At 64.1% G+C, this 53,131-nt stretch carries 64 protein-coding genes, 1 tRNA gene and 1 pseudogene (1 of these 66 cut by a window edge); 34 read left to right on the forward strand and 32 right to left on the reverse strand.

Features of this window, described 5'->3' with window-relative positions:
- Positions 1-105 carry the 3' end of a hypothetical protein gene (locus LB558_RS22450; RefSeq protein ID WP_224699542.1) on the forward strand. Its footprint begins 201 nt before the window's first position, so only the last 105 of its 306 coding nucleotides appear in the window; its start codon lies beyond the left edge, outside the window; its stop codon occupies positions 103-105.
- 51 nt (positions 106-156) lie between these two features.
- On the opposite strand, the gene LB558_RS22455 is transcribed toward LB558_RS22450, so the two are convergent.
- Positions 157-585 (reverse strand): DoxX family protein, encoded by a 429-nt coding sequence (locus LB558_RS22455; protein WP_224699543.1) that lies wholly within the window; start codon positions 583-585, stop codon positions 157-159.
- Positions 586-717: 132 nt separating this feature from the next.
- Here LB558_RS22455 and LB558_RS22460 point away from each other — a divergent pair, with 132 nt between their 5' ends.
- The 5 genes from LB558_RS22460 (at position 718) to LB558_RS22480 (ending at position 2,879) form a co-directional block, all read left to right on the forward strand.
- The gene (locus LB558_RS22460) at positions 718-996 is read left to right on the forward strand and encodes a hypothetical protein (RefSeq protein WP_224699544.1); all 279 of its coding nucleotides are present in this window, start codon (positions 718-720) and stop codon (positions 994-996) included.
- Between the two features lie 407 nt (positions 997-1,403).
- Positions 1,404-1,583: a DUF3606 domain-containing protein gene (locus LB558_RS22465; protein WP_023813816.1), complete on the forward strand. Its 180-nt coding sequence runs from the start codon at positions 1,404-1,406 to the stop codon at positions 1,581-1,583.
- A gap of 261 nt (positions 1,584-1,844) precedes the next feature.
- Positions 1,845-2,288 carry a GFA family protein gene (locus tag LB558_RS22470; protein WP_224699545.1) on the forward strand — a complete coding sequence of 148 codons (444 nt, stop codon included), beginning with the start codon at positions 1,845-1,847 and terminating at the stop codon, positions 2,286-2,288.
- A 94-nt stretch (positions 2,289-2,382) separates the two neighbouring features.
- Positions 2,383-2,619 carry a DUF982 domain-containing protein gene (locus tag LB558_RS22475; protein WP_023813818.1) on the forward strand — a complete coding sequence of 79 codons (237 nt, stop codon included), beginning with the start codon at positions 2,383-2,385 and terminating at the stop codon, positions 2,617-2,619.
- Positions 2,620-2,633: 14 nt separating this feature from the next.
- The gene (locus tag LB558_RS22480) at positions 2,634-2,879 is read left to right on the forward strand and encodes a DUF982 domain-containing protein (RefSeq protein ID WP_224699546.1); all 246 of its coding nucleotides are present in this window, start codon (positions 2,634-2,636) and stop codon (positions 2,877-2,879) included.
- Between the two features lie 308 nt (positions 2,880-3,187).
- Here LB558_RS22480 and LB558_RS22485 read toward each other — a convergent pair whose 3' ends face one another.
- Positions 3,188-3,496 (reverse strand): hypothetical protein, encoded by a 309-nt coding sequence (locus LB558_RS22485; protein ID WP_224699547.1) that lies wholly within the window; start codon positions 3,494-3,496, stop codon positions 3,188-3,190.
- Between the two features lie 148 nt (positions 3,497-3,644).
- Here LB558_RS22485 and LB558_RS22490 point away from each other — a divergent pair, with 148 nt between their 5' ends.
- Complete coding sequence (locus LB558_RS22490) at positions 3,645-4,574, forward strand: alpha/beta fold hydrolase (protein WP_224699548.1); 930 nt, start codon at positions 3,645-3,647, stop codon at positions 4,572-4,574.
- Here the strand turns inward: LB558_RS22490 and LB558_RS22495 are convergent.
- Both LB558_RS22495 and LB558_RS22500 read right to left on the reverse strand, forming a co-directional pair.
- A complete protein-coding gene (locus LB558_RS22495) occupies positions 4,554-5,102 on the reverse strand; it encodes an MgtC/SapB family protein (RefSeq protein ID WP_224699549.1) in 549 nt (182 codons plus the stop codon). The two genes, LB558_RS22490 and LB558_RS22495, sit on opposite strands and share 21 nt — an antisense overlap.
- A 131-nt stretch (positions 5,103-5,233) precedes the next feature.
- Positions 5,234-6,289, reverse strand: a complete 1,056-nt coding sequence (locus tag LB558_RS22500) for a sensor histidine kinase (protein WP_224699550.1) — start codon at positions 6,287-6,289, stop codon at positions 5,234-5,236.
- A gap of 200 nt (positions 6,290-6,489) precedes the next feature.
- On the opposite strand from LB558_RS22500, the gene LB558_RS22505 reads away from it, so the two are divergent.
- The 5 genes from LB558_RS22505 to LB558_RS22525 all read left to right on the forward strand — a co-directional run bounded on the left by LB558_RS22505 (position 6,490) and on the right by LB558_RS22525 (position 8,713).
- Positions 6,490-6,972 (forward strand): pyridoxamine 5'-phosphate oxidase family protein, encoded by a 483-nt coding sequence (locus tag LB558_RS22505; RefSeq protein WP_224699551.1) that lies wholly within the window; start codon positions 6,490-6,492, stop codon positions 6,970-6,972.
- Positions 6,973-7,353: 381 nt separating this feature from the next.
- Positions 7,354-7,647, forward strand: coding sequence for a hypothetical protein (locus tag LB558_RS22510; RefSeq protein WP_224699552.1), 294 nt, complete (start codon positions 7,354-7,356; stop codon positions 7,645-7,647).
- 83 nt (positions 7,648-7,730) lie between these two features.
- A tRNA-Gln gene (locus LB558_RS22515) sits at positions 7,731-7,804 on the forward strand.
- 318 nt (positions 7,805-8,122) lie between these two features.
- Complete coding sequence (locus tag LB558_RS22520; protein WP_224699553.1) at positions 8,123-8,308, forward strand: hypothetical protein; 186 nt, start codon at positions 8,123-8,125, stop codon at positions 8,306-8,308.
- A gap of 198 nt (positions 8,309-8,506) precedes the next feature.
- A complete protein-coding gene (locus LB558_RS22525; protein WP_013530768.1) occupies positions 8,507-8,713 on the forward strand; it encodes a hypothetical protein in 207 nt (68 codons plus the stop codon).
- Between the two features lie 89 nt (positions 8,714-8,802).
- On the opposite strand, the gene LB558_RS22530 is transcribed toward LB558_RS22525, so the two are convergent.
- Complete coding sequence (locus LB558_RS22530) at positions 8,803-9,045, reverse strand: hypothetical protein (protein WP_224699554.1); 243 nt, start codon at positions 9,043-9,045, stop codon at positions 8,803-8,805.
- A gap of 281 nt (positions 9,046-9,326) precedes the next feature.
- Between LB558_RS22530 and LB558_RS22535 the strand changes: the two genes are divergently transcribed.
- Positions 9,327-9,644, forward strand: a complete 318-nt coding sequence (locus tag LB558_RS22535; protein ID WP_224699555.1) for a hypothetical protein — start codon at positions 9,327-9,329, stop codon at positions 9,642-9,644.
- 103 nt (positions 9,645-9,747) lie between these two features.
- Here the strand turns inward: LB558_RS22535 and LB558_RS22540 are convergent, their stop codons facing one another.
- Positions 9,748-10,617 (reverse strand): SDR family oxidoreductase, encoded by an 870-nt coding sequence (locus LB558_RS22540; protein ID WP_224699556.1) that lies wholly within the window; start codon positions 10,615-10,617, stop codon positions 9,748-9,750.
- A 103-nt stretch (positions 10,618-10,720) separates the two neighbouring features.
- Here LB558_RS22540 and LB558_RS22545 point away from each other — a divergent pair, with 103 nt between their 5' ends.
- The 4 genes from LB558_RS22545 (at position 10,721) to LB558_RS22560 (ending at position 13,344) form a co-directional block, all read left to right on the forward strand.
- The gene (locus LB558_RS22545) at positions 10,721-11,611 is read left to right on the forward strand and encodes a LysR family transcriptional regulator (RefSeq protein WP_224699557.1); all 891 of its coding nucleotides are present in this window, start codon (positions 10,721-10,723) and stop codon (positions 11,609-11,611) included.
- Positions 11,612-11,721: 110 nt separating this feature from the next.
- Positions 11,722-11,895, forward strand: coding sequence for a hypothetical protein (locus LB558_RS22550; protein WP_224699558.1), 174 nt, complete (start codon positions 11,722-11,724; stop codon positions 11,893-11,895).
- 131 nt (positions 11,896-12,026) lie between these two features.
- Positions 12,027-12,272 carry a DUF982 domain-containing protein gene (locus LB558_RS22555; RefSeq protein WP_127255581.1) on the forward strand — a complete coding sequence of 82 codons (246 nt, stop codon included), beginning with the start codon at positions 12,027-12,029 and terminating at the stop codon, positions 12,270-12,272.
- Between the two features lie 70 nt (positions 12,273-12,342).
- Positions 12,343-13,344: an aldo/keto reductase gene (locus LB558_RS22560; RefSeq protein ID WP_224699559.1), complete on the forward strand. Its 1,002-nt coding sequence runs from the start codon at positions 12,343-12,345 to the stop codon at positions 13,342-13,344.
- Between the two features lie 257 nt (positions 13,345-13,601).
- Here the strand turns inward: LB558_RS22560 and LB558_RS22565 are convergent, their stop codons facing one another.
- The 6 genes from LB558_RS22565 to LB558_RS22590 form a co-directional block, all read right to left on the reverse strand.
- Positions 13,602-14,267 carry a glutathione S-transferase family protein gene (locus tag LB558_RS22565; protein ID WP_224699560.1) on the reverse strand — a complete coding sequence of 222 codons (666 nt, stop codon included), beginning with the start codon at positions 14,265-14,267 and terminating at the stop codon, positions 13,602-13,604.
- 159 nt (positions 14,268-14,426) lie between these two features.
- Positions 14,427-16,439, reverse strand: coding sequence for an AI-2E family transporter (locus tag LB558_RS22570; protein WP_412033490.1), 2,013 nt, complete (start codon positions 16,437-16,439; stop codon positions 14,427-14,429).
- 107 nt (positions 16,440-16,546) lie between these two features.
- Positions 16,547-17,635, reverse strand: coding sequence for a D-alanine--D-alanine ligase family protein (locus tag LB558_RS22575; protein ID WP_224699562.1), 1,089 nt, complete (start codon positions 17,633-17,635; stop codon positions 16,547-16,549).
- Between the two features lie 25 nt (positions 17,636-17,660).
- Entirely contained in the window at positions 17,661-18,278 is a 618-nt protein-coding gene (locus LB558_RS22580) for a C39 family peptidase (protein ID WP_224699563.1), read from the reverse strand.
- A 98-nt stretch (positions 18,279-18,376) separates the two neighbouring features.
- Positions 18,377-18,892 carry a hypothetical protein gene (locus LB558_RS22585; protein ID WP_224699713.1) on the reverse strand — a complete coding sequence of 172 codons (516 nt, stop codon included), beginning with the start codon at positions 18,890-18,892 and terminating at the stop codon, positions 18,377-18,379.
- A gap of 188 nt (positions 18,893-19,080) precedes the next feature.
- Positions 19,081-19,509 (reverse strand): VOC family protein, encoded by a 429-nt coding sequence (locus LB558_RS22590; protein ID WP_224699564.1) that lies wholly within the window; start codon positions 19,507-19,509, stop codon positions 19,081-19,083.
- A gap of 327 nt (positions 19,510-19,836) precedes the next feature.
- Between LB558_RS22590 and LB558_RS22595 the strand changes: the two genes are divergently transcribed.
- The gene (locus LB558_RS22595; protein ID WP_224699565.1) at positions 19,837-20,139 is read left to right on the forward strand and encodes a hypothetical protein; all 303 of its coding nucleotides are present in this window, start codon (positions 19,837-19,839) and stop codon (positions 20,137-20,139) included.
- Here LB558_RS22595 and LB558_RS22600 read toward each other — a convergent pair.
- From LB558_RS22600 to LB558_RS22610, 3 genes are all read right to left on the reverse strand, one after another.
- The gene (locus LB558_RS22600; RefSeq protein WP_224699714.1) at positions 20,116-21,315 is read right to left on the reverse strand and encodes a PLP-dependent aminotransferase family protein; all 1,200 of its coding nucleotides are present in this window, start codon (positions 21,313-21,315) and stop codon (positions 20,116-20,118) included. The genes LB558_RS22595 and LB558_RS22600 overlap by 24 nt on opposite strands.
- A gap of 175 nt (positions 21,316-21,490) precedes the next feature.
- The gene (locus tag LB558_RS22605; protein WP_224699715.1) at positions 21,491-21,943 is read right to left on the reverse strand and encodes a GNAT family N-acetyltransferase; all 453 of its coding nucleotides are present in this window, start codon (positions 21,941-21,943) and stop codon (positions 21,491-21,493) included.
- Positions 21,944-22,007: 64 nt separating this feature from the next.
- Positions 22,008-22,760, reverse strand: a complete 753-nt coding sequence (locus LB558_RS22610) for a pyridoxamine 5'-phosphate oxidase family protein (RefSeq protein WP_224699566.1) — start codon at positions 22,758-22,760, stop codon at positions 22,008-22,010.
- Positions 22,761-22,765: 5 nt separating this feature from the next.
- Between LB558_RS22610 and LB558_RS22615 the strand changes: the two genes are divergently transcribed.
- Positions 22,766-24,220: a PLP-dependent aminotransferase family protein gene (locus tag LB558_RS22615; protein ID WP_224699567.1), complete on the forward strand. Its 1,455-nt coding sequence runs from the start codon at positions 22,766-22,768 to the stop codon at positions 24,218-24,220.
- A 50-nt stretch (positions 24,221-24,270) separates the two neighbouring features.
- On the opposite strand, the gene LB558_RS22620 is transcribed toward LB558_RS22615, so the two are convergent.
- A complete protein-coding gene (locus LB558_RS22620; RefSeq protein ID WP_224699568.1) occupies positions 24,271-24,765 on the reverse strand; it encodes a hypothetical protein in 495 nt (164 codons plus the stop codon).
- Positions 24,766-24,882: 117 nt separating this feature from the next.
- Here LB558_RS22620 and LB558_RS22625 point away from each other — a divergent pair, with 117 nt between their 5' ends.
- Positions 24,883-25,482 carry a DUF922 domain-containing Zn-dependent protease gene (locus tag LB558_RS22625; protein WP_224699569.1) on the forward strand — a complete coding sequence of 200 codons (600 nt, stop codon included), beginning with the start codon at positions 24,883-24,885 and terminating at the stop codon, positions 25,480-25,482.
- Positions 25,483-25,561: 79 nt separating this feature from the next.
- Here the strand turns inward: LB558_RS22625 and LB558_RS22630 are convergent, their stop codons facing one another.
- Together LB558_RS22630 and LB558_RS22635 are read right to left on the reverse strand one after the other, a co-directional pair.
- Positions 25,562-26,620 carry a Gfo/Idh/MocA family protein gene (locus LB558_RS22630; RefSeq protein ID WP_224699570.1) on the reverse strand — a complete coding sequence of 353 codons (1,059 nt, stop codon included), beginning with the start codon at positions 26,618-26,620 and terminating at the stop codon, positions 25,562-25,564.
- A 50-nt stretch (positions 26,621-26,670) separates the two neighbouring features.
- Positions 26,671-27,375: an SDR family oxidoreductase gene (locus tag LB558_RS22635; protein ID WP_224699571.1), complete on the reverse strand. Its 705-nt coding sequence runs from the start codon at positions 27,373-27,375 to the stop codon at positions 26,671-26,673.
- A 127-nt stretch (positions 27,376-27,502) separates the two neighbouring features.
- On the opposite strand from LB558_RS22635, the gene gcvA reads away from it, so the two are divergent.
- Positions 27,503-28,399 (forward strand): transcriptional regulator GcvA, encoded by an 897-nt coding sequence (gene gcvA / locus LB558_RS22640; RefSeq protein WP_224699572.1) that lies wholly within the window; start codon positions 27,503-27,505, stop codon positions 28,397-28,399.
- On the opposite strand, the gene LB558_RS22645 is transcribed toward gcvA, so the two are convergent.
- Complete coding sequence (locus LB558_RS22645) at positions 28,396-28,857, reverse strand: Lrp/AsnC ligand binding domain-containing protein (protein WP_412033491.1); 462 nt, start codon at positions 28,855-28,857, stop codon at positions 28,396-28,398. The two genes, gcvA and LB558_RS22645, sit on opposite strands and share 4 nt — an antisense overlap.
- Before the next feature lie 127 nt (positions 28,858-28,984).
- On the opposite strand from LB558_RS22645, the gene LB558_RS22650 reads away from it, so the two are divergent.
- Positions 28,985-29,980, forward strand: a complete 996-nt coding sequence (locus tag LB558_RS22650; RefSeq protein WP_224699574.1) for an ornithine cyclodeaminase family protein — start codon at positions 28,985-28,987, stop codon at positions 29,978-29,980.
- Positions 29,981-30,104: 124 nt separating this feature from the next.
- Here LB558_RS22650 and LB558_RS22655 read toward each other — a convergent pair whose 3' ends face one another.
- Entirely contained in the window at positions 30,105-30,722 is a 618-nt protein-coding gene (locus LB558_RS22655; RefSeq protein WP_224699575.1) for a helix-turn-helix domain-containing protein, read from the reverse strand.
- Between the two features lie 134 nt (positions 30,723-30,856).
- On the opposite strand from LB558_RS22655, the gene LB558_RS22660 reads away from it, so the two are divergent.
- From LB558_RS22660 to LB558_RS22675, 4 genes are all read left to right on the forward strand, one after another.
- Complete coding sequence (locus LB558_RS22660) at positions 30,857-31,990, forward strand: NAD(P)/FAD-dependent oxidoreductase (protein WP_224699576.1); 1,134 nt, start codon at positions 30,857-30,859, stop codon at positions 31,988-31,990.
- A gap of 55 nt (positions 31,991-32,045) precedes the next feature.
- On the forward strand, positions 32,046-33,650 hold the full coding sequence (locus LB558_RS22665; RefSeq protein ID WP_224699577.1) for an ABC transporter substrate-binding protein: 1,605 nt from the start codon (positions 32,046-32,048) through the stop codon (positions 33,648-33,650).
- Between the two features lie 84 nt (positions 33,651-33,734).
- On the forward strand, positions 33,735-34,835 hold the full coding sequence (locus tag LB558_RS22670) for a serine hydrolase domain-containing protein (RefSeq protein WP_224699578.1): 1,101 nt from the start codon (positions 33,735-33,737) through the stop codon (positions 34,833-34,835).
- Between the two features lie 174 nt (positions 34,836-35,009).
- Positions 35,010-35,204, forward strand: a complete 195-nt coding sequence (locus tag LB558_RS22675) for a hypothetical protein (RefSeq protein ID WP_024501638.1) — start codon at positions 35,010-35,012, stop codon at positions 35,202-35,204.
- Between the two features lie 54 nt (positions 35,205-35,258).
- Here LB558_RS22675 and LB558_RS22680 read toward each other — a convergent pair whose 3' ends face one another.
- Entirely contained in the window at positions 35,259-37,379 is a 2,121-nt protein-coding gene (locus LB558_RS22680; protein WP_224699579.1) for an EAL domain-containing protein, read from the reverse strand.
- Positions 37,380-37,625: 246 nt separating this feature from the next.
- Here LB558_RS22680 and LB558_RS22685 point away from each other — a divergent pair, with 246 nt between their 5' ends.
- Complete coding sequence (locus tag LB558_RS22685) at positions 37,626-38,075, forward strand: ester cyclase (RefSeq protein ID WP_224699580.1); 450 nt, start codon at positions 37,626-37,628, stop codon at positions 38,073-38,075.
- A gap of 60 nt (positions 38,076-38,135) precedes the next feature.
- Here the strand turns inward: LB558_RS22685 and LB558_RS22690 are convergent, their stop codons facing one another.
- A complete protein-coding gene (locus LB558_RS22690; protein ID WP_412033492.1) occupies positions 38,136-38,636 on the reverse strand; it encodes a hypothetical protein in 501 nt (166 codons plus the stop codon).
- 154 nt (positions 38,637-38,790) lie between these two features.
- Positions 38,791-39,117, reverse strand: a complete 327-nt coding sequence (locus LB558_RS22695) for a DUF1330 domain-containing protein (RefSeq protein WP_056591901.1) — start codon at positions 39,115-39,117, stop codon at positions 38,791-38,793.
- 175 nt (positions 39,118-39,292) lie between these two features.
- Here LB558_RS22695 and LB558_RS22700 point away from each other — a divergent pair, with 175 nt between their 5' ends.
- Positions 39,293-39,985 carry a winged helix-turn-helix transcriptional regulator gene (locus LB558_RS22700; RefSeq protein ID WP_224699582.1) on the forward strand — a complete coding sequence of 231 codons (693 nt, stop codon included), beginning with the start codon at positions 39,293-39,295 and terminating at the stop codon, positions 39,983-39,985.
- A 49-nt stretch (positions 39,986-40,034) separates the two neighbouring features.
- On the opposite strand, the gene LB558_RS22705 is transcribed toward LB558_RS22700, so the two are convergent.
- Both LB558_RS22705 and LB558_RS22710 read right to left on the reverse strand, forming a co-directional pair.
- The gene (locus tag LB558_RS22705; RefSeq protein WP_224699583.1) at positions 40,035-40,433 is read right to left on the reverse strand and encodes a helix-turn-helix domain-containing protein; all 399 of its coding nucleotides are present in this window, start codon (positions 40,431-40,433) and stop codon (positions 40,035-40,037) included.
- On the reverse strand, positions 40,433-40,729 hold the full coding sequence (locus LB558_RS22710; protein WP_224699584.1) for a type II toxin-antitoxin system HigB family toxin: 297 nt from the start codon (positions 40,727-40,729) through the stop codon (positions 40,433-40,435). The genes LB558_RS22705 and LB558_RS22710 overlap by 1 nt, the downstream gene beginning before the upstream one ends.
- Positions 40,730-40,846: 117 nt before the next feature.
- Between LB558_RS22710 and ada the strand changes: the two genes are divergently transcribed.
- The 4 genes from ada to LB558_RS22730 all read left to right on the forward strand — a co-directional run bounded on the left by ada (position 40,847) and on the right by LB558_RS22730 (position 43,625).
- Positions 40,847-41,962, forward strand: a complete 1,116-nt coding sequence (gene ada / locus LB558_RS22715) for a bifunctional DNA-binding transcriptional regulator/O6-methylguanine-DNA methyltransferase Ada (RefSeq protein ID WP_224699716.1) — start codon at positions 40,847-40,849, stop codon at positions 41,960-41,962.
- Between the two features lie 18 nt (positions 41,963-41,980).
- Complete coding sequence (locus LB558_RS22720; protein WP_224699585.1) at positions 41,981-42,199, forward strand: hypothetical protein; 219 nt, start codon at positions 41,981-41,983, stop codon at positions 42,197-42,199.
- A 131-nt stretch (positions 42,200-42,330) separates the two neighbouring features.
- The gene (locus LB558_RS22725; RefSeq protein WP_224699586.1) at positions 42,331-42,885 is read left to right on the forward strand and encodes a methylated-DNA--[protein]-cysteine S-methyltransferase; all 555 of its coding nucleotides are present in this window, start codon (positions 42,331-42,333) and stop codon (positions 42,883-42,885) included.
- Entirely contained in the window at positions 42,882-43,625 is a 744-nt protein-coding gene (locus LB558_RS22730; RefSeq protein ID WP_224699587.1) for a 2OG-Fe(II) oxygenase, read from the forward strand. Before LB558_RS22725 ends, LB558_RS22730 begins: the two co-directional genes overlap by 4 nt.
- Before the next feature lie 25 nt (positions 43,626-43,650).
- Here LB558_RS22730 and LB558_RS22735 read toward each other — a convergent pair whose 3' ends face one another.
- Entirely contained in the window at positions 43,651-44,253 is a 603-nt protein-coding gene (locus LB558_RS22735; protein WP_224699588.1) for a dihydrofolate reductase family protein, read from the reverse strand.
- A 102-nt stretch (positions 44,254-44,355) separates the two neighbouring features.
- On the opposite strand from LB558_RS22735, the gene LB558_RS22740 reads away from it, so the two are divergent.
- Together LB558_RS22740 and dinB are read left to right on the forward strand one after the other, a co-directional pair.
- A complete protein-coding gene (locus LB558_RS22740) occupies positions 44,356-44,772 on the forward strand; it encodes a winged helix-turn-helix transcriptional regulator (RefSeq protein WP_224699589.1) in 417 nt (138 codons plus the stop codon).
- A gap of 116 nt (positions 44,773-44,888) precedes the next feature.
- Positions 44,889-46,136 carry a DNA polymerase IV gene (gene dinB, locus LB558_RS22745; RefSeq protein ID WP_224699590.1) on the forward strand — a complete coding sequence of 416 codons (1,248 nt, stop codon included), beginning with the start codon at positions 44,889-44,891 and terminating at the stop codon, positions 46,134-46,136.
- 65 nt (positions 46,137-46,201) lie between these two features.
- On the opposite strand, the gene LB558_RS22750 is transcribed toward dinB, so the two are convergent.
- The 6 genes and pseudogenes from LB558_RS22750 to LB558_RS22775 form a co-directional block, all read right to left on the reverse strand.
- Positions 46,202-47,803, reverse strand: a complete 1,602-nt coding sequence (locus tag LB558_RS22750) for an FGGY-family carbohydrate kinase (RefSeq protein ID WP_224699591.1) — start codon at positions 47,801-47,803, stop codon at positions 46,202-46,204.
- 93 nt (positions 47,804-47,896) lie between these two features.
- Entirely contained in the window at positions 47,897-48,625 is a 729-nt protein-coding gene (locus LB558_RS22755; protein WP_224699592.1) for an SDR family oxidoreductase, read from the reverse strand.
- 22 nt (positions 48,626-48,647) lie between these two features.
- Positions 48,648-49,906, reverse strand: a pseudogene (locus tag LB558_RS22760) (sugar ABC transporter permease).
- Positions 49,903-50,733 carry an ATP-binding cassette domain-containing protein gene (locus tag LB558_RS22765; protein WP_224699593.1) on the reverse strand — a complete coding sequence of 277 codons (831 nt, stop codon included), beginning with the start codon at positions 50,731-50,733 and terminating at the stop codon, positions 49,903-49,905. The pseudogene LB558_RS22760 and the gene LB558_RS22765 overlap by 4 nt, the downstream one beginning before the upstream one ends.
- A 97-nt stretch (positions 50,734-50,830) precedes the next feature.
- Positions 50,831-51,919, reverse strand: coding sequence for a sugar ABC transporter substrate-binding protein (locus LB558_RS22770; protein ID WP_127255649.1), 1,089 nt, complete (start codon positions 51,917-51,919; stop codon positions 50,831-50,833).
- Positions 51,920-52,164: 245 nt separating this feature from the next.
- Positions 52,165-53,049 (reverse strand): AraC family transcriptional regulator, encoded by an 885-nt coding sequence (locus tag LB558_RS22775; protein WP_224699594.1) that lies wholly within the window; start codon positions 53,047-53,049, stop codon positions 52,165-52,167.
- Between the last annotated feature and the right edge of the window lie 82 nt (positions 53,050-53,131).

Genomic DNA, 53,131 nt, shown 5'->3' on the forward strand with positions numbered 1-53,131 from the left:
CTGGAACTCGCCAACCAGTGCCAGCCGGAGGCCGACATGCCTTCCTTTTCAAAACTGGCCCGGATGGTCGGCAAGGTGAAGGAACCCTACAACGACCAGCTGTGAGGGTGCCGGCGGGCCGGCGGGCGCCCTTCGCGGTGGCCGGCCGGCCTCGCCTCAGGCCCTGCCCGGCCATCCCAAATTGAGCGAAAGCACCTTGCCCGGTCCATGCACCGCCGCGAACAGCAATCCTGCCATGAACGAGAAATGGTCGACGAAGAAGCCGAACTCGGCCTGGTTGCCGGCCCAGTGGCTGGGTCCATGGAAGGCAAAACCGAGGAACAGCACATAGGCGGCGGCAACCAGGGCCGCCTGGGTGAAGAAGGCGCCGGTCAGGAAGCACAGCACCAGCGCGACTTCCAGGATCGCCGCGCACCAGGCCAGGAACAGCGGAAACGGAAAGCCGGCGGCGGCGATATAGCCGGCGGTGGCCGCCATGCCCATGAATTTGAAGGTCACGGCCATCAGGAAGACGCCGGCGAAGATCAGCCGGGCGATGAGAAGGGCCGCGGTCTGCCACGGCGATTGAATGATTTGCGACGACATGCTCGTTCTCCAGCTTTGCAGGTTGCTCGCCCCTAGGACGCGCGACGGGCGCCAGTTCCGACACACCAGGCCAATTTTTCTCGACAGGGCGCTCGCCGCGGGTCGAAGGAGGCTTCAAAGGGGGAAACGGACATGGCCAAGGCATTGACCATCGGCGCACCGCAGCATCCGGCGATGAGCACCGCCTCCGAACAGGAATGCAGGGATATGCTGGCTCCGCATCTCGACGCCCTGCTCCGCAAGGTCGAGGCCGCCGGGTGGGACCGCGGGCAGGCCGCCTCGGCGCTCATGTATCTCGCCGCGATGCGGCTGAGCCGGCCTGACGACGCGCCGGCCCGACCGGCTTTCCGGCGCATCGCGCGATTGAAACTTGTTGGTAATCACGGAAGTGATATTGTTAGCCGGGGCTGATGCAGCTGTGTGCCGCTGCAACGATTTTGGGCGGGCTGAATTTGCGAACAAGCGTCAGGTTTGGGGCGATATCGCATGGCGTGCGGTCGGCGACGCTGGAATGCAGCGGCTGCGGCGGCGCTGGCCAGGTCTTCCAATGTCCGCGCTGGACGAGTTCCAACGGCCATTGCTGCCCTGCCGGCACCCACCGGCGCGGCTGCCCCGGCCGGAGCGCGGCATGCTCCGAATGTGACGGCGACCACGCTGCCGACGCCGACCCCATGCGGCCATCGGCCTGACAGGCCGTTTGCAGGCCTGGCCATGTCGCCTGGTGGAACCCGGCGGCGCCGATCTGTGTTATGTCGTGCTGATCGCGGGCGCGCCGAAGGTTTTGCGCGTTTGCCCGACAACAGAAAGCGAGGCCTGAGATGGCTGACGACAAGTCGAAGACGAAACAGGACCGCAAGCAGGTCTCGAGCGAAGAGCCCTACGAGGTTGCCGCCTTTGCCCGCAAATACGGCATCCCGCCAAGCGAGGCACAGACCATCATCAAGCGCTACGGCCCCTCGCGCAAGAAGCTCGACGCCCATATGGCAGCCCGCGGCTAGCCGCCCGAAAGTGGATCCCGGTTTGGGAGAACGAAACGACACGCATGAAGCGGGTCGTCCGCATTCGTTCGGACGCGGGACGCTTTAGGGCCGAAACCATTTCGCGCGGGCGGCGTTGAAGACGCTGCGGGCCGCGTCAACCGGGCCTGGTGGTACGGTGAACAGGATGTCTTTTTCCCGGTTTCTCATCCTGGCCAACGAAACGGCAGACGAGCATCTGTCCCACCCGGCCCGCAGCGCCACGCATTGAGGGAGGTCGTCATGTCCGACACCATACGCAGGACCGGCAGCTGCCTGTGCGGCGGCGTGCAGTTCCAGGTCAGCGGCGCGCCGCTGCGCGTCGGCCTGTGCCATTGCAAGGATTGCCGCAAGGCCGGTGGTTCGGTCTATTCGGCCTTTGCCATCTGGCCGCGCGAGGCCTTCGAGACCACCGGCCTCGTCAGCTCCTATGGCACGCGCAGCTTTTGCCCGACATGCGGCGGCCGCGTCGCCTGGGTCGACGACAACGAGGCCGAGGTGGCGATCGGCAGCCTCGACATCGCGCCGACCGATCTCGTGCCCGAATATGAATTGTGGACCTCCAGGCGCGAGACCTGGCTGCACCCTCTGCCCGGCACCGAACAGTTCGAGCATGACCGCCCAGCGGCCCACAACGCCGAAGCGCCGACACCGAGATCGCTGTCGGACATCGACGCTGAGATTTGATCTTTGGGCAAGGGAACCCTGCCCTGCCGCCGACGTTACCGGGTGCCTCTCACGCATCTCGCCCGGCGACTTGCGGCAATCATGGAGACGACCGTTGAACGACAAGATGTTTCCCCGCCCCATCAGGCTGAAATTCGCGCCTGAGCGCGAGCGCATCATCCGCAGCGCCTGGGAAGGCCTGGAATGCCTCGGCGACTGGCCGGCTGGCCAGGGACGGCGCTACCGGGCGGCGTTGCGCAGCTGCCGCGATGCGCTGGACGGCTGGACGCCGGCGGAAAAAGCGATGCGGGCGATGATCGACGCCGCGCGCGAAGCGAAACTCCTCCAGTAATTGGAAAACAGGACATGTCCGAGCTCATTTTGCCCACACCGATGCGGATCAAGCCGCATGGGTCGGACACGATCCGCGACGTCGCCACGCTCAAGGATGCCAGCGAAATCCTGATCGACTGGCCGCAGGCCAAGCGCGGCCCGTTCTACCAGGCGGCGCGCGAGAAGGTCGAAGCCGCCCTGGAAACCAAGGCAGGTGCTGCCGAGGCACAGGAAGCCTTCGCAGCGCTCTGCAGCCACGCCGGCGTCTTGGTTCGATAGCGGTTCCATCAAAAGAAGCAGGCGGGGCATCGTGCCTCGCCTGCTTCGTGCAAATCGGTCCTGATTCCGAACAATCGATCCGATTATTCCGCCGGTAGCTCGCCCTGTACGACCGGGTGAGAAGTTTCGAAGCCAAAACTCTTCGGAGCCAGCAGAATCAAGGCAATCACAATGGCAATCGAGGCAAGCAACGTGGCCGTGGTCGCAATATCTCTCACGATAATCTCTCCAAATTCAAGTCGTGAGAGAAACGCTCCCGAGAAAACGAGGTTCCATTAGCTTGCGCGATAATACCAGCGGACCGGCTTTTATTGTTTCGGCGGCTGAGGCGGCACGTCACCCGGCTTGATCACCGGCGTCTTGCCTTCGTCGGGGGCCGGCGCCGCCATACCCTGGTCGCCCGTCGGGGGCGGCTTGAGCACGCCGCCGCAGTCGTTGAGCTTCGCGGTCAAATTGTCGTTATCGGCCTGCTGTCCAGGCTGCTGTTTGGCCCCTTGCTCGGTCTGAGCCCTGCATTTGTCGGGCTGCGGCGCCTGGCTGTCGTTCTGCTGCTGGGCCGCGGCGGGCACTGCCAGCGCCAGCATAAGGCCGAATGAAATGATGGCGAGAGTTCTCATCGCTGCCTCCTTCTTTCGTTCCACGGGTCGCCTGCGGCGACCTTCCCTTCACAGGGACAACGCCTGTCGATGAAAAAGGTTGGCCGCCTCGCCGGGCGGCATTGCAACCAAACCCGTTTGCCGGCCGTTGCGCGTGCCGGAGGCCATCATGTTCGAAGGTTTTCAAGGCGCGGAAATCGACACCGGCGATGCCGGCATATTCTGCCTGCGTGACGGCGGCGGGCCGCCATTGCTATTGCTGCACGGCTTTCCGCAGACACATCTGATGTGGCGCGACATCGCGCCCGCTCTGGTCAGCCGGTTCAGCGTCGTCTGCGCCGATTTGCGCGGCAGTTCCTGTCCGGCGTCCGCTCCGGACCACGCACCCTATGCCAAGCGCGCCATGGCGGACGATTTGGTGAGGATGATGGAGAAGCTGGGTTTCAGCAGCTTCATGGTCGCCGGCCATGATCGCGGCGGGCGTGTCGCCTACCGCATGGCGCTCGACCATCCCGACAGTATCGCCAGGCTCGCCGTTCTCGACATCGTGCCAACCATCGATGCCTGGGAACGGGCCGACGCCAGGCTGGCGCTGGGCTATTGGCCATGGTCGCTGCTGGCGCAGCCCGAGCCACTGCCGGAAAAGATCCTGTCCGGCGCCGCCGAGGCGATCGTCGACAATGCGCTCAACGGCTGGGGCTCGTCGCCCTCGGCGTTTCCAGCCGAAGTGCGTCAGGCCTATATCGAGGCCTTGCGCACGCCTGCCCACGCCCATGCCATCTGCGAGGAATATCGGGCGGCAGCCACGCTAGACCGCGAGCACGACCGTTCGGACAAGGCTGTCGGCCGGCGCATCCGCTGCCCGCTGCTGGCGCTATGGAGCGGTCAGGGCGCGTTGGCGGATTGGTATGCCGGCGAAGGCGGGCCGCTGGCGCTGTGGCGCGGCTGGGCCGACGATGTGCGGGGCCAGGCGATGCCGGGCGGACACTTCTTTCCCGAGGAGAACCCGGCGCGGACGGCCGATCTGCTGGCCGGCTTCTTCGGTGAAACCAGTCACGGCATCTCCCGGCGATCGGAATTACCTTCGCCCTCTCCCTGATGGCGCCGAAGCCGCCTCTTTCTCTGCCTTTGCCTGACTGCCTTCATCACCGGCGGCAAGGCCAGGTCCGCGTCCGAACCGGTGCAGAAAGCCGGCAACGACCAGCACGATCAGCGTGCCGAACCCGGCCACCTGCCAAAGACCCAGTCCGCAGGCGACGCCGATCGCGCCCGCCAGCCACATGCCGGCGCCGGTCGTCAGCCCATGCACCTCGCCGCGCGAAAACATGATCGAGCCGGCTGCGAGGAAAGCGACGCCGGCGGTCACCGCCTCGACCACCCGGATCGGATCGACCTTGACGGCTTCCCGCGCGAACATCGGTGCATGCACGATCTCGATCGTCAGGATGCCGAAGGTGGCGGCTGCCACGCAGACGAGAATGTGCGTGCGAAGCCCGGCCGGGCGGTTGCGCCATTCGCGTTCGAAACCGATGATCGCGCCGTAGAGCGTCGCCAGCAACAGCCGCGCCGCAATGACCGGAAACGAGGTGTAGGTCGAATGGCCGAATTCCTCGACGAGCTGTTCCATGATGTCCCCTCCGAAAGCCTGACGCCACAACGCGGCCGCCGGGTCACGGTTCCTGAATTCACAGCCAGATGCGGCAAGGATGCGGCCGTTTTGGAAAACGTCGGGGTGTTGACGGAACGACCCTCAAGGGCTCAGGAAGGCCCGGTTTCAGGCAGGTCGGTGCCGAGCTGCGGAACGATGATCGAATCCAGCGGCGCCGTCAGCGACCAGCTGAGATGGCCCGGGCTGCGGTCCAGCACAGCCGAACCGTTCAGCGATTGCGGCGCGACCCGTTGCAGGACGACGGTGCCGAAGCCCTTGCGCGTGGTTTCGTCCCGCCGCTCCCCCTCACGCACTGGCATCGTCTCGTCCCAGAGCAGATGGATTTGCCGCTTGTCCGAAACGCCTTCGACGATCCGCCAGGTGATCTCGAGCCGCCCGACCTCGCTCGCCAGCGCGCCATATTTGGACGAGTTGGTGCCGAGCTCATGAAATGCCATGCCGAGATTCTGCACGGCGTTCGGCTGCAGGGTCAAAAGCGGTCCGGAGAGCGATACCCGCGCCTCGTGGCCGAACGGCTTGAGCTGCTCCTGGGCGAGGTCGAAGAGGCTGGCCCCGGCCCATTCCGAGTTCACCAACAGATCGTGCGACCGCGACAGCGCCATGATGCGGGAACGGATCATTTCCTCGAACTCGCGCGGATCGGTCGAGCGTTTGCTGGTCTCCCTGATCATCGAAAGGATCACCGCGAACTGGTTCTTGACGCGATGGTTCACCTCGCGGAGCAAAAGCCTGATCCGGCGCTCGCTCTCCTTGCTGGCGGTGATGTCGCGGGCGATCTTCGAGGCGCCGATGATATCGCCGGACGCATTCCTGATCGGCGAAATGGTCAGCGACACGGCGATGAGGCCGCCATCCTTGCGCCGGCGGATCGTCTCATAGCTGGCCAGCAGTTCGCCTCTGCGAACCCGGCTGATGATGTCGGTCTCTTCGTCTTTGAGATGATCGGGGATGAGCATGAGCACGGACCGGCCGACGGCCTCTTCGGCGGTGTAGCCGAACATGCGTTGCGCGGCCGCGTTCCAACTGGTGATGATGCTGTTCAGATCCTTGCTGACGATGGCGTCAAAGGATGAATCGACAATTGCCGCCAGCCGCGCATCGGCGGTGATGGCGATTAAGGCATCAAGGCCCGCCAAATCTGTCACTGTCGACCCCTTCTCCCTCACACGCGCAGTGCGCGCATGGCCCCCAATGCGCCGCGGTGCGTTTTGGTTGCAATTCGCCTCCAACATTCCTCCCAGGAGAGTTTCCGGGCAGTTCACCGCCGGAACCTTGCGCGCTTGCGCGAGTTGCACCCGACACCCCATGGACGGCTCAATAAGACGGCTCAATAAGGAGACATACAATGAGCGACGGCAACAGCGATCTCGACCGGGTCTGGAAGCTGATGGACAGGATAGGTTTCTGTATGCTGGCCACCCGCGAAGGCGATGACATCCGCTCGCGACCGATGGCGGCGCATGTGGTCCGCGACGAAAACGCCATCTACTTCCTCACCGATGTCGACAGTCACAAGGACGACGAGATCGAAGCCGAGCCCAATGTCGGTCTCGCCTTCGCCGATTCAGGCGGCCAGAAATATGTTTCCGTCAGCGGTCTGGCGGCGGTTTCGAACGACCGCGCCAAGATCAGGGAGCTGTGGTCGACCCCGGCCAAGGCCTGGTGGGACAGTGCCGATGACCCTTCGATCCGCGTCCTTACAGTGACGCCGAAAGATGCCCAGTATTGGGATAGTCCCGGAACCGTGGTCAGCTATGTGAAGATGCTGGCGGCAGCGGTCAGCGACAGCCGCCCGGAAATCGGTGACACCGGCAAGGTCAGGATGTAGCCGCACGGCGTTGAAAAATCAGGACATCGATCAGATGTGCGAATGCCGGTGGGCCGCAGGGAATATCGCGGTGCGGCACACCGGTGCCGATCAGTCTGGTTTGGGAGGGTCAGGGGCATTCGGTGCCGGATCGGCGTCGGCATCCCTTTGCGGACAGTCCTCATAGCTGTGGTCGCGCCCGCCGCAGAAGGAACAGCACATGGCCTCGCGATCCCCGTTTCCGGGCCGCCATTGCGGGGTTTCGTAAGGCTTCCTGCCGTCCATCCCCAGCAATGCACGACGGACCATTTGGTTGCGCCGCCACAGATGGCCAGCCGGCGGTTGCGGAACCACCCGCCGGGATGCGAGTTTCGGCCAGTACATCCATTCGAGGAAATAGCCATGCCGATGCGCCGAATTGCCTTGATGACGGCAGCGATCCTGCTGGCCGCGACCGGCCTCGCCGAAGCCAGGCCCGATACCCGCACGATGAGTTGCGACCAACTCCGGCAATTGCTCCAAAGTCACCATGCCGTGGTGCTGACCACCGGCCCCAACACATATGACCGCTATGTCAGGCAGTTCGGCAACGAATGCGACTGGCCGGAGGTGCCGATGTCGGCCTATGTCCCGACCCGTGACCGCAGTTGCCCGGTCTACCGCTGTGAGGAACCTGTCACCAACTTTCCGGACTGATATCGCGCCCCCGGTCGGCTTTGCCGTCGCAGTGCGTTGATCCCGGCGCGCGAACCGGCTAGGGGTGATACGCAACTTGCCTTTCCCGCTTCGTCTAATGGTAGGACAGCGCCCTTTGAAGGCGTGAATCGTGGTTCGAGCCCATGAGCGGGAACCAGCAAGCAACCAAGCGCTCGCTTGTTCGAAGCTGCGCGCAGAATGGCCAGCCGGCTTCATCGCATTAGCGCCCGCTTGTATTTCGCCCGAAACAGGATCATCATCCAGGCCGCAAGGGGCTTGAAGGTGCAGCGCCATGGAACTGAGTTGCTTTGACGGGGGCGTCCTTGCGTCGACGATGTCCCTGAACGTCACGGCGGTTTTCATAATCCTGGCCGCGTTTGCCGCATTTCGGCTGGTTGCGATGTCAGGCGAAGGTGCTGTCGACCAACTCCAGACGGCGTAGCCCGCAGAAACCTCCCGTTCAGGAGAACGGCATATGGCCGCGAGAAAGGTGATAGCCGTCAAGGACTGGTCTTGCGGCATGAGCGACGAGCTTGGCCGCGTCGTCCTGACCATCAACCCGACCGAGGGCGAGCCAATCCTGGTTTTGATGACAATTTTCCAGGCGGCAAGGATGGCCGGGGAATTGCGGACCCCGAAACTCGTCCCCATACCTCGGTAACGCAGCGCGCCCTCGGCAAAGCGGATCAAGCTCGGGGCAGCCCCAACGCCCTCCCCCAGCGAGCCCTATTGCTCCGCTACGATGAACAATGGAGCAATTACTGCTTTACGGATTCGGGCGCCATTAAGTTGCATCCGGCCTCCTGAAACCATTTCGCGGACCCGGCGTTGACCACCGGGCCGACACAGGAGACATCTCATGACCGTCAATTGCCGTATATCGATCGACAACCGGCCGGAGGCCACGGACGCCGTTTTCCAGGCGGTTCCCCGGATCGGCGAAAGCGTTGCGCTGTCGATCGATGGAACCACGCAGGATTTGCGGGTATCGCGCGTCGTGCACGTCACAAACGGCAGCCTGGAAGGTGCCGCGATCGTCGTCGAAGTGACGACCAACATCCTCTGAACCGAGAGTTCCCGTCCCGCTACGTCAGCCGGCGCCGTGTCGCGGCAACTGCCGACCGGCTGCGAGCGGCTCACGCGCAGTGAACCGCTCTACTCCTCGCCGCCGTCGGAAATGCTGTTGCCGCCGGCGGTTGGCAGGATGCCGAAGTCTTGCGACTTGGTCCCTTGCTCCGCCGTCAGGAAGCCGTCCGAGGCAAGACCGCGCCGCAGCAATTCCCTCACGGCGGCCGAACGGCTCGGCATGCGCTTGTCGAAGCGCCAGTTTTCCAGCGCCGCCAGTTCGTCTGACGTCAGCATGATCTGCAACCGTTCCGGGCGTTCCAGTTCAGTCATCGCGCTTCCCTCGCCTACGACCACGAATACATCGAATGAGTATTCAACTCACTCACCTCATAATTAGGAAACCGCTCCTAGCGCGTCAAGACCTCGCTATGGGTGAACCGCCTCTCATGCTCATCATGAGCTTGATAGGTATTCGGCGTAGGGCACACACTTGCGTAACTATGCTAACTGTTTGATTTATTTGGATATTATTTAATTCGTGACTTGCCAAGGCGAAGCCTCTGCCGCATTGTGCGTTCTGAACAGAAAGCCGTTCCCTTTGGGAGGTTTCGATGCGGTATGATTACTCGGCGCGACTGCGCAATGATGTCCGTTCAGCGGTCCAGATCGCCTTCAGGAAGAACGGGATCGTCAGCATCACGGCGGTGGCGGAGCATGTAAGGGTCCGGAATCTGGCCGAAAACGTCGCCCTCGAGGACGTCGAATACCTAGTCTTCCAAGCAGCCCAGCTGATTGGCGCCGCAATTGAATTCGACGGGCTCACCAATTTCGACGGCGTAGCTGGTCTGTTCGTGGACGGGCTCGGTGGCGCCGATGGCGAGCACGTGATCGCCCAACTCGACAGGCCTGGTCCGGCCACCCTGCAGTAGGGCAGTTCCGGCTGAACGCGCATCTGTCCCGCCCCGGTCAGGGGGCCTCCCCAAAAAGGCCGCCCTGCTGTTTCGTACCTTGGTGACGACCAGAGCTGTTCCGTCAGGCGGAGCCGGCGATTTGTGAGGCGAAGTCGCGATAGGGACGCAGCGGGCGGCCCAGAAGCGCGGTCAGGCGCTCGACGTCGCCGGCCTCGGGCAGCATCCCGTCGGTCAGGAACCGCTCGCCCATCAGGCGCATGTCGTACGCCATCCAGGCAGGCAGGAACTGCTTGAGATTCTGCTCGAAACCTTCGGTGTTGTCGCCGCCGTAGCTGATCGGGCGGGCAAGCACGTCGGACCAGATGGCCGCGATATCCGTCCCGGTCAGTGTCTGCGGACCGACGAGATTGATCCGCTCCGGCGCAAGCGGCTCCGCGGATCGTTCCCGGCGCAGGAGTTCGAGAGCGGCGATTTCGGCGATATCACGCACATCGATCATGGCGAGACCCTTGGCGCCGATCGGCATTGTATAGGTGCCGTAGCCGGTGATCACGTCTTCGATCATCAGGTCGTTCTGGATGAAGTAGGCTGGGCGCAGGATCGTGGCCTGGAAACCCATCTGCTCGATCATTCGCTCGACGCCGAACTTGCCGGCGAAATGCGGCACGTTCACATAGACGTCGGCATGGATGACCGAGAGATAGACAATCCGCTCGATGCCCGCTGATCGGGCGACGTTCAGGGCGACCAAAGCCTGGGTGAATTCGTCCGGCACCACCGCGTTCAAGAGGAACAGGGTGGAAACACCGGACATGGCTTTGCGCAGCGAATCGACATCGAGGAAGTCGCCTTGCGCGACCGATACGCCCGCCGGGAAGCTTGCTTTCGACGGGTCGCGGATGAGAGCACGGACATCGGCGCCGCGCTTGACGAGGTGCTCGACGACCTGGCGGCCAACATTGCCTGTGGCGCCGGTAACGAGGATGGTCATGGAATTTCTCCTGTTGGGTTGCTTGACAGGCCCAATATGTGTGGCTCACAAACATTCAAACAGGCCGAAATTTTAGACGTACCGTCTCACTGGTGGAACACTCATGGATCTTCTGGCCCTCACCGATTTCAACCTCGTTGCCCGCCATGGCGGTTTCGGCAAAGCGGCAAGAGCCACCGGCAGGCCCAAGGCAACGCTGTCCCGGCGGGTTGGAGACTTGGAGAGCAGCCTTGACCTGCGCCTGTTTGAACGGGGTGCGCGCAACCTGAAGCTCACCGAGGAAGGGCGCGCACTCTTCGAGCGGACGGGGAGCTTGCTCGCCGAGCTGGACGAGACGGCTGCGGAGATCGCCTCGGGCGGCCAGAGACCCAAGGGCAGACTGCGGATCAGCGCACCTATACATTTTTCTCAGACCGCGATGGGGAGGATCGCCGCGGGATTTACCCTCAAACATCCCGAAGTGAGGCTTGAGGTCACGACGGAGGACCGGTCTGTCGACATGATCGAGGAAGGTTACGACCTGGTGATCCGGGTCAATCCGAATCCCGACGAAAGCTTGATCGGACGGGCGTTTCTCCGCGACCGCCTGGTCGTTGTGGCGAGCCCGGACCTTCCGCGCCCGACCGGGGGACGGACCGCTCCTGGCGTTGCGCGCGGCACAGACGAACGGCAAACATGGCGCGTGAAGACCCAAGATGGCCAGTCGACGATTGCGGTCGAGCCTGTCCTCGCTCTGTCGACGCTGATCATGGTGCGGGATGCGGTGCGAGCCGGCGTCGGTGTTGGACGTCTCCCGATTTCCCTGGTGAGCCACGATCTGGCTGACGGCACGCTGGTGAATTGGGGCGACATCGATGGCCCGGAGATCGCTCTGTGGACGCTCTACCCCTCCCGGCGGCTTCTCAGCGCGCGCGTGTCGGCGTTCCTGGACTTTCTGAAACAGGCCTTCCCGAACGGGACGCCGGACGAACTGGCCGCCTATATCGGCAGGTGATGCCCGACCGCTTTTCGCCAGCAAGAACTTTATTTTTCGCGGAATGATTTCCGGTGGAACAAGTTGGGGCGACGAAAATTACCTTGTCGCCCTTACAAGTGGAGGACGTCGTGGAAGGCTTGCGCAGTCTCCTTGCCGAACTGTCAGCCAGTTGGCTCAAGCGCCGCAAGGCGCCCGCCACCTTGAACACTGTCAAATCCCGCCCCGCCCACCAGGCGATGCGGCAACGTGCCGCCCACAAACCCAAAAAACCGCCCACCCGCGACGTCGCCTCGAACATGTGAGCCGCGCGGACAAAGTGGGGCCGCCCAATGCCCTTGGGGGTATCGGCAACTCTCACGCGGATTGATTGGCATCGACGAAACCTTGAGCGGCCATAAGCGTTTATCGCTTCAGCCCAATCGAGGTGGTTCCAATGCAAACGGCATGGTTCTCCAAACCTGTGGCGGTTTCGGTCGGCGTCACCGGTTCCATCCACCATCTGTCCAATACACAGCAGGCCATTGATTTGCTCACCACACATTGGCGTGACGCAGGCAGCCCAAAGCATCAGTCCGCGCTGCGCGCCTGCCGGCGGGCAACGAGCGGCGATGTCGCCCCCGACATCGCCAGGGCGGCACTCGTCGAGGCCGCGCGTGAAGCCCACATCCTCATCGAATAGAGTGTCGATTGAATCGGCCAACGTCGACGCGGCTGCTATAGTCGCGGCATCCCCTCCTGGAGACCCCACCATGACCCTGAAAACACGCAAGCTCGGCAGCCAGGGGCTGCAGGTCTCGGCCATCGGCCTCGGCTGCATGGGCATGAGCCAGTCCTACGGCCCGGCCGACGAGGCCGAATCCATCGCCACGCTGCACCGTGCCATCGAACTCGGCTGCACCTTCCTCGACACCGCCGAGGTCTATGGCCCTTACGACAACGAAGCCCTGCTCGGCCGGGCACTGAAGGGCAAGCGCGACCAGGTGACGATTGCCACGAAATTCGGCTTCCGCATCGAAAACGGCAAGCAGGTCGGAACCGACAGCCGGCCCGAGCACATTCGAGAGGTCGTGGAAGCCTCGCTCGGCCGCCTCGGAACCGACCGTATCGACCTGCTCTACCAGCACCGCGTCGACCCGGCGGTGCCGATGGAGGATGTCGCCGGGGCCGTAGGCGAACTCGTCGCGCAAGGCAAGGTGCGCTTCTTCGGCCTGTCGGAGGCGGGTACGGTCAACATCCGCCGGGCGCATGCCGTGCATCCGGTGTCGGCGGTGCAGAGCGAGTATTCGCTGTGGGAGCGCAATCTGGAACCGGAGATCATCCCGCTGCTTGGCGAACTCAGCATCGGCCTGGTGCCGTTCTCGCCGCTCGGCCGCGGTTTTCTCACCGGCCAGGTCAAGCGCGCGGAAGACTATCCCGACGGCGATTATCGCCGCAACGACCCGCGCTACCAGGGCGAAAACTACGACGCCAATGTCGAGGCGGCCGCCAAGGTGAGCGACATCGCCGCTGCGCGCGGCGTCAAGCCCGGCCAGGTCGCGCTGGCCTGGCTGCTGGGGAAGGGCGACGGCTTTGGCATCGACATCGTGCCGATACCCGGCACCAAGCGCAGAAAATACCTGGAAGAGAACGTCGCCGCCGCCGAGGTCAAACTCGATCCCGCCGAGATGGCCGCGCTCGACGAAGCGCTCGCGCCGGGAAGAATCTCCGGCCCGCGCTATACCGAGCGGGGCATGGCGATGGTCGACCGGTAGGGGCGCCTGCTCCAGTGTCCGCGACAGTCTCGCCAAGGTCGTTTCGAATAGACCAGCTATCGAAAGCCCAGATGCTTCCGATAGCAGTGGGTTTCCACGGCGAACCTGCCGGCGACATCGTCCGGCAGCCAAAGTGCGCCAGGGTCGACTCGCCGCTTCCGGCATTTCCAAGAATTACGATCCGCTGCATCATCCCTGGCTTTGCGAACATCCAGACATCGGGACCATCTTAACGACTGAATTTCGATCGGCCAGACTCAGACAGTTCGCGCCCCATGCAGTGTGCTCGGGGCGTTGACCGCAAATTGCGCGGCGAAAGCCCTGATGTAAGCGGGCCGAGCTTCACCGCGCGCTACATACGCAGCAAGGTTTTGATATTCATCCAAAATGCCCGACATTCTTAGTCGCAGCAGCACCGAGACCATCAACAGATCGCCCGCGCTGAATGCATCGTCGAGCCACTCGGCGGCGTCCAGGCGGGCCGAGAGCCTGTCGAGACAGAGGCGAACACGATCCTTTACCAACGGCAAACGCTCCTCGCTCCAGGGCTTGTCAGCTTCGAATATCCTTGCCGTCGTTAATTCGAGGATCGGCGGCTCGACTGTGTTAAGTGCGGCAAACATCCACGTGATCGCGCGCGCACGCGGATGGCGATCCTTCGGCAGCAGGCCCGCATGCTGCTCGGCAAGATGAAGGATGATCGAGCCGGTCTCGAACAGTGAGAGAGAACCCTCCTCATAAGTGGGGATTTGGCCAAAGGGCTGGAGGGCCAGATGGCCAGGCGCCTTCATCTCCGCGAAGGACACAAACCGAACCTCATAAGGCTGCCCTGCTTCTTCCAGCGCCCAGCGAACGCGTGTATCGCGCGCCAGCCCCTTGCCGCGATCGGGCGATCGTTCAAATGCCGTGATGGTGATTGTCATCGCATCCGTTCCTGCCTGGGCGAACTCTTCAGCTTCCTATCGTGGAGACGAATGAGCCTCCCGGAAATCGACATCGGTCTGAACTATTTTCATCACTGGCACCTCGCAATTCGTGCCTGGCTTATTGACTCCGATATTGCAAGAAGGCGAAGACAGGGCCTAATTCGCCGCTGCCGCCGTGACCTTTTTGGACGCGGTCCGCTGTCGCCGCATGCGTCGTTTGGCGACAAGCTTGAGAGCGACCGGCGGCTCGTTTGACAGCGCGCCCAGCACGGCATCGACCATGCCATGCGCCACGAAATCCGCATTCATGTCACGGGCCAGTTTGTCGGCTGTCTCCTTGTCCTCGCTGCCGGCCTCCGACCAGAACACGATCCCCACCCGAAGTGCGGCCTTGGCGCGCTTCAGCCGGCGAACCAGAAAGCGGGCGTGCTTGACGGAATCCCGGTTCAGGAATCCGACCACGACGGTGTCGACGGTTTCGAGCTCAAGGCGGCGAATGCTGGCGGGCTCCATATCGGCAAAGCCGGCTTTCGATACCGTCGCGCCCTGGACCTCCAGCACCTGCGCCAGCATCGCGGCGGCGGCGTCGTCGAGTTCGCCACGCCCGCCGGCGCAAAGCACGGACATGTCCGTGCCATCGGGCAGTTCGGTCTCGTCCTCCCCACCGGGATCGCCATCGTCGCTCGCCTCTGCGGCCACATGCGGCTCTTCCTCCCCGCCTGCCTCCTCCTGCGCGCTGTCGTCGAGATTTGCGACCAGCATCAGGGCACTGGCGGCCACCTGCCGCCTTTGCAAATCGCCCATGACGCCGCGCACCCGGTCTTGTTCGCCCAGCAGAAGTGCCGGAATGGCAACCTTGTCGTAGAATTCGACCAGATATTTCTCCTCCAGCATCTCCTCGGCATGGTCGGTGGCTTCTTCCGGATCGCCGGCCAGCAATCGCTGGTACAGGCGCGCATGCGGTTCGAGCACGGGCTCGTTGCCGAACAGCACGTCGAGGAATTCAAACTGCGGCACGTGCCTGCCCAGCACCACCAGACAGACGGTGAGCGGCGTCGACAGGATCAGCCCGAGCGGCCCCCAGAGCCACGTCCAGAAAATCGCAGCGACGATGATCGCCAGCGGCGACAGTCCTGTCCGCGAACCGTAGAGCCAGGGTTCGATGACATTGCCGGTGATCAGTTCCATCACCACGAACAGGGCGGCCGTCCACAGCACGAGCGACCAGCCCGGCGCAACGGCCAGCGCCAGGAACAGCGGCAAAAGCATGCCTATGATCGGGCCGATATAGGGAACGAAACGCAGCGCCAGTGCCAGCAGCCCCCACAGCAGCGCATTGGGAATACCGAGGGCCCAGAGCCCGATCGCGATCGGTATGGCATAGACGATGTTGACGACCAATTGCATCAAGAGATAGCGGCCCACCCGCTTGGCGGCATCCTGAAGCGCCTCGGTGGTGCGGTGGAGGTCGCCGTAGCCGACAAGCCGGATGAAGCGGTCGCGCAAATCCTCCCGCTCGAGCAGCATGAAGATGACGACGACGATGATCAGCCCGGCCGACCCAAGCGGGCTGATCAGCGGCCCGACGATATTCTGCAGGACCTGGAGCGGCCTTTCGTGCGCGACGATCTCGACGGGCACCGGCTCACGCGGCGGCTTTTCCGGCGTGGCGGCCGGCAGCGTGGGGTCCTGCCTGTCGATCTCCTGGCCGACCCGCTCGACCACTTGGCTCAATCTGGCAAGAATCCCGCCCCCGACCCCGGTTTCCTTGAGCGAGCGGATCTTGGTCAGGATGTTGGTCTGGTAGACCGGGATGTTCTGCGCCAGTTCGCTGACCTGCGTGGCGACGATGAAGGAGAACAGGCCAAGGGCCGCGAAAGCGCCGAGCACGCTGGCAATGACGGCGGCAATCCGGGGGATGCCGACCTTTTTAAGAGCTGAGACAAGCGGCGCGAGTGCGAAGGTCAGCAGCAGCGCGATCGCGATCGGCAGGAAAACCTCGCGCCCGAAATACAGCGCCGCCACTGTCGTGACGATGGCCGCCACATTGGGCAAAGAGGTTCGCGGATGGGGCGCCGCTGAAAGGGAATCCTCCAGCCCCGGAGACGCCGTGCCGTTTCGACGATTGGCCACGTGATGCCTCCCCTGCCAAATGCGATGATCGGGCATATAGAGCCGACGCGCAACTTTAGCCAACGATGAAATACGCGTCACTCAACATGCAATGATACGGGCCGGCACCGGCCGCTCTCGAAGGACGGAATGGCCCGATCGAATCAGCGTGCCGCATGCCTGGCCAGCGCGTGCCCGATCAGCACGTCGATGGTCTGGCTGTAGCCGATGCCTGAGGCGGCAAGCGCCTTGGCGTACATCGAGATGTCGGTGAATCCTGGAATGGTGTTGACCTCGTTGACGAGCAGGCTGCCATCGGCGCGCAGGAAGAAGTCGACGCGCGCCATGGCTTCGCAGCCAAGCGCCTGGAATGCCCGCCGCGCCATATCCCTGGCCTTCTCGGCCACATCGGCCGGGACATCGGCGGGCACCTTGACCAGCGCGCCGTTGGCATCGAGGTATTTGGCTTCATAGGTGTAGAAGCCGTGCTTGCCGGCCGGAATGATCTCGCCGGGCAGCGACACCGTCAGCGACCCGTCGGCGCGCTCCAGCACCGAGAACTCGATCTCGCGGCCCTCGACGAACTCCTCCACCAAAACCTTGCTGTCATGCTGGAAAGCCGCCTCGATGGCCGCGGTGAGGCCGGCACTGTCGGTCGCCTTGCTGACCCCGAAGGACGAGCCCTGGCGTGCCGGCTTGACGAACACCGGCAGGCCGAGCTTCGCCGCGACTTCCTCGAAGGACACGCGCTCACCGCGCCGCAAGGTCAGCGAGCGGGCAACCGAAAGCCCTGCCTCGCGCATCAGCCGCTTGGCGACATCCTTGTCCATGGCGGCGGCCGAGGCAAGGATGCCGCAGCCGACATAGGCGACATCGGCGACCTCGGCGTAGCCCTGCACCGAGCCGTCCTCGCCGAACGGCCCGTGCAGCACCGGAAACACGACGTCGATGGGAGGCAGGTCAGGTTGTGTACCATCCCGAGACACGACGACCAGCCGGCCCTTGCCGCCGGGCAGCAGCGCGACCTCTGCACCATCCTCGGATACCGGCGCCCCTGCTCCCTCATCGCCGATCGCCGCGGCGCGATCGAGTTGTTGCAGCAGCCACCTGCCGTCTCGTGAAATGGCGATCGGCACGATGTCGTAGCGCGTCCGGTCGATCGCCTTCAGCACATTGGCGGCCGAAAGGCGCGACACGTCATGCTCGGCTGAACGCCCGCCGTAAAGGATGGCCACTCTTGTCTTGTCCGTCATCGAAATCCCTCGACTGTCAAAAAAATCAAATGGCGACGGCAATGCCGCGATTGGCGAAGAAGCGGTCGAAATCGGCCGGCGCCAACACTGCGTCTGCCTGTGTGGCCGGGTTATGGCCGGACGGGTTGTGGAAGCGGAAGCCCTCGTCGGATGTCGCGGTGACCAGCACCAGATGGCCGCCCTTCGAGGGCGGCTCGCGCTCGGGCCAGCGGATAGAGCTGCTGACCGACGCGATGAAGAAGCGCGAGCGCTGCATGATCGCCGGAATCTCCGCTGTCGCGACATTGGTCATCACCTCGGCGCGCAGGCCGAAGGCTTCCTTCACGAAGCTGACGAAGGGCGCGTAGATCAGCCCCTTGATCGATCCTTCGTTGACGACATAGCCGCCATATAAGGTGCACCGCCTGGCAAGCTCGATCGTCGGCACGATCTCGCCGCGGCTCGCCAGGATCATCTTCAGACACGCCATGCCGCAGATGTTGGCGGCCCAGACCGCATACTCATCGAGTGTTTCCGCGCCCGACCCCCGCCATAGCGGATCGCGCCGCAGCGCAACATCCGCGCCGTCGGCGAGCACGTCCAGCGTCATGTCCGGCGTCTCCCACTGGCTGAAAAACGGCACGGTTTCAGGCAACGGGTTCATGCGGTCTCCTCGAGCGGCTGGCTCCATCTCGTATACGAGGATACGAGATGGATGAGAAGCCGCTTAGGCCCGTTTAGGTGTGGCGAGCCGTGCGCCGCCTACTCGGCCTTCGTCCAGCCGAAAACCAGCCATGCATATTTCGATTTTTCGTCGGGTTCGACAGTGTAGGTCATCTGCATGTCGCCGTCCTTGGCGTAGATATCCAGCCGGGGCGCCGTATCCAGCTTGAGCCACGCCGAACTGTTGCTGAAGGACCAGGTTCCGCACCAGACGCAAGGCCCCGACGTCGGATCACCCGACTGATGAAAATTGTAGCGGCCGTCCGCCGTGATCTCCAGATAGTCGAACGCGCCGTAAAACGCGGTCACCGTCTGCTGGAACTCACTGGCGGCCGCTTCCTGTTCCGGTGTCGGCACATCCTTCATATCGCGCGGCGGCCGGACGGCTCCGCCGTTGAGTTTCCATTTGCCGACAAAATCCTTCTCGGTCGGAAGATATTCTTCCTGGGCCTGTGCCGATGAAATATAAGCAAAAGATGATATACTTGAAGCGCCCACGGCCCCGATCGCAAATAGAAGCGTGGCGGCACAGATCGCCCTTGTTGGGTTTTGCATAAAAAATATATCTCCACGAGGGTAAGGGGAGTTTTGTTGAGGTTTTTGCAGCGCGCGTTGCTTCGATACCGATTCCCGCCCGCCATTTGCACGGTTAGCATCGTGGCCATCAATCTGGCAACGCAAGGCAACCTCTCTCCCGCATCACCCCTGCGCCCGCGACCCCCGCCAGGCTGAATATCGGCAGCTTAGAAGGTGATCTTCACCGAAGCGGCGCTGCGACTATGCGGGCCGTGGTGGACGGCCTCGATGTTGTTGCCGTCGGGATCGAGCAGGAAGGCGGCGTAATAGCCGGAATGATAGGGCCGTTCGCCCGGCGCGCCATTGTCCGTCCCGCCGGCCGCCAGCCCGGCCTTGTAGAAGCCGTCGACCATGGCGTGGTCCCTTGCCTGGAAGGCCAGGTGATGGCGGCCTGTGAGTTTTCCCTGTGCGGCCCGGCTGTCGGCAGTCGAGACAAACAGCTCGTCGGCCCAGAAAAAGTCGGCGCCGCTACCACCGATCGGAACATCGAGCGCCTGCAGGACCGCCTCGTAGAAACGCCGGCTGGCCGCGAGATCCCTGACCACCAGTTGGATGTGGTCGATGAGCCGGCCGCGATGCAATTCCTGGGTTTCCATGAAAACGCCTCCTCGTGCGGGTTCGAATTTAGGTTCGGACAGGGCGTCGTCAATGCGGATACTTCTTCCGTCCAGCAACAAAAAGCCCGCCGGGAGGGGATCCGGCGGGCCTTTGGAAAGCATGTGTAGCCTTCAGAGGTCTGAGGGGGGATCAGACCTGGTAAGAACCTTTGTTGGCCACGGAGGTTCCACCCGAACAAAAAAATTGCGATGACCCTTCGAAACCGCGGAATTCAAGCGGTGGAGGCGATTTCTTTCGCGAGACCACTCACAGTTTGGAACTTTCCGCTCGCAACCGGGTTTGGTGGCGCGGTGGGAGGATTGCGATTGGATTGTTTTCAGAGGCTCGAAGCGCTGGTCGATAGCGCCGGTGTCGACGATATCGAGGAAGCAACCGGTCTGCTGCGCCGGTTCAAGGGCGGATCGCGCGAGGTCGCGGCAGCCATCGACGAGTTCATGCTCGATTTCATGACTTTGGTCTTCGTCGTGGAAAACGGCGAAGAAGGTTTCGAAAAGCCGGTCCGCAAGCTCGCTCGCACCAGGCTCTCAAAGCTTGAGCGGCTGGTGACTGTAACGGCGGAGGAAAAGCCGGCTTCCGGCGCCGGCCTATCCCTTCAGGATGGTGGCTAGCCTGGGAATGCCTTCGCTCACCGCGCGCCGGTCGGCAAGCGTGAAGGACAGCCGCAGCGTGTTGCGCCCGGTACCGTCGGCATAAAAGGCATTGCCCGGCACGAAGGCGACCCGCGCTTCTTTGACCGACCGCGCCAGAAGCTCGGTGGCGTCGGCCCCTTCCGGCAATGTCACCCAGACGAACATGCCGCCTTCCGGATGGCTCCAGGTCACGCCTTCGGGCATGTGCGCCTCCAATGCCGAGAGCAGCCCGTCGCGGCGCTCACGATAGGCGCCGATGAGTTTTTCCACCTGGCCGTCGAACACGGCTTCGGCGACGCGATGCATCACCACCTGGTTGATCGACGGGCTGTGCAGGTCCGAGGCCTGCTTCATCAGCACCAGCTTCTCGACGATGTGGCGCGGCGCACACACCCAGCCGACCCGCATGCCCGGCGACAATATCTTCGAGAACGAGCCGCAATAGAGCGTGCGCGCCTTGTCGATGCCGCCGGACCTGATGCAGTCCAGCGCCAGGATCGGCGGCACCTCCTCGCCGTCATAGCGCAGCGCGCGATAGGCGGCATCCTCGATGACGGCGATGTCGAGTTCGCCTGCAAGGTCGAGCACTGCCTCGCGCTGCTCACGGTTCAGCGTGTTGCCGGTCGGGTTGGCGAAATCTGGCACCAGATAGGCGAATTTGACCTTGCCGCCGTTTGCGGCCGCCGCCGCGCGATAGGCATCCGGCGTCATGTTGCCGCCGGCGGGAGTCAGCCTGTCGTAGCGCGGCTCATAGGCGTTGAAGGCCTGCAGCGCGCCCAGATAGGTCGGCCACGTCACCAGCGCGGTATCGCCCGGCGACAGGAACAGTTTGCCGAGATAATCCAGCGCCTGCTGCGAGCCGGATGTTATGAAGATATTGGGCTCGTCGCAGGCGATGCCAAGCTTGCCCATCTGCTCGGCGAGCCAGCGCCGCAACGGCAAATAGCCTTCCGAGACCTGGTACTGCAGCGCCGCACCCGCCTCGGCGCCGCCGAGCACCGAAGCATAGGCGTCACGGATCGCCTCGGCCGGGAACAGCGCCGGATCGGGAATACCGCCGGCGAACGAGATGATGTCCGGCTGGTCGAGCAGCTTCAGGAGCTCGCGGATTTCGGACGCTTTCATGCGCGACGAGCGCGAAGCCAACAGGTTCATAAGGGTCACGACACGCCTCCTCGGACGTTGCAATATAGGTCAACTTGGCTGACCTATATCCCCTCTTGGCCGCGAGTTGAAGTATGCCTGAACGATTTCCCGAATGCGCCAGCGCTGGCGCAATGCTCGAACGCCGCGAGCAGTTCCACAAAGTGTGCAGCGGTTTTCCGCCCGCCTAAAGGGTTTTCTTGTAGCCGAGATGGCTGCCGGTGAAGCCGAGGCTTTCATAAAAGCGGTGCGCGTCCGCCCGCCCCTTGTCGGTGGTCAGCTGGACGAGGCTGCAGCCGCGCGCCCGGCATTGATCGATCGCCCATTCGATCATCAGCCTGCCCACGCCCTCCGAGCGCCGGTGGCCGGCAACCCGAACCGCCTCGATCTGCCCGCGCCAAGCGCCCTTGCGCGAGAGGCCGGCAAGGAAAGATATCTGCAAGGTGCCGACCACCTCGGCGTCCTCGACGGCCACCACCAGCAGCTGGTTGGGATCGGCGTCGATGGCGTTGAAGGCGTCGATATAGCCTTGCGCCAGCGGCAAGGAAGCGTCCTCGCGGCCGGCGCCAAGCGGATCGTCGGCCAGCATCGCGACGATATCAGGCAGGTCGGAGGCCTGTGCACGGCGGAAGGTGATCATGGTGTCGAGATATCGCGAGGCGGCGGCAGCGGCAAGATTTGAATACGCTCCCACCAGGCGCTGGCTAAACTTCGCCCTCATATGCCAGTTGCGCCTGCGTCAGCGCCTTATCGAGCCTCGCACCCTCGGCATATCCAGCCAGATTCTGCGGCCGCTCCATGTCAGGCAGCAGCCTCGGACACGGCTCGGCGGCGCCGATCACCATCCGCACCGGGATGACGCCGGCCCAAACCGGATGCCCGTAATCCTCCTCGTCGTCGCCGACGCCCTTGGCGCGCACTTTGGCCGATGCTTCTTCGATCCGCATGCCGATCACCATCGTCGCCTTGGCCTCCTGCACCGAGATCGGCCGCAGGGTCTCGCTCCGGCCCGGATAGAAGCGGTCGACGACGCCGGCCAGCGCCTTCAGTTTCTCTTCAGGCTCATCGATGATCCGCGCCGTGCCGAAACACATCGCCGAGCGGTAATTGGCCGAGTGGTTGAAGCCCGAGCGCGCCAGCACCAGCCCGTCGAGATGCGACACCGTGAGACAGGCCGGTGTGCCGCCGCGCAGCTGGCGCAGCATGCGGCTGGCCGACGAGCCGTGCCAGTAGAGCATGTCGTCCTCGCGCCAGTGGATGGTCGGCGTGCAATAGGGCTGGCCGTCGAACGTATAGGCGACATGGCACAGCAGCCCGGCATCCATCACCGCGAAGACTGCCGCATGGTCGTAGCTGCCGCGCTCGTGCAGGCGCTTGACGCGGTTGCGGCTGGTGGTCGGAAAGCTGGCTGGCGTGTCGTTCACGGCTTGCATCCTTGGTTGTTGTCTGCCAACCATGCGCCATGGCATTGGTCGATAAAAGAACCAATCATGGCGATAAAATTCGGACCAATCCGCCGGATTGGTCGGCGCTGATCCCGGTCTTGCCGGGCGACGGCCCGCGCAGCCGCGAGCTCTACGCGGCACTGCGGCGGCTGATCGAGACCGGTGCGCTGGCTGCCGGGGCGAAACTGCCGACCACCCGGGATCTCGCACAGCGCTTCAGCCTTTCGCGTTCGGCGGCGGTTGCCTGTTTCGAAACCCTGATCTCGGAGGGGTTTGCGGTTGCCAGGGTCGGCGCCGGCACCTTCGTCGCGCCTGATGTGCCGCATCTGCCGACAACACTGGTCAAGCCGCGTCCACCCGAGATCGATGCCGCCACCTCGTTGCCTTGCGGCCTTGGCGTGGCGGTGTCCGATCCGCGCACGCTCGATATGTTTCGCATCCTGTTGTCGCGCCACCTCATCCGCCCCGGGCCGGAGCATTTCCGCTATGGCGATCCGCGCGGCGGCCTGCCGCTGCGCACGGCAATTGCCAACTATCTCCGAACCGCACGCGGCGTGCGCTGCGATGCCGGCCAGATCGTGCTGACCTCGGGCACGCAGCAGGGGCTGGATTTTCTGGTGCGCGCCGCGCTCAGCCCCGGCGATGCTGTCTGGATCGAAAACCCCTGCTATCCCATGGCGCACGCCGTGCTTGCCGGCAGCGGCGCCAGGATTTTTGGCGTGCCGGTCGACGCGGAAGGGCTAGATCCCGAGATCGGCGAAAGCCTGTGCCCGAAAGCGCGCGCGGCCTATGTCACGCCTTCCCATCAATATCCGCTCGGCGTGACGATGACGATGCGCCGCCGTCTCGCTTTGCTCGACTGGGCGCGGCGCAACGATGCCTGGATCATCGAGGACGACTACGACAGCGAGTTCCGCTATGCCGGCCCACCGCTGACCTCGCTGCAGGGCATGGACGGTTCAGGCCGTGTCGCCTATCTCGGCACCTTCTCGAAAATCCTCTTCCCCGGCCTGCGCATCGGCTATGTCGTGGTGCCCGAAACGCTGCTCGATGCCGTGATGGCGGTCAGGGCGCGCTCCGACCGCTTTCCCTCGACACTGGCCGAAGGCGCGTTGACCGACCTGTTGAACGAGGGCCATTTCGCCGCGCATCTCAGGCGCGTGCGCCGCCGGGTGCAAGCCGCGCGCGACGTGCTGGTCGCCGGCCTCGAGGCGCATTGCGGCGATGCCCTCGAAGTAACCGTGCCCGAACAGGGGCTGCACTTGATGGCGACGCTGAAGGAGGCCGGGCCGGACACAGCGATCGTCGAGGCGGCGAAGGCGGCAGGCGTCGGCGCCAGGGCCTTGTCCTCGATGTTCATCGGCGGGGCGCCCCGGCAAGGTCTGGTGCTGGGTTTTTCGGGGTTTTCGGACGAGGAGTTGACGGCCGCGACGGTGCGACTGGGTGGGGTGGTTCGGCAGCAAGCCCGGTGAGCCAACGAGAACCGCCTCATTCCTGCGCCGACATCGAACTGTCGAGCCCCTCAATCCCCATCTGCGGGCTGGGCCTTGCCGCACTGCGCCAGCACCTTGCCGATGGCCGCGCTGGAGCCCTTCAGCGGAAAGCTGATCTCGCCATATTTGGCTGAACTGACCGACACATCGCCTTTGCCGCGCAACAGGTCGAGCAGCGGATCGGCTTTCGCCAGGTTGACCACGAAGTAGTTGTACATGGCCTCCAGTTGGAGCGTCTTCGCCACCGTCTTGCCGTCGGCCTTGAACGCGAACGAACCGCTGATGCCAGGCTCCAGCTGCTGGCCGGTGGCACCCAGATCATAGCTCAGCACCGGCGTGTCGAAACAGGTCAGCATCAGATACGCATCGCCTTTCGGCCCGCCGCAGACCGAGGCGGTCAGCACGCTGCCGCCCTCGTCTTCCTCCATCCTCGCACTCCAGCCACCGCACGACGCGGCAAACGCCGGCTGCGCGGCCTGCAGGACCGCAACCGCACCGGCGACGACGAGATATCCAGCTCTCATGACTTCCCCCAATTGACTCCCTCTTGGGCATTTGCAGCACCAGCAGGCATTCTATAGGAAAAGCTCGTCCGGTGGCATTGCCTCGCTGCAGCCGGTCCTGTTTCGCGGAGAGCGGTATTGAGAGCCTGTGTTCGTCTGTGTCTTCCGTTGGCCGCCCTGCTTGCCTTGCCGCTCGCCGCCCATGCCGAGTGGAAGCCGGTCGAGAAGATCGAGCCCTACGCGATCTCGGGCCAGTCCGGCGCCGAACTCTACCGCTCGATCGGCGAGAAAGGGCCAAAGCTCGGCATTGCCCGCGCCATCGCCTACACCAATTTCAAGCTGACCTGGGGGCTAAGGGACTACAGGCCCAGGGGCAAGGACTGCGTGCTGACGGCCGGGCGGCCGAAGCTGATCATCACCTACACCTTGCCAAGACCCTCCGGTTCCCTGCCGCCCGCCGTCCAGAAGAACTGGGAAACCTTCATCGCCGGCGTCGCCGCCCATGAGAAGGTGCATGGCGCCAGCATGGTCCAGATGGTCCACGACATCCAAGCCGCCACGGACGGCCTGACCGTCGCCGACGATCCCAAATGCAGCAGGACCAGGGCCGAGGTGGTCAAGCGGCTCGACGCGATCTCGAAGGCGCGGGTGCAGGCAAGCCGCGATTTCGACCGCGTCGAATTCGGCAATGGCGGCAATCTGCAGAAACTGGTTTTTTCGCTCGTGACCGGCCCCTGACTGGCGCGGATCCCATCCGAAGTTGGCGACAGTGCTATCTTCGATCGCTGGCGCCGGCCGCTCCGCCGCTTCGCCCAGCTCACTGCGTATCCGCACTCGCCCTCAACTCCGCCCGCTTCTCGTCCGAGACCACAGCCAGATCCAGCACCTTCTGCAATTCGGCGGCGTGGCGGAAGGACGGTTCGGCCTGCACGCCGGTTCGCACCGCGTCGGCGAAACGCTGATAATTGGTCGCCACCGTGCCGGGGTCGAGCTCTTCCCATTTGGCGTTCTCGACATTGTCACCGACGCAAGCCTTGAGCGCCGAACCGTCGAGATTGTGCACCACCTCGATGCCACCCTTGTCGCCATAGATGCGCAGACGCAGTTCGTTGAGATGGCCTGATGCCCAGCGGCTGGCATGCACCACGCCGAAGGCCCCGTTGGAAAAATCCAGCGTCATGGCGAAGCTGTCATTGGCGTCGAGTCCGTAGTCGCCGATGCGGTTGCCGGGCGCCTTGTCGAAGGCGCGCAGCCGGCAGAAGACATGATCGATGTCGAGCGCGGCGCCATAGCTGGCGAAATCGAGGATGTGGATGCCAACATCGCCGAGCACGCCATTCGAGCCGTGGCCGCGCGACAGGCGCCACAGCCATTTCGGATCGGTGCGCCAGTCGCCCCAGAACTTCGACACCAGCCAGCTTTGCAGGTAGGACGCCTCGACATGCCTGACCGTGCCGATTTCGCCCGCCTGCACCATCTGGCGGGCCTTCTGCAGCGCCGCCACGTTGCGATAGGTGAGGTTCACCATGTTGACGATGCCGGCGGCTTCGGCGGCGTCGGCCATCTCGGTGGCCTTGCCATAGGTTTCGGCCAGCGGCTTCTCGCACAGCACCGGCTTGCCGGCGGCGATCAGCGCCATGGTGGTCGGGTGATGGATCCGGTCGGGCGTGACATTGGCCACCGCGTCGAACTCACCCCATGCCAGCGCCTCCTCCAGCGCGGTAAAGCGGTTGGGAATGTCAAAGCTGTCGGCGAACTCGCCGACCCGCGCCGGATCGACATCGACCGCGCCGACAATGTCGACGCCGTCGATGGCGGTGAAGCGCCGGGCGTGTTCCTGCGCCATCCAGCCGGTGCCGAGTATCAAAAGCCGCATTTTTGCTCCTTGGGGTGAGATGCCGGAATCCCGCTCCCCGGCCGACGCCCTCAGATAGCGCGTATAATGCCGCCGTCGACCCGAATGTTCTGGCCAGTGATGTAGCCGGCGCCATCGGACGCCAGGAAGGCGATGGTCGCGGCGATCTCTTCTGACGTGCCATAGCGCTGCATCGGCACGCTGTCGCGGCGCTCCTCGGTGGCCGGCAGGCTGTCGATCCAGCCGGGCAGCACATTGTTCATGCGCACATTGTCGGCGGCATAGGTGTTGGCGAAGATCTTGGTGTAGGCGGCAACGCCGGCGCGGAACACCGCCGAGGTCGGGAACATCGGGCTCGGCTCGACCACCCAGGCCGTCGAGATGTTGATGATGGCGCCGCCCTTCTGCTTGACCATCTGCGGCGCCACGATGCGCACCGGCCGGATGACGTTGAGCAGATAGACATCCATGCCGGTGTGCCATTGCTCGTCCGTGATTTCCAGGATCGGCGCGCGCGGCCCGTGGCCGCCGCTGTTGACCAGCACGTCGATGCGGCCATAGCGCTCCAGCGTCAGGTCGGCGAGACGCTGCAGATCTTCATTGGATTGGTTGGAGCCGGTGACACCGAGCCCGCCAAGCTCCTTGGCCAGCGCCTCGCCCTTGCCCGACGAAGACAGGATGGCGACCTTGAAGCCATCCGCCGCCAGCCGCTTCGCCGCCGCCGCACCCATGCCGCTGCCGCCGGCCACGACGACAGCTACTTTTTCTACACTCATCGGATTTTCCTTCTCGGGTTGACGGGCACCGCAAGCGGTGTTTTCGGGAGTTGAGCGTTGATATAGCTGGTTTTCCGCACCGGTTCGAACCAGAATGCCTGAAATCAACCTGTAGAAAAACTCCCGCATGCCCGAAGCCTTCCTCAGCCTGCCGCCATTGAATGCGTTGCGCGCCTTCGAAGCCTCGGCGCGTCATCTCAACTTCCGCATCGCCGCGGAAGAGCTCAACGTCACGCAAGGGGCGGTCGCCCAGCACATTCGCGGGCTGGAGGCCGATCTCGGCACAAAGCTGTTCGAGCGGCTGCCGCGCGGCCTGGCGCTGACCGATGAGGGCCGCGCCTATGTCCCCAACATCCGCCGCGCCTTCGACCTGATCTCCGAGGCGACGCTGCTGTTGCGCCCCGAACCGGCGCGGCTGACGATCAGCGTGACGCCGAGCTTCGCCACCAAATGGCTGATCCCGAGGCTGCACGACTTCGTCGCGCACAACCCGCTGGTCGACCTGCGCGTGCTGGCCAGCGAAAGCCTGTCGAGCTTCCAGGCCGATGGCGTCGACATCGCGGTCAGGCAAGGCCGCCCGCCCTTCGGCGCCGGCCTGATGGTCGACCTGTTGTTTCCCCAGCAGATCGTCGCCGTCTGCAGCCCCGCCTTGCTGCCGGCCGGCATGGTCGAGATCGCCGCCACTGAAATCCAGCATCACGTCCTGCTGCATGATGCGCACAATCTGTGGCCGGAATTCATGGAGAAAGCGGTCGGCCTGAAGATGACGACCGAGCTGAAACGCATGCGCTTCAACCAGACGGGCCTGGCCATCGACGCAGCCATCGCCGGCCAGGGCATTGCGCTGGCCAGCCGCTTTCTCGTCGCCGCCGACCTCGCCGCCGGCCGGCTGGTTCAGCCCGTCAGCGGCGAAATGCGCGGCACGCAGGATTTTTATGTCGTCATGCCGAGAAAGCAGCGGCACCCCGAGCTGACGCAAGCCGTGCGGCAGTGGCTGCTGGATGCCGGAGAAAGGCCAATCTAGATCGGCAGCAAGGCGTCGGGCTTCACATTGGCAATCGAAGCGTAGGTATGTGTCTCCCGCACCCCGGGCAGCGGCAGGATGACGCGCTGCAGAAAATCCTGGAACATCGCCATGTCGGCGATGCGCGCCTTGACCAGATAGTCGAAGCCGCCGACCACCATGTGGCACTCGATGATCTCGGGCGCCCGCAGAACCGCCTCGGCGAAGCGGTCGAAGACATGCGGCGCCGTATGGTCGAGCCGCACCTCGATGAAGACGAGTTGCGCCTGTCCGATTCTGGCCGGATCGAGCACGGCGCGCACCGCGCGGATGAACCCTTCGGCGAACAGCCGCTTGACGCGTTGTGCCGCCCCTGTGGGCGACAGGCCGACCCGCCGCGCCAGATCGAGCGTCGTGCGACGCCCATCCTCCTGCAGAAGACGCAACAGCGAGCGGTCGATGCGGTCGAGTTCATCCACTTCAGGATTCACACATTTTTCTTTTCAAGAGCGTGATGGTCACGCCAAAATAGCAAAAACAGTATATTTCATCACGCGCCCGGATCGCAATACCGTTGTCGTGCAACCGACAACGAAAGCGGATCCCATGACATCAGCGATATCGACCTCCCGCAGCGCCCAGGCCAAGGGCGACACGCCCATACTCACCCTGAGCGAGGCCGAGGTGAAAACCTGCATCGACCTGCGCCAGCTTCTCGACGCGCTCGCCGGCGGCTTCAAGGCGCTGTCCGGCGGCAAGGTCATCAGTCCGGCGCGGCCGCAGCTCGATATTCCGCAGGCCGGCTATTCGCTGGCGATGCCAGCCTGGACGGTAGGCATGCATCTGACGGTGAAGATCGTCAACGTCTTCGAGGGCAACATCGCCCTGGGCATCCCCAGCCACCTCGCCACCATCCATCTGTTCGATCCGCAGACAGGCATGCCGGTCTGCGTCATGGACGGCACCTATATCACCGCCGTGCGCACCTCCGGCTCGGCTGTGCTCTCGGTGCGTGAACTCGCCCGCCGCGACGCCAAGATCGCGACGGTGGTCGGCGCCGGTGTGCAGGCCGGCCAGCATTTGCATCTTTTGCCGCTGGTGCGCGACTTCGCCGAAATCCGAGTCGTCTCGAAGGAATTTGCTGATGCGAAGGCGCTCGCCGCACAGCATCCGGGCGTCGTCGCCGTCGCCGACGTCGAGGCCGCGGTGCGTTCGTCCGACGTCGTCTGCCTGGCAACGCATTCCTACCAGCCGGTGATCTCGGCCGAATGGGTGCGACCCGGCAGCCACGTCTCGTCGGTCGGCGTCGCCCCGCCCGGCGGCGAGTTGCCGGTCGAGCTTATCAGCAGGGCCAGCCTGTTCATCGAGACCAGGGACGCCTTTGCCCCTACCCCGGTCGGTTCCTGCGAACTCGCCGGTCTTGATCCGCAAACCGGAACCGAACTCGGCGAGATGCTGCGCGGGCTGCGGCCGGGGCGGGTCAGTGCCGATCAGGTCACCGTCTACAAGGCCATGGGCGTCGCCATGGAAGACATGGTGGCCGCCGACCTCGCCTACCGCGAGGCGGTTCGGCGGGGAACGGGACGTGTGGTTGCGCTGTAGCGGAGCCGCTCAATTGTTGAAGCCAGCGCCGCCCGTGGATAGGATCGTCCTTCTTCCGTTTACGGGGAGAAGACGGCGGCAGCCAGATGAGGGGCGGCACCGACGTGGAGGGTTGGGCCAGCCCCTACCCCTCCACCGTCTCCAGCACGCTCAGCAGCGTGCCTTCCATGTCCGGCTCGTCGCCGGAGCAGACGCACAGCATCTCGGCGTCGCCTTCGCCGACCGACAAATAGGCGTGGCCCATGGTGGAATCGATGTAGACGCTTTCGCCCTGTTTCAGCCGCACCGGCGCGTACTGGTCGGTGTGCAGTTCGATCTCGCCCTTGAGCACGATCAAAAATTCCTCGCCGGCATGCCTGGTCAGCGGGCCGAACTCCTGCGGCGTGCGGGCCCGTGCATAAGCGCGGATCGGTACCATGCGCTTGCGCACCAGGTCGGTCGCCAGATAGCGGTAATCGTAGTTGCGGGTCAGCTGGCGCAGCGTGTTGGACTGCGAGGTCACCGAACGCCGCGTGCGCGCAGACGGCTGCTTGCGGTCGCCGCTGAGCAGCTCAGTGACATGGATGCCCAGCCCCTCGCAGATCTGCAGCAGCTTGTCGTAGCTTAGCGACATCTGGTCGTTCTCGACCTTGGAGAGCGTCGACACCGCGACGCCGGTCAGCGTGCTGACCTCCTGCAAGGTCCAGCCATGCGTCTTCCTCAAACCGCGCAGGCAATCACCGAGGTTCGGTTGGTCCGACATCGTCAGCTCCTGGCGCGGCCACCGGGCCGCTTCCCCACCTTGTTAGTTGAACTCCCCGTCGTCATCAACAATGCCAATAATTTTCTTATACGCTAAATATTGACTGGATACGAAATTATTTCTACCCCTAGGAGATGCAGTCGAAGTCCCCTCAGAAGATCGTCGTCATCGGCGGCGGCATTGCCGGCCTTGCGCTGGCGGCGGCCGTGCAGCCCTGGGCCGAGGTCACCGTGCTCGAGCGCGAGCCGCATCTCGGCTACCACGCCAGCGGCCGCTCGGCGGCGCTGTTTTCAGAAACCTACGGCAATGCGCTGGTGCGGGCGCTGTCGCTGGCCAGCCGGCAGGCGATCATCGATGGCGGCTTCGCCGCGCACCGACGCGGCGCGCTGCATGTCGGCGGCGTCGAAGACAGTGCAGCCGTCGACCGCATGGCGGCCGAGATGCAGGCGCTGGTGCCGAGCGTGCAGCGCCTGTCGGCTGCGGAAGTCAGCGCCCTGGTCCCGGTCATCGCCACCGAATCCACCTGCGGCGGCGTGCATGAACCCGGCGCGCTCGATGTCGACACAGGAAAGATGCTTGCGGCTTCAGCCTCCACACTCAAGGCGGGCGGCGGCGTGATCCGCACCGGTGAAGAGGTCCGTGAGATCGCGCGCACGGCAGCCGGCTTCAGCGTCACCACCAATGCCGGCACAAACGAAGCCGATATCATCGTCAACGCCGCCGGTGCCTGGGTCGACGTCGTCGCCGGGCTGGCCGGTCTCTTCGGCCTTGGCTTCCGGCCCAAGCGCCGCACCGCCTTCCTGTTCGATCCGCCCGCCGGCACGGACATCAGCGCCTGGCCGCTGGTGGTCGACCTGCACGAGCAATTCTACTTCAAGCCGGACGCCGGCAGGCTGATCGGCTCGCTCGCCGACGAAACCGATTCCGCGCCTTGCGACGCCTACCCCGAAGACATCGACGTCGCCATCGCCGTCGACCGCATCGAACAGGCGACATCGCTGCGCATCGGCCGTCCGTCGACGCCCTGGGCGGGCCTGCGCACCTTTTCGCCCGACCGCACTCCAGTCGTCGGCTTCGACCCGCGCCTGCCCGGCTTCTTCTGGCTCGGCGGCCAGGGCGGCTACGGTTTCCAGGTGTCGCTGACGCTGGCGCGGTTGGGTTCGGCGCTGCTGCGCGGCCAGCCCCTGCCGGACGATCTCACGGCACGCGGCGTCACTTCTGCCGCGCTGGCGCCTGACCGTTTCCTCACCCCGGCGGCGACGCCATGAACTTCACCGGCCTGCCCTTCCCTCAACCTGTAAAGTGTCATCAGGAGCGTTTGCGATGAAATCCACCGTTCTGCGTGCAGTGCTTACCTCGTCGCTTCTGGCCTCGTCCGTGCTTCTCGGCGGACAGGCCTATGCCAAAACCCTGGTCTATTGCTCGGAAGCCAATCCCGAGACCTTCAACCCGGCGATCGGCACCGCCGATTCGACCATGGACGCAGCCGCCAAGACGATCTTCAACCGGCTGGTCGAGTTCAAGCCTGGCACGACCGAAGTCGGGCCGGCCCTAGCCGAAAGCTGGGAGGTCTCAGCCGACGGCAAGACCTACACTTTCCATCTCAGGCACGGCGTAAAATTCCAGTCGAACGACCATTTCACGCCCTCGCGCGATCTCAACGCCGATGACGTCCTCTACACCTTCAACCGTCAGCGCGATGCCAACAATCCCTACCACAAGCTCGGCGGCGGCGCTTACGAGTACTTCAACGCGCTGGGCATGGGCACGCTGATCGACAAGATAGACAAGGTCGACGATTACACCGTGCGCTTCACGCTGACGGCAGCCAATGTCACCTTTCTGCCCGGCATCGCGCTCGACTATCTCTCCATACTGTCGCTTGAGCAGACCGAAAAGATGGTCGCGGCCGGCACGCCGGAACTGATCGATAGCGAACCCGTCGGCACCGGCCCGTTCGTGCTGGAGGCTTATGTCCCCGACAGCCAGATCCGCTACGCCGCCAACAAGGACTACTGGCGCGGCGCGCCGAAGATCGACACGCTGGTCTTCGCCATCACGCCCGAGCCGACCACCCGCGTCGAGCGCCTCAAGGCCAATGAGTGCCAGATCGCCGCCCCGCCGCCGCCAAGTGCGGTCGCCGGTTTGCGCACCGATCCCGACATCACCGTGCTCGACCTCAAGGGCCAGAACATCGGCATCCTCGGCTTCAACGTCGAACACCAGCCGCTCGGCGACGTGCGCGTGCGCATGGCGCTGGCCAAGGCCGTCGACCGCAAGGCGATCGTCGACGCCGTCTATGCCGGCGCCGGCACGGTCGCTGGCAGCATCGTGCCGCCGGCGCAAATCGGCGCAGTGACCGACGCCGGCATCGATTATGACCCGGATGGCGCCAAGAAGCTGCTGAAAGAAGCCAGCCACGAGAGCGACCTGAAAATCAGCCTGTGGGCGATGCCGGTGTCGCGGCCCTACAACCCCAATGCCAAGCGCATGGCCGAGATGATCCAGGCCGACTGGGCGAAGGTCGGCGTCAAGGCCGAGATCGCCAGCTTCGAGTGGGGCGAATATCTCAAGCGCACCGCGGCGGGCGAACAGGACGCCTATCTGCTCGGCGGCAGCAGCGACAATGGCGACCCCGACAACATGCTGAGCTATCTGCTCTCCTGCGACGGCGTGAAGGGCGGTTCCAACCGCTCGCGCTGGTGCGATCCAGCCTTCGAGAAGCTGCTGCAGGACGGCCGCGTCGCCGCCGATCCGAAACAGCGCGCCGACATCTACGCCAGGGCGCAGGCGATCCTGAAGGTCGAGGTGCCGGTGGCGCCGATCGCCCATTCGGTGGTGGCGATCCCGATCCGCAAGAGCGTGCTCAACTATGTTCTCGACCCCTTCGGTCGGCAGAACTTTGCCGCGGTCGATATTGCGGAGTGAAGCTGGGCGACCCTGCCCTCGGGCTCGGCTCGAGGACGCACCGACATCTATGAAACCAGCAATTTAGCGGCGAAAGCAGAATCCATGCGTGAAGACCTGAACGCCCTCCTCAAGACCTATCTCAGCGATGGCGCGGTAGGCGCCTCGCTCGCCTACTCTACAGGCGCCGCACCAACCGCGCTCACCGCCGGCCTCGCCGACCGGGAGCATGGCATTGCCGTCTCGCCTGAACGCCTGTTCAAGATCGGCAGTTGCACCAAGACCTTCGTTGCCGCGGCCCTGATCAAGCTCGCCCAGGACGGCAAGCTCGACCTCAGAGCGCCGATCTCCGGCTGGTTTCCCGACCTGCCGGGCGCCGGCGCCATTTCGGTGCTCCAGCTGATCAACCACCGCAGCGGCCTGCCCGAGTTCGAATACTACATTCCGATGGACCCGAGCCGGCAGTGGACGCCGCAACAGCTGGTCGACATCGCCTTCGCCTCCGACAAGCAGAAGGCGCCGGGCGGACCCGCCGTCTACAACAACACCGGCTATGTGCTGGCCGGCATGGTGATCGAGGCGGTCTCAGGCCAGTCGTTGGGCGGCTATGTCAGAAGCGCCGTGCTGCAGCCGCTCGGCCTGGAAAATACCTGGTCGCCAGCCACCGAAGCCTTTCCGGAAAAATCGATGGTGCGCGGCTACTATCACCGGCCGCCGCCGCCAGCGAATGCGCCCACCGACATCGCCACGGGCGGCGAGATGTGGCGCATGGACGGCGTGCTGCCCTATTCCGACGCATTGCAGGATTCGTCCGGTTCCTTCCCGTTCGGCGCCGCCTATGGCTGCGGCGACATGGTGTCGACGCCGTCTGACATGGTGACCTTCATGCGCGGCCTGTTTTCCGGCAGAGCGCTGTCGCCGCCGTTCTTCGCCGAGATGTTCGAACACCGCGTGCCAGCGAGCTTTCCGGGCACCCGCATGCGCGAGACCGGAGCCGGCATGTTCCAGAGCACCTACGCCGATCGCTCCTTCTACGGCCACCAGGGCAGCATTCCCGGCTACGTCGCCGTCATGCTGCACGATCCGATCTCGGGGTTGACCATTGCCATGACCAGCAATGTCGGCTCCGGCAACCGGCTGTCCTTCCAGGCCAGTGGCCTGCATCCGGTGGTCGATAAGGCGATCCAGATCATTCTGCGAGACTGACCCTATTCACCCAAAAGACCTGGAGACCCCACGGCCGCCGCAATGATTTCCGGATTGTCCTTTGCCGTCATGCGGCAGGTTTGGTGGCATTTGAATAAAAGCCGCTTGTGGATATTTACCCGGCGTTCCCTCGTCTCCGGCAAGGTCTTTTAGGGCGGGATAATGGAGGGACCATTGACCAGCGATTTTTCAGCCGCCCGCATCCACCTCGAACGCGCCTATCATTATCTGCAGGGCAATGACGAGACGAGTCGCGCGGCCTGTGACGCGCTCGATCTGTTGATCGAAGCGGTGACGGAGGCGCAGCACAGGCGACCCGAGGCTGGAGTGCTGGAGTTTCCGCAATCGACGGCGCGGCGAACCGGATAGAATGTGTCGAGTTTCAGGCCAGTCCGGCCTGGCCTGAAACTCGGCGCACCCGGATCACGATGCCTTGCGGGCCGCCGCTCCCTTGGTCGCGCGCGCGACAATTCGCTCCAGCGGCTCCGGCCGGTGCAGCAAAAATCCCTGGCCGAAGGCGACCCCCATGTCGCTCAACATGGCCAGCGTGTCCTGCCGTTCGATCCTCTCACCGACCACGTCGCAGCCGAGGCTGCGGGCAATGCTGGTGATGGCCAGCACGATCTCGCGGTCGAAGCGGCTTTGCGTGATATGTTCGATGAAAGAACCGTCGATCTTGATCGTGTCGACGGGGAACCGCCTGAGATATTCGAACGAGCTCATGCCGGCGCCGAAATCGTCGAGGCTGACCCGGCAGCGCCGCTCGCGCGCCTTGCGCACGAACTGTTCGGCGGCGTCGAAATTGGTGACGGCGGCGGTTTCGGTGATCTCGAAGCCGATGCCCGAATGCGGCGCTCCGGTTTCTTCTATGACGCTGTCCACGAAGTCCCAAAGCTGCGGATCGCTCAGCGTCTGCGCCGACAGATTGAAGCCAAGCGTCAGCGCCCCCGAACGCAAGGCGGCACCATGCCGCGACAGCGCGGTGCGGATGATCCAGCGGTCGAGCCGCGACGCGATGCCGAACCGCTCGGCCACCGGAATGAACTCGCCGGGTGGCACCAGCCGGCCGTTGCGTGCGGCGAGCCTGGCCAACACTTCGACATGGCGGCTTTCCTGCCAGGGGCGGCCCAGCCGATGGATTTCCTGGCCAAACAGCTTCAGCCTTCCGTCTTCCATGGCGTCGACCGTATCGGCGACGACGCGCGCCGCGTTGAGGCCACCCGAACCCGATGCCGTATCGGTGGAGAAGACGGCAAATCGGTTTCGCCCGGCGGCCTTGGCCGCGTAGCAGGCGTCGTCGGCGCAGGCCAGCGCGTCGGCCACCGTCGTGTTGGCGTCATCGACGAAAGCGATGCCGATCGAGGCCGCCAGCTTGCGCGACGTGGCCGTCGTCGATCCTAGTTCGGCATCGCGAACCGCGGCAAGTACCGCGCCGGCCAGCTGCCCGGCCTGCGCCGCATCGCAATTGGGTATCAGCAGCGCGAACTCGTCACCGCCCAGGCGCGCGGCATGCGCCGTCGCCGGAAGGCAACCCAGAATGCCGTGGGCAACGCTTTTCAGTGCCAGGTCGCCGGCCGCGTGGCCGGCAAAATCGTTGAGCGCCTTGAAGTAGTCGAGATCGACATAGAACACGGAAAGCGGCAGCAATTGCGGGGCCGCGATATGATCGGCCAGCATCCGGTCGAATGCGGCGCGGTTCAAGAGACCGGTGAGCGCGTCATGGCGGGCCGCATAGGCAAGCTCCTGCTCGCGCTGCTTGTCTTCGGTGATGTCGCGCACCGTACCCAGGATCTGCCCCGCCAGCCGGCGGTCCGGGATTTGCGGATCGGCGATGAAACGCAGCAGGGATTCTATGTGCCGGACCTCTCCGTCGCGCCGGACGATGCGGTACTGCACGGCGGTGACCTTGTCCGTATCGAGCGGCACCAGATGCGCGTGCGACGCGGCCTCCTTGTCGTCCGGGTGCAGATAACCGAACCAGTGGTCGCGCTCGACTTCGGCGGTGTCGGAGACAAGCCCGAAAATCTCCCTGGTGCGTTCGTCCCAATAGCTTTTGCCGGTGGCAAGGTCGTGGTGCCAGATGCCGGTGCCGCTGGCGGCAAGCGCCAGGCGGAAGCGCACATTGACCTGCTCGAGTTCGGCTTCGGCGGCCTTCTGCTTGGAGATGTCGGTCTGCACACCCATCAGCCTGAGCGGCTTTCCCATCGAGTCGCGCTCGACGACGCCGCCGCGATCGAGCACCCACACCCAGTGTCCCTGCTTGTGCCTCAGCCGCAATTCGGTCTCGATGGCGTCGGTCAGGCCGGCAATGTGGCGGTCGCCGCTGGCCAGCGCCCGCTCGCGGTCGTCGGGATGGGTCAGTTGCAGCCACAGGTCGCTGCTGTTGGCAAGTTCGCTCTCATTATAGCCCAGCATCCGCGCCCAGGTCGCGGAATAGAAACAATCGCCGGTTACAAGATCCCAGTCCCAGACGCCAAGATGGGCGCGCTCCAGGGCCTTGGCCCAGAACGTTCCATTGCGACTTTTCTTGCCCTGACGCGCCATCGTCTGCTTCGCCTGCCCCATCCCCGGGCAATCTGCGGCAAAACCAGAGAAGAAACAGTTACCGCCGCGGGCGGGCTGCTTTGTTAGCTCCCCGCCTGCCGCCTCCGCTCTTCGATTGGCCGGCAAGAACCGGAGTTTCGCATCGGTCGGATCCTCCTAGTCATGGCTCCAGATCATCGGCCAATCCGACGATCCCGGGATCATCGGCGCCGCCGATGATCCCTGCAGAGACAAGAGGATCTCCCAATGACCAAGCAAGAAGACAACAAGGCCGTCGTCGTCAGATGGTTCACCGACTTCTGGGGTGAAAGCTGCGACCTGTCCGTCGTCGACGACATCGCGGCACCCGACATGCTGCTGAAATACTCGCTGCACGAGCAGCGCCGCGGCCGCGACGAGATCAAGGCCTTCATGAGCGGCTTCCGCGCCGCCTTCCCGGATCTCAGGTTCTGGGCCACCGCCGACCTGATTGCCGAGGGCGACTATGTCGTCGGCCAGTGGGAGGGCGGCGGCACGCATACCGGCCCGGTCTTCAGCGACTTCCTCGTCGGTTCGCTGCCGGCCGCCACCGGCCGCACCATGCGCTTCACCGGCACCACGGTGCTGAAGGTGGTCGACGGCAGGATCGTCGAGGAGATCGGCCTCGATGACGGCGTCACCGCCCTCACCCAGCTCGGGCTGATCAAGGCCGCCTGAGGCGATCAGGCAAAACGATCGTTCGGGCCAGGCGGCGTCAATGCCGCCTGGCCTCATTGCTTACTGGCTCGGCGCCATTGCGTGCTCGCATGACACTTTCGGGTTCATGTCGGCGAAAGTGCCGGTCGGGTTGCCCTTCCAGGCCCAGACATGGAGTTCGTAGAATTCACCCAGGCCGTAGCGGTTGGGCGCGCTGTTGAAATTGAACAGCTGCCCGTCCAGCGACGCCGGCCCCTTCGAGGTGATGTATTCGACCGCCACCAATTGCAGCGTGCCATCGGCCATCGGCTCGTACATCACCGCTTCAGGCCGGGCGATATCGATCTTGTCATCCTTCAGATACCCGCCGTTGACATAGTGGACGCCCATGGCGCCGCCGGTGATGCCGCTGGCGCAGGGGATGGGCGAATAGCCCTCTGATACAGCCACCTTGACGTCGAGAAACCGACTGTTGGCGGTCCGCACCTTGTCGGCCAGCGGATTGGGGCCGGACGCCGGCGCGGCCGCTTCCTGATGCGCCTGCGCGAAGGTGGTGCAGACAGCCAGCATGGCCCCGGCCATCATAAGCCTGTTGCGAAAGTTCAATATCATTTTCATTCCATTCTTCTTGAAAAAGCCCAGCTGGCCGGCCGCCGAAAATACGGAGGCCCGGCAGGCAAGCGCTGTGGCTGTTGTTGCTTGGAGATCCCGAAATCGATGTGACGACCGGGAAGGATCATCCCTTCGGCAGATACGGGATCGTTCCCGCCAGATCGGTGTTGTCGATCACCTGGAAACGGCTGTCGCTGCCGCCCTGACGGGCCGAAACGAAGGGCGCATAGGCTGGATCGTTGGTGAAGGCGCGGGCCGCCGCTTCCGACGGGAACGCCATCAGCGCGATCAGCGTGGTGTCGAGCGGCTTGCCTTCGAGCGTTTTCACATTGCCGCTGCGCGACAGATATCTGCCGCCATGCTTGTGGACGAGGTCGTGCACCGAGGCGGCATAGGCCGGCACCCACTGCGGGTCGTTTATCTTGATGTCTGCGATAACGTAGGCGGTCATGGTAGTCTCCTGGTTGCGGTGCACAGGGTATCCCGTGCAACCGGCCAAAGGGCTCGCATGGCAGGACCCTCGCCAACCAGTCCGCGATCTGTACTGGGGCAGTACAGTTTCCGTACTGGCCGCTTCATTCATGAGGGCCTAATATTCGGTCAGGTTTGAGGGAGAGGTACCAATCATGAGCCAGCACGGATACAAACAATTCTGCCCGCTATCGATGGCCGCCGAGGTGCTGTGCACCCGCTGGACGATGGTGCTGATGCGTGAACTGGTGGCCGGCTCGACCCGCTTCAACGACCTGCGCCGCGGCGTCCCCAAAATGTCGCCGACCCTTCTGTCGCAACGGCTGAAGGAACTTGAGATCGCCGGGATCGTCGAGCGCGGGGAGGTCCAGGGCGAGAAGGGGATCTTCGACTATCGGCTGACGGAGGCCGGCCGGGACTTGCGCCCCGTCGTCGAGGCAATGGGCTTCTGGGGGCAGAAATGGGTCGAGTCCCGGCTGTCGCTGAAGAACCTCGATCCGTCGCTGCTGATGTGGGACATGCGGCGCAATTTGAACCCCTCTCCGCTGCCCGAGGGACGTACGGTGATACAATTCCTGTATCAGGACCTGCCGGCGTCCAAACGCTCGTGGTGGCTGATCGTCGAGAAACACGGCGAGGTCGATCTGTGCTGGTACGATCCGGGTTTCGATGTCGATCTTTACGTCTCGACCGACCTGCACACCATGACGGCGATCTGGATGGGATTGCTGACCGTCGAGAAGGCCGGCGCGAAGGTTGCCCTGACCGGTGACCAGGCCATCGGCAGGAAGATGCAGATCTGGCTCGGGCTCAGCCCGTTCGCCGTGGAACCCAAACGCGCGGCATAGGAGAGCCGGGGGCATGTCACCCAAACATGCCCACGGGCCCGACCGGAGCTTAGGCGCGCTTGCGTTCCCTGTGATGTGCAAGGTGATAGGGTTGCACGAGGACTTCGGCGGGAATGTTCCATTCCTTGTTCAGTTTGAAGACCATATCCAGGGTGAGCGCGCGCTTTCTGTTCAGCACCTCGGTCGCCCGAGGCGATGATCCGATTACCTCGGCCAGAGCCTTTCGCGACAGGTTGAACAGCGCCATGTGCGAACGAATAGCTTCAACGGGATCGGGTGCTTCGATCGGATAATGCTCATCCTCATAAGCCTCGATCAGAGTTGCGAGAACATCGAAGCGGTCACCATCGGGGGTGCCGACTTCCGGCTCGCTCTCGAAATACCTGGTAATTTCGGCGATCGCCCAGTCGTAATCGGCTTCGGTCTTAATGGGTCGAATGTTTTCCATCACACCTTCTCCGGATCAATCTGGTCATACCCTTTGTGCGTCCCGACGAATTTGATCAGAACGCGGTGAAACTTGTAGGTGACGTGGGCAATCAAGCGGTACTTGTTGCCGCCAATGTCGAAAATGACGCGATTGTCGCCCACGAAATCAACCGTCGCTCCAAATGCATTCTTGATGTCAGCCGGGGTCTTCCAATCGGCATTGCCCACCGCCACATACCAAGCCGTCAAAGGAGCTTCGGCCTGATTGTGTTTGGCCCAAAAATCCTTCAGCGCTTTCTTGGCGATTATCTGCATGGCCAGATATAGCAAGTTCCCAGATTGGGAACAAGAGGATTCCCAGATTGGGAAGACCTCCTGACACTTGGCAGGAAACGGGTGGCGGGGCCGGCTTTTGGCGGCTTCAATGCGGCCATGTTCATCACCCTGGCCAAGAACCTGAAATCCACGCCGCTGCCGGTTGCCGACGATCCGCGCTGGGCGCGCATTGTTGCGCGCGACAAGTCTGCCGACGGGCAATTCTGGTATTCGGTCGTGACGACCGGCGTCTATTGCCGGCCTTCCTGCCCGTCGCGGAGCGCCAACCCGAAAAATGTGCAGTTGCACGGCACGCTGGATCAGGCCAAGGCGACCGGTTTTCGCCCGTGCCGGCGCTGTAATCCCGATGGCCCATCGCTCGAAGCTGGCAACGCCGCGATGGTCGCCGACGCCTGCCGCAGGATCGAGCAGAGCGAGGAAGAACCATCGCTGGCTGATCTGGCGGACGCGGCCGGCCGCAGCGCCGGTTATTTTCACCGCATCTTCAAGGCCGTCACCGGGCTGACGCCGAAGGATTATGCCGCCGCGCACCGCGCCGCCCGGGTCCGCCAGGGCCTGGAAGACGGCGCCACCGTGACGACGGCGATCTACGATGCCGGCTTCAATTCGAGCGGGCGTTTCTACGAGAAATCGACCGGCATGCTCGGCATGACGCCGACGCGCTATCGCGCCGGCGGTGCGCATGAGGAGATCCGCTTCGCCGTCGGCGAGACCTCGCTCGGCGCCATCCTGGTCGCGTCCAGCCAAAAGGGCGTCGCCTCGATCCTGCTCGGCGACGATCCAGACGCACTGGTGCGCGACCTGCAAGACCGTTTCCCCAGGGCACGGCTGATCGGCGGCGACCGCGACTACGAGGCGCTGGTCGCCCGCGTCGTCGGCTTCGTTGAGGCTCCGGCGCTCGGTCTCGATTTGCCGCTCGACGTGCGCGGCACGGCGTTCCAGCAACGCGTCTGGCAGGCCTTGCGCGACATCCCCGCCGGCCGCACGGTTTCCTATGCCGAGATCGCGCAGCGCATCGGCACACCGAAGGCGACCCGTGCCATCGCCGCCGCCTGCGCCGCCAACAATCTTGCGATCGCCATTCCCTGCCACCGCGTGATCCGCAGGGATGGCGCCCTGTCCGGCTACGCCTGGGGCGCTGAGCGCAAACGCGCGCTGCTGGAGCGTGAGGCCGGCGAATCCGACAGCGCTTACCGATCCGCGCGGAGATGACGGCCAAGCATGCGCGCGATGGCAAGATCTCATGACAGCGTCACCGAGGGGACAGCCCGCAACGCCGTCAGCAAACGCGCCCTAGAGGCGAAGTCCCAGGTCATGGCCGCCATCGGCGAGCTTGTCGATGACGGTAAGGCTGAGTGGAACCACACCGCAACCGGCGACATCGAGCTGCGCCTGCTGAGCGGTGAGGTGTTCGTGCTTGGCGAGGTGTCGGTCACGCGTGTGGCATGAGCATGCTTGGCTGAAGTGCGAATGATCAAAATCAGCGCTCTACAAGCAGATTCGAATTTGAAAGCAAGCATCGGAGTGAGCACCGAACGGCGCGCAGCTAGGGTTCAGGTACAGACAAAGGAGTAAACGCAATGAACCTCATGCAAACCCAAATGGCGCCACCGGCGAGCGTCCACAACGCCCTCGACACCATCGCCTACGCCATCGGCGAATCTGCCATCGGCGACATCCTGGCGGCGCGCAGCGATATCGGCGTCTGTGCCATCCTGATCGGCTCGGATGCCGACACACTGAAGCAAGATCTCGCCAACCGCTTCCCGGGCAAGGTACTGGTCGAAGACGAGTCTACCTTGCGCGACGATCTCGCGGCAATCGCGCGCTTCATCGAAACGCCGGCCGCCGGCCTCGACCTGTCGCTCGACATGCGCCACGGCACGCCATTCCAGCAACAGGTTTGGGAGATGCTGCGCACCATCCCCTGCGGCGCCACCATCACCTACACCACACTGGCTCGGCGGTTCGGCCAGCCGAACGGCGCCCGCGCCGTGGCGACCGCCTGTGCCGCCAATGCGATTGCGCTGGGCATTCCCTGCCACCGTGTTGTCCACGCCGACGGCACGCTGTCGGGCTACCGCTGGGGCGTCGAGCGCAAGCGCGCTCTGATCGACAAGGAGGCTACGATATGAATGCCCATGCCAAGGTTGCCGCATCGGCGGTTGAAGCTGCTCGGACGCGTGTTGCCGATTACGACTGGCCCGCCCTTGCCGCCGAACTCGACGGCTTCGGATGCGCGGTGATCGAGAAATTGCTCTCGCCCGAAGAATGCCGGCAGATCGCCGGCCTCTATCCCAGGGAAGAGCATTTCCGCAGCCACATCCATATGGCCAGGCATGGCTTCGGCAAGGGCGAGTACCGCTATTTCCGCTATCCCTTGCCCGACCTGCTCGGCGGCCTGCGCAGCGCGCTCTATCCCAGGCTGGCCGAGGTCGCCAATCGGTGGAACGAGCGCATGGGGCAGGCCATGCGCTACCCCGCGACGCATGCCGCGTTTCTCGATCAGTGTCATGCCGCCGGCCAGACGCGGCCGACGCCGCTGCTGCTGCAATATGTGCCTGGCGACTTCAACTGCCTGCACCAGGATCTCTATGGCGACCTCGCCTTTCCGCTGCAGGTGGCGATCCTGCTCTCCGAACCGGGCCAGGATTTCAGCGGCGGTGAGTTCGCGCTGACCGAGCAGCGCCCACGCATGCAGAGCCGGGTCGAAGTGGTGTCGCTGCGCCAGGGCGACGCCGTTGTCTTCGCCGTTCACAACCGGCCGGTGCAGGGCACCAAAGGCAATTACCGCGTCAATCTGCGCCACGGCGTCAGCCGGTTGCGCTCAGGCATGCGCCACACGGTCGGCATCATTTTTCACGATGCGAAGTGAGCAGGGAGAAGATGGAGGTGCCCCCTCACCCCGCCGGCGCATAGCGGCTGACCACCATGCCGCAGGCATAGGCCTTCGAGCCGAGCAGCCGCAGGTTCCTGAAACCACCCTGATCGAAAATCCGGCGGCCCGCACCCAGCACCGCCGGATTGATGAAAAGCTGGAACTCGTCGACCAGCCCGGCCGCGATCAGCGCCGACGCGAAACCGGCGCCGCCGAACACGGCCATGTCGCCGCCGCCCTCGCCCGCTTTCAGCGCATTGACTTCGCGCGGCAGGTCACCACTGGCCACACTGGTGCGCTCCCAAGCCGGCTCCGAGGGCGATTGCTTGAGCTTGTTGCTGAGCACCACCTTGCGGGCGTCGACGATGCGCTGTGCAAAGGCGTAGAACGGATCGCGCGGAAACTTCCTCGCCGCATTGCCCCAATGGGTGAGATAGCCCTCCTGCGCCATCTTGCGGCTGAGCAGGATGGTATCGACGCCTGCGAAGACAGCGTTGAAGTCCTGCTTCAGCGCATCGTCCCAGGCGCTGTCGTCACCCCACTCCCAGAGTTGCCAGGGATGGTCCTCGGTGGCGCCGACAAAGCCGTCGATCGACATCTGCATCTGAAGGACCAGCTTTTTCACCGTCATTCTCCTCACGGTCATCGCAAACAGTTTACATTTGGAACCGTTGACGCAAGGCCAAAACGATGTCAATAGTAAAGTGATTTAAAAATGGAACCATAGATGTCGACGCGCGAAAAGTCCGGCTGCCCGATCAACCTGTCGCTTGAACTCATCGGCGACCGCTGGACGCTGCTCATCATCCGCGACATGGTCTTCGCCGGGAAAAAGCACTTTCGCGAGTTCCTGCAATCCGACGAAGGCGTCTCCTCGCGCACGTTGGCCGAGCGACTGCAAACGCTTCAGGAGGAAGGCATCCTCACCAGAAGCGACGACCCGACGCATGGCCTGAGAACGGTCTACCGGCTGACCGAAGCAGGCATCGACCTCTTGCCGGTGCTGGCGACGCTCGGCGCCTGGGGCAGCAAGCACCGCAAGGCCGACGACAAGCTGGCCAGGATTGCCGACGAGTTGGCTGCAGGCGGCGAAGCGGCGCTGGAAAAGATGAAAGCGGCGCTGCGAGCGGAGCATATTGTCTAGGCGGTTGCGTTCAGGCCGAACCGGCATGGCTGCCGCACAAATCGCCCTTCGCTTGACAACGATCCGTCTTTGTTCTTTATTTGTTCCATCTATCAGCAACTGCGGATGTGCGGTCGATGGAAACGACAGCCACCATCCTGCATGCCGATCTCGACGCTTTCTACGCCTCGGTCGAGCAGTTGCTCGATCCGTCGCTGCGCGGCAAGCCGATCGCGGTGGGCGGCGGCGTCGTGCTCGCCGCTTCCTATGAGGCGCGCGCCTTCGGCGTGCGCGGCGGCATGCCAGGGCGCACGGCGCGCGAACTCTGCCCGCATTTGATCTTCGTCGGCGGCAATTTCAGCCATTACCAGCGGCTGGGCGATGCGGCGATCAAGGTGCTCGACGATTTTACGCCTGTGGTCGAGCGCATTTCCATCGACGAGGCGTTTGCCGACGTCGCCGGCTGCACGCATCTGTTCGGCTCCCCACAAGAGATCGCAACAACCATCCGCCGCCGCGTGCGGGGCGAACTCGGCCTGCCGATCTCGATCGGCGTGGCGCGCACCAAGCACCTGGCCAAGATCGCCTCGCAGGTCGCCAAGCCCGACGGGCTGGTGGTCGTCGAACCCGGCACCGAGCTCGCCTTCCTGCATGATCTGCCGGTCGGACTGATGTGGGGCGTTGAACCGGCCACCAGGGCGCGGCTGGCCGAGATCGGCGTCGAGACCATCGGTCAGCTTGCCAGGACGCATAGCGGCGCGCTGACGCGGCTGCTCGGTCCCGCCGCAGGCGAAAAGCTCGCCGCGCTGTCATGGAACCGCGACCCGCGCAAACTGGAGACCAAGCGCCGCGCGCATTCGGCCGGCGCCCAATCGGCGCTTGGCCAAAAACCCGCCGTGGCACGGGTTATCGTACCCACTCTGCTGCATCTGGCCGACCGCGTCGCCAGCCGGCTGCGCGCCAAGGCAAAGCCCGGCCGCACGGTGACGATACGCGTGCGCTTTGCCGATCTCCGCGCCGTCACCCGTTCGATCACGCTTGACCAGCCGATCTCGGCGACAACGATGCTGGCCGAGATCGCCGGCGATCTGGTGCGCGGCGTGCTCGCCGACAATCCACAGGAGAGAACGATCTCGCTGCTGGCGATCTCGGTGTCGCATCTCGAGGAAAGCTTCGAGCTGCAGCTCGACCTGCCGCTCGGCCTCGCCGACGAGAAGCGCCGCCCCGGCACCAGGAAAGGCCTGGCACGCTTCGACGCCGACCGCGCCATCGACAAGATCCGCGAGCGCTTCGGCAAACAGGCCGTCGGCTACGGCACGGTGGCGCTGGAGGCGGCGCGCTCGGTTCCCGACGAATTCAGGGAGTTGGCGCAGAAGGAGCTGTGAGCGTACGCGGCAATGATTCAGTTTGGCCGCAGAACGCTGAATCCATTTGATCCGACTGGAAAAACTCACTCCCTGATCGCCTTGCCCGCCTGCTGCAGCAACTCGAACGCGGAGAAGCGCTTGGCGTGCCAGTCGGCCAGCGCGTCATTGGGGTGATAGACCTCGCCGAGTTCCGACATGCCAGCCATCGCCGTGACCAAGTCCTTGTAGGTTCCGGCGGCGACCGCGCCCAGCATAGCCGAGCCGAGCAGCACCGGCTCGGGCGAGGTCGAGGCCACCACCACCATGCCGGTCGTGTCCGCAAGCAACTGGCGCACCAGCGGGCTTTGCCCGGCGCCGCCGCTGACCACGATGGTGTCGACGGGAATGCCCTTGTCGTGCTCGGCCCGCACGATCTGGCGCGCGCCATAGCCCAGCCCGCAAACCCCGGCGACATAGAGCCCGACCAGGCTGTCGAGGCCGGTGTCGAGATCAAGCCCGGCAATCAGCGCGCGTGCATCCGGATCGGCGAAAGGCGCACGGTTGCCGAGAAATTCGGGCACGACATGGATGCCGCCGACCAGCGCCGGCGTCGCTGCGGCCCCATTTCGGCTTTGCGCCTGCAACGAGAGCCAGGCGCTGAGGCTGAGCCCCTCGGCTTGCGCCTTGGCGGTCGCTTCGCCAGCCGCGGGGTGCATGCGCACCAGATGGTCGATGGCCGCTCCAGCCGCCGATTGGCCGCCCTCGTTCAGCCACAGGCCCGGCACCATGGCCGAGAAATACGGACCCCAGACGCCGTCAACGAAGGCCGGCGCCGCGGTCGACGACATGGTGCAGGCCGAGGTGCCAAAAACATAGGCCATGCGCGACAGCACGCTGCCGAACTCGCCGCGCGCGCCGACCGTGCCGACGCCACCGGCATGCGCGTCGATCAGCCCGGCCGCCACCGCTGTACCGGGTCTGAGACCAAGATCCATTGCTGCCTGTGCGGTCAGTCCGCCGCCGAGTGCGGCACCGGCCGGCACGATCTCGGTGCCGATGCGCGCGAATGCCTCATCGGCCAGCGCGCCGAGCCCGATCGTGCGGAAATAGGCTTCATCCCAGCGACTTTCATGCGCCAGATAGGTCCATTTGCAGGTCACCGTGCAGACCGAGCGGGCAAGGCTGCCGGTCGCCCGCCAGGTGAGGAAATCGGCGAGGTCCATGAATTGCCAGGCGGCATCGAAAGTGGCGGGCAGGTTTTCCGCCAGCCACAGGAGTTTCGGTGTTTCCATCTCCGGCGAGATAACGCCGCCGACATAGTTCAGCACCGCCTCGCCGCTGCGGTTGATGCGGCGCGTCTGCTCGACCGCGCGATGATCCATCCAGACGATGATGTTGCGTTCGGGATTTCCGGACGGACCAACGGCCAAGGGCACACCGCCCTCGCCCAGCACCACCAGCGAACAGGTGGCGTCGAAACCGATGCCGGCGATCGCCTCGGGCGTAACACCCGATTGGGCGACCGCTTCGCGTGTGGCCGCGCAAACCGCCCGCCAGATGTCATTGCTCGACTGCTCGACAATGTCGCCGGCCTCGCGCCAGACCTCGATGTCCCGCTTGGCCGAGGCGAGCAGGTTTCCAGTGTGGTCGAACACCCCGGCCCGCGCGCTGCCGGTGCCGACGTCGATGCCGAGAGTGTGGGGCATGGGGAAACCTTCGGTTTAGCGAATAGCGAATAGCGAGCGAATAGGTAAATCGTTGGATTCTTCCCTATTCGCTACTCCCTATTTCCTATTCGCTTAGAGATCATTGCTCTGCGGCAAAATCACCAGATCGCGGATCGTCACGTTGCGCGGGCGGGTCAGCATGAACATCACCGCTTCGGCTACTTCGCGCGGCTGCATCAGGCCGCCGGCGGCGAGTTCTTCCTCGAGCTTGGCCTTCGGCCAGTCGTCGACCAGTGCCGTCACCACCGGGCCGGGCGCCACGGCACCGACGCGCAGGCCGTGCTTGGCGACCTGCCGGCGCACCGTGTGGACGAAGGCCTGCACGGCGTGCTTGGAGGCCGTGTAGATCGGCTCCCACACCACCGGAACCAGTCCGGCGATCGAACTGGTGACGATGATATCGCCCGTCTTGCGCTCGATCATGTGCGGCAGCACCGCCTGGATCGAGCGGAAGCAGGCGTTGATATTGAGGTTGAGCATTCGGTCCCAGACGTCGGGATCGCCGTCCGCCACCACGCCGCCGACATAGGCGCCGGCATTGGCATGGAAGATGTCGAGCTGGCTGGCCTTCTCCAGAATCTGCGGCATCATGGTGGCGACGCTGGCCGGCTGCATCAGGTCGATGACCAGCGGGATCGCCTTCGAACCGAGCTCGGCGCACAGTTTGTTCAGCGTCGCCTCGGCGCGGTCGACCAGCACCACAGTGGCGCCGGCCGCCAGCATATGCCTGGCGCATTCGAGGCCGATGCCTGATGCCGCGCCGGTGACGGCGGCAACTTTTCCGGACAGTTCTTGGCTCATGTCTTGCTTCCTGTTGATGGGTTCAAGCCCGGCCATGCGAGACACGCGAGCGGCGTGCCAGCGAGTCGACGATGACCGCGATGGCAAGCACGGCGCCGGTGATCATGTACCGAAGCGACGAGGACAGATCGAGCAGCGTCAAGCCGCTGGCGATCGACTGGATGACGATGATGCCGAGCAGTGCCGAATACGCGCTGCCGCGGCCGCCGAACAGGCTGGTGCCGCCGATGACCGCCGCCGCGATGGCATTGAGGTTGACGTCCCCGGTGCCGGCCTGCTGGCTGGCCGAGGCAAGGCGGGCCGCCGACAGCACGCCGCCGAAGGCGGCCAGCATCGAACACAGCACGAAGGCGCTGGAATAGATCAGCCGCACATTGATGCCGGCGCGCCGCGCCGCCTCACGGTTGCCGCCGACCGCCGACATCGAGCGGCCCCATTTGGTCCGCGTCAGCGCGTAATGCATTGATATGACCAGGCCGACGAACAGGCCGAACATCCACGGAATGCCGCGCGCCTGATTGAGATAGAAGACGATGAGTTCGAGGATGACCGTGATGACGATCGCCCGCGTGATGAGCCCGCCGGTCGACGGCGCCGACAGATTGGCGGCGCGGCGTCGCGCAACGGTGCGCAGGCCGGTGACAGCATGACAATGCCGGGCACGGCCGCCAGAGCGAACGAGACGATTTTCGGCATCATCAGCAACTGGCCGAAATTCACCAGGTTCGAGCCATAGGGCAGATTGATCGAGCCGGTCGAGCCGAGGATGTAGAGCTGCAGGCCGAGCACCGCCAGCAGGCCGGCCAGCGTCGAGACGAAGCTCGGCATGCCGAGCCGGTTGAACAGCAGCGCGTAGAGCGCGCCGATGAAGCCGCCGACGGCGACAGCGGCCAGAATGGCGAGCGCCACCGGCCAGCCCTGGTTGACCCACAATGTGCCGACCATCGCCGAGGCAAAGCCGCTGATCGAACCGACCGACAGGTCGATTTCGCCGACCATCAAAACGCAGACGATGCCGAGCGCAATGACGCCGACGGTGGAGCAATCGAACAGCAGATTGACCAGATTGCTGCTCGACAGGAAGATCGGGTTGATGCTGGCAAACACCGTCCAGATAATGACCAGCCCGACGATGACCGGCAGCGAGCCGAGATCGCCGGAGCGGACCCGGTCGAAGAACCTGCGGATGGCGCCGCCGATCCCGGCCTCATGCTTGACGCGCACATCGGCGCGGTCGAGCTGCGGCGGCACGGAGGCGGCCTGTTCGGCTTCGCGGCTCATGGGCGTGGCTCCTGGGGTTGATCTTGCCGGGCAGTTTGAGCCTGCCTGCGCTCTGCGCGCCGCGACACCGAATTGTTCGATGCGCCGGTGATGGCGCTGACCAGTTCCTGGTTCGAGGCATCGGGGGTGAAGATGCCGTTGTTGCGGCCAAGCCGCAGCACGACGATGCGGTCGGCGACGGCGCGCACGTCTTCCATGTTGTGGCTGATGATGACGACGCCGAGGCCGCGGTCGCGCACGCGCTCGATCAAATTGAGGACTTCCGCTGTCTGCGCCACGCCGAGCGCCGCCGTCGGCTCGTCGAGCAGGATCAGCTTGGGTTCGAGCAGCAGCGAACGGGCGATCGCCACCGTCTGGCGCTGGCCGCCCGACAGTGACGCGACCACTTCGCGCACGCTTGGGATGCGCGCCGAAAGCTCGTTGAGCAACGTCCAGGCGCGCACCTCCATCGCCACCTCGTCCAGGCGCAGCGGGCTGAGCTCACGGCCGAGGAAGATGTTGGCGACGATGTCGAGGTTTTCGCACAGCGCCAGATCCTGGAACACGGTGGCGATGCCAAGCGTCAGCGCCGCACTCGGATCGGCAAGCGTCACTTGCTTGCCGCGATAGCTGATGATGCCTGAACTCGGCTGATGCACGCCGGCCAGGATCTTGACCAGCGTCGACTTGCCGGCGCCATTGTCGCCCACCAGCGCCACCACCTCGCCGGCATGGACATCGAGATCGATGTCGGTAAGCGCCGAGACGGCGCCGAAATTTTTGGAAACACCACGCAGGCTGAGCACCAGCTCGCCTGCCGGAACCGGTTCGTCCGGGGTATCGATCATGCCTGGAACACCTTTCAAAAGAACCGGTTCAAGAAATCGGATGAGCGCTGCCAGGCCACCACGGGTGGCCAGGCAGCGGAGCGGGCAAGGGTCGCGGTCAGTTCCCGATGCCCAGCTTCTTGCAGCCTTCCGCGTAACGATCGACACAGAGCTCGGCCGCGGTGTTGATCTTCTTGTCGATGATCTCGGCCTTCAAGTTTTCCTGCGTCACCACGGCTGGCGTGAACAACTGCGAGGGCGTGTCGTACAGCGTCATCTCGGCCTTCGGCGTCTCGCCCGAAAGCAGCTTGATGGCGATGTTGGCGGCGGCCGCCGCCACGATCTCGCTCGGCTTGGAGATGGTGTTGTACTGGTCTCCGGCGATGATCAGCTGAAGCGCCGCGATCGTCGCGTCATTGCCGGTCACCGGCGGCACCGGATCGACGCCAGCCGCCTTGAAGGCCGCGATGGCGCCGCCACCGGTGCCGTCATTGGCGGCGACCACGCCGAGTATCTTCGGTCCGAAGCGGGTGATCTGGCCGCCGGCCCATTGCTGCGCCTTCGGCGGCGCCCATTCCGGCGTGTCGTATTCGGCCAGGATCTGGTAGCCGCTGTTGTCGAGGCCGGCATGGATGCCCTTCTTGATCAGGCCGGCCGCCGCGTCGGTCGGCGAGCCGTTGATCTGCAGCACACCACCGCTGGCCGGATCGACCTTCAGCGCCTTCAAGTGCTCGACCAGCGAGTCGGCGATGGCCTTGCCGATGCCTTCATTGTTGAACGAGACATAGAAGTCGGCAGGCGCGGTCGGGATCGGCCGGTCATAGGCGATGACCTTGATACCCTGGCTCTGCGCCAGCTTGACCAGCGAGGCGGCAGCGGTCGAGTCTACGGGGTCGAGCACGATCGCCTTGGCGCCCTGCGAGATCACCGAGTTGAACTGCTGCTGCTGGCGCGATGCGTCGGCATCGGCGTTCTGGTAGAGCACCTTGCAGCCCGGGCACAGCTTCTTCATCTCGGCGGCGAAGCCGGGATAATCATGCTGTTCGTAGCGGGTTGAGGCCTGGTCGGGCATCAGGAACGCGACGGTGGCGTCGGTGACTTCGGCTGCCCGGGCGATCGCGGCGGTGCCGGCCAGCAGCGACAGCGCAAGCGCTGCCATGCCGGCGGATTTGCCAGCGGACTTCAATGAAATTGAAAGTTTGGTCATTCGGTCTTCTCCGTTTCTGGATATGGTTATAAGAAGGTCGTTGACTGCTTTGGTCTGAAGACACCCGTCCGCGCTCGCCCCAACTGCATTGGAACCGGGACCCGGCGCCGGCCTGTCGAGTCGCACCGACAACCTCCGCCGACGGAGGAATTCGAGACAAGCGTTCTCAATCGCGAACCGCTCGACGCGGTTCACGTCGTCATGCAAAAGAAAAATCCTCCCTTGGTTCCTCCCTGGCTCCTCCGTTAAGCGGCTTTTCCCGCGTTGATGTTGTCGGCCAGCAGGCGCCTGAAACGCGAGGGCGGCATGCCCTTCTCCGCCAGGAACTGCCGGTTGAAATTGGATAGATTGTTGAAGCCGACCTCGTAGCAGATGTCGGTGATCGAGGCCTGCTCGTCGCTCATCAGGATCTGGCAGGCGAGATTGATGCGCAGCCGTTTGACATACTGCACCAGCGACATGCCGGTGTGACGGCGAAACGAGCGCGAGAAGGCGCCGGTCGACTGGCCGGCGATGGCGGCAAGGTCCGCCTCGTCGAACAGCTGTGTCAGGTTCTCCCTGATATAGGCGAGCGCCTTGTTCATGCCGGCGGTCATGTAGCCCGACGGATCGGGCCGATAGCTGGCGCTCGCCAGCAGCTGGAATTCCTGGGCGCGGCTGAGCAGGCCGGCGATCATCATGAACAGCTCGATCCGGCGCACGCCCTGCGCCTGCATCATCTCTTCCATCAGCGGCGCCAGCGCCTTGCTGGTGCGGCTGGAAAACAGCACGCCGCGCCGCGACGCCTCGAGCAGAGACCCAAGCCCCGCCAGCTCCGGCAGCACATGCATGGCGTCGCCAATGAAACTTTCCGAAAACTGGATGATGCGGCCGCGCAGCGGGATCGAGCTGTCCCTCGGGATATCGCTGACCCAATTGTGCGGCAGGTTCGGTCCCGTCAGCACCAGATTGCCCGGCTCGAACTCGCCGATGAAGTCGCCGACGAAATAGCGGCCATTGGTGAAGATCACCTGATGCAATTCATATTCGGGATGGAAGTGCCAGCGCACCGTGTGGAAGGGGTAGCCATGCGACCACGCCTTGAAGGACTCACCGCGTCGTATCTGGACAACTTCCAGGTCCGGTTCCATGTCCGTTTCCTCCCGGGCCGGCACGGATATCTGCCGCGTTCGGCCCAATTCCCTAAACCGGCCGAATTGGTTTCGGCTCTGC

This window comes from Mesorhizobium sp. CO1-1-8, assembly GCF_020164875.1.
In the GTDB taxonomy this organism is placed as follows: domain Bacteria; phylum Pseudomonadota; class Alphaproteobacteria; order Rhizobiales; family Rhizobiaceae; genus Mesorhizobium.

Coding starts and splice junctions, on each gene's coding strand:
- LB558_RS22650 (WP_224699574.1), top strand. CDS start 28,985: ATGACATCAGCGATATCGACCTCCCGCAGCGCCCAGGCCAAGGGCGAC.
- LB558_RS22615 (WP_224699567.1), top strand. CDS start 22,766: ATGGCATTGGTCGATAAAAGAACCAATCATGGCGATAAAATTCGGACC.
- LB558_RS22630 (WP_224699570.1), bottom strand. CDS start 26,620: ATGCGGCTTTTGATACTCGGCACCGGCTGGATGGCGCAGGAACACGCC.
- LB558_RS22770 (WP_127255649.1), bottom strand. CDS start 51,919: ATGACCAAACTTTCAATTTCATTGAAGTCCGCTGGCAAATCCGCCGGC.
- LB558_RS22520 (WP_224699553.1), top strand. CDS start 8,123: ATGGCCGCGAGAAAGGTGATAGCCGTCAAGGACTGGTCTTGCGGCATG.
- LB558_RS22485 (WP_224699547.1), bottom strand. CDS start 3,496: ATGAGAACTCTCGCCATCATTTCATTCGGCCTTATGCTGGCGCTGGCA.
- LB558_RS22460 (WP_224699544.1), top strand. CDS start 718: ATGGCCAAGGCATTGACCATCGGCGCACCGCAGCATCCGGCGATGAGC.
- LB558_RS22510 (WP_224699552.1), top strand. CDS start 7,354: ATGCCGATGCGCCGAATTGCCTTGATGACGGCAGCGATCCTGCTGGCC.
- LB558_RS22660 (WP_224699576.1), top strand. CDS start 30,857: ATGCAGTCGAAGTCCCCTCAGAAGATCGTCGTCATCGGCGGCGGCATT.
- LB558_RS22730 (WP_224699587.1), top strand. CDS start 42,882: ATGAATGCCCATGCCAAGGTTGCCGCATCGGCGGTTGAAGCTGCTCGG.
- LB558_RS22505 (WP_224699551.1), top strand. CDS start 6,490: ATGAGCGACGGCAACAGCGATCTCGACCGGGTCTGGAAGCTGATGGAC.
- LB558_RS22765 (WP_224699593.1), bottom strand. CDS start 50,733: ATGATCGATACCCCGGACGAACCGGTTCCGGCAGGCGAGCTGGTGCTC.
- LB558_RS22535 (WP_224699555.1), top strand. CDS start 9,327: ATGCGGTATGATTACTCGGCGCGACTGCGCAATGATGTCCGTTCAGCG.
- gcvA (WP_224699572.1), top strand. CDS start 27,503: ATGCCCGAAGCCTTCCTCAGCCTGCCGCCATTGAATGCGTTGCGCGCC.
- LB558_RS22540 (WP_224699556.1), bottom strand. CDS start 10,617: ATGACCATCCTCGTTACCGGCGCCACAGGCAATGTTGGCCGCCAGGTC.
- LB558_RS22470 (WP_224699545.1), top strand. CDS start 1,845: ATGTCCGACACCATACGCAGGACCGGCAGCTGCCTGTGCGGCGGCGTG.
- LB558_RS22710 (WP_224699584.1), bottom strand. CDS start 40,729: ATGCAGATAATCGCCAAGAAAGCGCTGAAGGATTTTTGGGCCAAACAC.
- LB558_RS22590 (WP_224699564.1), bottom strand. CDS start 19,509: ATGGAAACCCAGGAATTGCATCGCGGCCGGCTCATCGACCACATCCAA.
- LB558_RS22720 (WP_224699585.1), top strand. CDS start 41,981: ATGGCAAGATCTCATGACAGCGTCACCGAGGGGACAGCCCGCAACGCC.
- dinB (WP_224699590.1), top strand. CDS start 44,889: ATGGAAACGACAGCCACCATCCTGCATGCCGATCTCGACGCTTTCTAC.
- LB558_RS22610 (WP_224699566.1), bottom strand. CDS start 22,760: ATGGTTGGCAGACAACAACCAAGGATGCAAGCCGTGAACGACACGCCA.
- LB558_RS22495 (WP_224699549.1), bottom strand. CDS start 5,102: ATGGAACAGCTCGTCGAGGAATTCGGCCATTCGACCTACACCTCGTTT.
- LB558_RS22525 (WP_013530768.1), top strand. CDS start 8,507: ATGACCGTCAATTGCCGTATATCGATCGACAACCGGCCGGAGGCCACG.
- LB558_RS22695 (WP_056591901.1), bottom strand. CDS start 39,117: ATGACCGCCTACGTTATCGCAGACATCAAGATAAACGACCCGCAGTGG.
- LB558_RS22620 (WP_224699568.1), bottom strand. CDS start 24,765: ATGAGAGCTGGATATCTCGTCGTCGCCGGTGCGGTTGCGGTCCTGCAG.
- LB558_RS22725 (WP_224699586.1), top strand. CDS start 42,331: ATGAACCTCATGCAAACCCAAATGGCGCCACCGGCGAGCGTCCACAAC.
- LB558_RS22700 (WP_224699582.1), top strand. CDS start 39,293: ATGAGCCAGCACGGATACAAACAATTCTGCCCGCTATCGATGGCCGCC.
- LB558_RS22565 (WP_224699560.1), bottom strand. CDS start 14,267: ATGACAATCACCATCACGGCATTTGAACGATCGCCCGATCGCGGCAAG.
- LB558_RS22545 (WP_224699557.1), top strand. CDS start 10,721: ATGGATCTTCTGGCCCTCACCGATTTCAACCTCGTTGCCCGCCATGGC.
- LB558_RS22530 (WP_224699554.1), bottom strand. CDS start 9,045: ATGACTGAACTGGAACGCCCGGAACGGTTGCAGATCATGCTGACGTCA.
- LB558_RS22600 (WP_224699714.1), bottom strand. CDS start 21,315: ATGAACCTGTTGGCTTCGCGCTCGTCGCGCATGAAAGCGTCCGAAATC.
- LB558_RS22690 (WP_412033492.1), bottom strand. CDS start 38,636: ATGGCCGGGGCCATGCTGGCTGTCTGCACCACCTTCGCGCAGGCGCAT.
- LB558_RS22685 (WP_224699580.1), top strand. CDS start 37,626: ATGACCAAGCAAGAAGACAACAAGGCCGTCGTCGTCAGATGGTTCACC.
- LB558_RS22570 (WP_412033490.1), bottom strand. CDS start 16,439: ATGCCCGATCATCGCATTTGGCAGGGGAGGCATCACGTGGCCAATCGT.
- LB558_RS22490 (WP_224699548.1), top strand. CDS start 3,645: ATGTTCGAAGGTTTTCAAGGCGCGGAAATCGACACCGGCGATGCCGGC.
- LB558_RS22605 (WP_224699715.1), bottom strand. CDS start 21,943: ATGATCACCTTCCGCCGTGCACAGGCCTCCGACCTGCCTGATATCGTC.
- LB558_RS22655 (WP_224699575.1), bottom strand. CDS start 30,722: ATGTCGGACCAACCGAACCTCGGTGATTGCCTGCGCGGTTTGAGGAAG.
- LB558_RS22585 (WP_224699713.1), bottom strand. CDS start 18,892: ATGCAAAACCCAACAAGGGCGATCTGTGCCGCCACGCTTCTATTTGCG.
- LB558_RS22740 (WP_224699589.1), top strand. CDS start 44,356: ATGTCGACGCGCGAAAAGTCCGGCTGCCCGATCAACCTGTCGCTTGAA.
- LB558_RS22750 (WP_224699591.1), bottom strand. CDS start 47,803: ATGCCCCACACTCTCGGCATCGACGTCGGCACCGGCAGCGCGCGGGCC.
- LB558_RS22775 (WP_224699594.1), bottom strand. CDS start 53,049: ATGGAACCGGACCTGGAAGTTGTCCAGATACGACGCGGTGAGTCCTTC.
- LB558_RS22480 (WP_224699546.1), top strand. CDS start 2,634: ATGTCCGAGCTCATTTTGCCCACACCGATGCGGATCAAGCCGCATGGG.
- LB558_RS22455 (WP_224699543.1), bottom strand. CDS start 585: ATGTCGTCGCAAATCATTCAATCGCCGTGGCAGACCGCGGCCCTTCTC.
- LB558_RS22680 (WP_224699579.1), bottom strand. CDS start 37,379: ATGGCGCGTCAGGGCAAGAAAAGTCGCAATGGAACGTTCTGGGCCAAG.
- LB558_RS22555 (WP_127255581.1), top strand. CDS start 12,027: ATGCAAACGGCATGGTTCTCCAAACCTGTGGCGGTTTCGGTCGGCGTC.
- LB558_RS22705 (WP_224699583.1), bottom strand. CDS start 40,433: ATGGAAAACATTCGACCCATTAAGACCGAAGCCGATTACGACTGGGCG.
- LB558_RS22560 (WP_224699559.1), top strand. CDS start 12,343: ATGACCCTGAAAACACGCAAGCTCGGCAGCCAGGGGCTGCAGGTCTCG.
- LB558_RS22755 (WP_224699592.1), bottom strand. CDS start 48,625: ATGAGCCAAGAACTGTCCGGAAAAGTTGCCGCCGTCACCGGCGCGGCA.
- LB558_RS22575 (WP_224699562.1), bottom strand. CDS start 17,635: ATGACGGACAAGACAAGAGTGGCCATCCTTTACGGCGGGCGTTCAGCC.
- LB558_RS22580 (WP_224699563.1), bottom strand. CDS start 18,278: ATGAACCCGTTGCCTGAAACCGTGCCGTTTTTCAGCCAGTGGGAGACG.
- LB558_RS22670 (WP_224699578.1), top strand. CDS start 33,735: ATGCGTGAAGACCTGAACGCCCTCCTCAAGACCTATCTCAGCGATGGC.
- ada (WP_224699716.1), top strand. CDS start 40,847: ATGTTCATCACCCTGGCCAAGAACCTGAAATCCACGCCGCTGCCGGTT.
- LB558_RS22665 (WP_224699577.1), top strand. CDS start 32,046: ATGAAATCCACCGTTCTGCGTGCAGTGCTTACCTCGTCGCTTCTGGCC.
- LB558_RS22635 (WP_224699571.1), bottom strand. CDS start 27,375: ATGAGTGTAGAAAAAGTAGCTGTCGTCGTGGCCGGCGGCAGCGGCATG.
- LB558_RS22465 (WP_023813816.1), top strand. CDS start 1,404: ATGGCTGACGACAAGTCGAAGACGAAACAGGACCGCAAGCAGGTCTCG.